A 57431-nucleotide genomic window follows, 5' to 3' on the forward strand; every position below is an offset into this window, starting at 1 on the left:
AGGCTGTCGTTTTCGACCGACACGTGGCTCCGTGCGTGCTAAGTCTTTGTCATGAGGCAGATTCTACAAAACACAATCCCGTATGATGTTGGTAATCCACGTGCTCTGCCCGGGATACAGCCCACAACACTTGAAGATTGGCTGCATCAGGACGAGGCGTTTTCCGGTCAAATGCAGCGCCGTGAAGAGCTGCTTTGTGATCACCGAGACGACGTTCTGGCCCTTGATCCGCAAGCCGAACCTGCCGCCCAAGAGCTGCTGGATATGGTCTTGGCGCGCGTTTACCCGTCAGCAGCTGAGGCAGTTGTCCGACCCGATGGCGCGACGGTCCTCATTGATCGCAGCCAACCGTTGGATACGTTGTGCAAATTGGTGCAGGAAGACTTCTGCATTCTTCAAAAACTCGGTGAAGAGCATGTTTTGACCGGGGCGATCCTGTGCTTTCCGGCCAGTTGGCGCTTGTTGGAAAAATTCATGCGGCCTCTGGTCGACATTCATGTGCCGGTTCAGAGTTACGACGCCAATATTGCAAAGCGTGTGCAAAGATTGTTCGACGGAATTCAGCCCGGTCGTCCGTTGTGGCGTTTCAATGCTCTTTGGTATGAGGATTCCGAGCTGTTCCAGCCCCGCAGTGCCCATGCCCGACGAGAAATCCCGGATCGGCGCGAGAACTCGTTTTTGCGGAGCGAGCGGCAAACTTTATTGCGTCTGCCCGAAACAAACGCGGTCGTGTTTTCCATCCACACTTATGTGCTGGCCGCGCACGCAGTTGCAGAAATGGAAAACCCCGCCTGACGGCGGGGCCTCCAAGGAGGGTCTTGGTAATTCAGTTACATGCCCAACGCATCTGCAACATCGGCAAACGCATTGCTGGCGTTCAGTGCTACAATGGCAAAAGTGAACACAAGCACCTGGGTATTCAGGCGGAAATCTTCGCCTCGGATCAGGTTGACGGCGGCCATTGACACAGCGATTGGCGCTGAAACGCTGGCCAGAACACCTGTCATGCACCAGCTGCTCAGCCGCAAGACATCGCTTGGGCGTTCACCATCTTCTGTTATTTTGGCTCCAGGCGCGGTCTGGTCAAACGGGGGCGTGTCTTCGCTGCGGAACGCGATGCTGAGCAATTGCTCATCTGTAAGCTGGATCGGACGTGCCGTCGGGGCGTGAAGTGCACTAACAGTGTCGTCCAGCTCGGGCAGGTTGACGCCGGTGAACTGACCGGTCAGTGACTGAAAAATCTGTTTTCGGTCGCGCGTTGCGGGATTAGGCGCCAGGGTGTCGAAGGCGCTCATGAATTGTTCGACCGTTAGCACCGTGCTCGGCGAAAGCCATTCGACTCGCCGGGTCGAGCAGATATCGACCATGCGATACAAAATGACCACCAGCATCAGTTCCGAAATCTCAGTATCATCCAATAACGGGGACACGGGGGTGACTGATAGCACGAGCCGGTTTTGAGGATGTGACACGCGGGGTTTTGTTATGGTTTTTAACCCCGCGGCACGGTCCATACGCTCGTAACGGTCTTCCTGCTCGGGTGTGCCTGTATCCAGCGTAAGGCGAACCAAGTATTGGCTCGATACGATGCTGGCTTCGGAATAACTGAGCAACGCTTTGCGTTCGACCAGATGGCCATAATCTTCAAGCGTTGTGGCAACGATGGTTCCAAAACGCTCAAGAGCGCCGTTTGCGTCACCATCAAATTGCAGGCCGCCATGGTAGCTGTGCTTCCGAGCCACTGCTTTGTCCTTATTCAAGCTTTGTTCGAAAGACACTCTAGCAACCGTTCTGGGGCAGAATTTGGCGAAAAATGCAAAAAACCGAAATTTTCCCGCGATTGATTACGCTTTGGAAACCAAGAAACTAAAGGCTTTTGTTTGTCACTGTGGCGGAAATGTGGCGAAAACGGGTGCTGCGCATGTTTTCCGTGCGGCGACGTTATTGATCGATTCGGGAGGCCATGATCGCGATGGATTGCTGATACACTGAGGCTGCGTTCCACTGCTGCAATACACGGAAATTTGGCTCTCCTGGCTGATAGCCGCGCCCCGGTTTCCAGCCCTTCTTGCGAAGAAAATTTGCGGTTGAAGCCAGTGCGTCCGTCATGTTGTAGAAATCCACACGCCTGTCGCCGGTGGCATCGACCCCATAGGTCAGAGCATTGCCTGGCAGGAATTGCGTGTGGCCCAACTCGCCATGTTTTGCCCCTTTTGTCGCCATTGTGATACTCCCCTTGTCCACCAATTTCAGCGCCCCAATTGCGTGCGGAATAAAGAACTCGGATCGGCGACAATCATAGGCCAAAGTGGTTATTGCGGACACAACCTGGCTGTCGCCCATGAAGTTTCCAAATCCGGTTTCCATGCCATGAATGGCGATCAGCACGCCTGCTGGTACACCGTATTGGCGCTCGAACGCAGCATAATAGTTGGGGTTGGCGGCTTTGCGTTTGCGCCCTTGAGCGACGATAGTGTCGGCCCCTCGGACCCGCATGAATTTGTCCAATGAGTATTTAAAGCTTTTCTGATTGCGGTCCGCCGCGATGGTGCGCGTTGCGTATTGCGTTTGCGACAGCGCACGTAATCCCTTTTTTTTCACCCCGGCCTTTCGTGCCTGTTTCGCAAAATCGGTTTTCCACGCCTCAAAGCCAGCGCTGGTATTCCCGCATGGGGCGGCCAAAACGGGGGCGGTAAGAGACAAGGCAAGGATAGCAGCGAGGCGAAACATAGGTTCAATCCAACGAAGAAGAAATCTGACTTCAGCGTAGCGCGGGTGTCGAGATCGGAAAAGAAGCTAGTAGAGATCTAGCTCTCCTTTTTCCTTTAGCGTCTCAAACCATTCATCAGGGGTGGCCTTGATCCGGGCATGTTTTACCATCATGGCGTTCATGTTTGGCAGGTTGGACGCATCTGGCCACGCGTCGGGTTGCCACAGGTTTGATCGGATGACGCATTTGGGGCAATGCGCAAACACCGTATGAACGTGGATCAGCAGCGCCAGTTTAGGAGCATGGCCAGAGATGGCCATTTGCTCCAGTAGCTGCGGGTCCGCGCAGATTCGGGCTTCGCCTCGTAGTCTGAGTGTCTCCATCTTGCCAGGCACAAAGAATATCACACTGACACGCGGGTCCTTTAGAACGTTGTGAAAGGTATCCACCCGTTTGTTGCCTGGCCTGTCCGGGATCGCGATCAGTGTGTCAGACAATACCTGAACAAAACCAGCCGGGTCCCCCCTTGGTGAGATGTCCAGGTATCCGTCAGGGTTGGCCGAGGCGATCAAGCAGAACGGAGACGTTGCGATGAAGTCGCGGCACATCCGGTCCAGCGCGTTCAGTTCTTTGGCGAGGATCTGAGGCAGAGGGGAGCCTGTGATACGCTCAAGGTCCTCTGCCGTGGTCACAATGTTGGAAAACTTTGAAAAAGCGTTCATGCGATCTCTCCTGAATTGGGATCGATGGGCAGGAGTGTGAAAGATCAGCACTAACGAAACAAGGGCGCCCGATTGGACGCCCCTGCAGATTTAAACCCAAGCCCAGCTTAGCAGCTGTAATACATGCCGTATTCAACCGGGTGCGGGGTGTGCTCGTAGGTTTCGACCTCTTCCATCTTCAGTGCGATATAGCCGTCGATCTGGTCTTTGGTGAAAACGTCGCCCTGCAGCAGGAAGTCGTGATCAGATGCCAGAGCTTCCAGAGCTTCGCGCAGGCTCCCGCAAACGGTCGGAATATCGGCCAGTTCTTCGGCAGGCAGATCGTACAGGTTCTTGTCCATGGCTTCGCCCGGATCGATCTTGTTCTTGATGCCGTCCAGACCAGCCATCAGCAGTGCGGCAAACGCCAGATAGGGGTTCGCAGCCGGATCCGGGAAGCGGGCCTCAACGCGCTTGGCTTTGGGGCTTTCGGTCCATGGAATACGGACACAACCCGAACGGTTACGGGCCGAGTAGGCGCGCAGAACGGGCGCTTCGAAGCCGGGGATCAGACGCTTGTAGCTGTTGGTCGCCGGGTTGGTGAAGGCGTTCAGGGTCTTGGCGTGCTTCAGGATGCCGCCGATGAAGTAGAGTGCTTCGTCTGACAGGTCGGCGTATTTGTCACCTGCGAACAACGGCTTGCCGTCTTTCCAGATCGACATGTTCACGTGCATACCAGTGCCGTTGTCACCCGCGATCGGCTTCGGCATGAAGGTCGCCGATTTGCCGTAAGCATGCGCAACGTTGTGGATAACGTATTTGTACTTCTGCAGCTCGTCCGCTTGTTTGGTCAGGCTGTCGAAGATCAGGCCCAGTTCGTGCTGGCACGAGGCAACCTCGTGGTGGTGCTTGTCGACCTTCATGCCTAGACGCTTCATGGTCGACAGCATTTCCGAACGCAGATCCTGCGCTTCGTCAACCGGGTTCACCGGGAAGTAGCCACCCTTGACGCCCGGACGGTGGCCCATGTTGCCCATCTCGTACTCGGTGTCGGTGTTCCACGACGCGTCGGTCGCATCAACTTCGTAGGATACTTTGTTGATACTGTTCGAGAAACGAACATCGTCGAACAGGAAGAACTCGGCTTCCGGACCCATATAGGCAACGTCGCCGATGCCGGATGCTTTCAGGTAAGCTTCGGCTTTCTGAGCAGTACCGCGCGGGTCACGCTCGTATGCTTCGCCAGTGTCGGGTTCAACAACCGAGCAGTGCAGGCAGATGGTCTTTTCCGCGTAGAACGGATCGACATAGGCGCTGCCTGTGTCGGGCATCAGTTTCATGTCCGAAGCTTCGATCGATTTCCATCCCGCGATGGACGAACCGTCGAACATAAAGCCTTCTTCCAAGAAGTCTTCGTCGACCTGATCGGCCATGATCGTCACGTGCTGAAGCTTACCGCGCGGGTCGGTGAAGCGGATGTCGACGTATTCTGCGTCTTCTTCCTTGATCAGCTGAAGAACTGCGTCCTTGCTCATTCTCTTGTTTCCTCTGACTTGAAGATTTGAGTTTTACAGCGCGTCCGAACCGGTCTCGCCGGTACGGATACGGATGGCTTGTTCAATTGGTGAGACAAAAATTTTGCCATCACCGATTTTGTCGGTTTTTGCGGCCGAAACGATGGCTTCGATGGCGGCATCGACCTGATCATCGTCCAACACGACCTCGACCTTCACCTTGGGCAGAAAGTCGACGACATATTCTGCACCACGGTAGAGTTCCGTGTGTCCTTTCTGGCGGCCGAAGCCTTTGACTTCGATCACGCTGAGGCCCTGGACGCCGACGTCCTGTAATGCCTCTTTCACTTCGTCCAGTTTGAACGGCTTGATGATCGCTTCGATCTTTTTCATCCCGGCTCACCTCGCATGGTTGTCAGACCCGCAGTGATCACGTCTAAGATCAGGCGGCAATGTGATTGCGGAATTGTTGTGCGGCGGGCAGGGCGAATTTCGAGGCTGGGTGAGATTTTGGGCATGTTGCACAAAAAGTAATCGAAATTGAATCGTGGAGATGATTGAGATGACAGAGTTGCTGACAGCGGCCCAAATGCGGGCGATTGAGCAGGCCGCCATCGAGTCCGGTAAAGTGACAGGTCTGGAACTGATGGAACTGGCCGGGCTGGGCGTTGTCGACGCGATCTTCGAGGAATGGCCGGAGTTGCGGGATCGAGGGGCCAGCCCCTCGAGCTCCCCGAGGTATTTGGGGCCAGATGAAGGGGATCCCCGGCGCGCGGTGGTTTTGTGCGGGCCTGGGAACAATGGCGGCGACGGGTTTGTTGTTGCGCGTCTTCTGCGAGAGTTGGGATGGGAGGTTGAGGTTTTTCTGTATGGGGAACCAGAAAAGCTGCCTCCGGATGCGCGGGTGAATTATGAGCGGTGGGCGAAGCTTGGCGAAACGCATGCCAGAATGACCGATCCAGCGCCGTTTCATGACGATTATTTGCGCTTTCCCGACAGATTTGACCTGATTGTTGATGGGCTGTTCGGAACCGGGCTGACGCGTCCCTTTAGCGACGTGTTTGCTCACTTGGCTCTCGAAGAAACAAGATCTCTAGTTCGAGAGAAGGGCGCGCGCATCGTCTCGATCGACACCCCAAGTGGTCTGTGTGCAGACAGCGGTCATGTGATCGGGAATGCGATTGAAGCCGATCTGACGGTCACCTTCCATGCAAGAAAGATTGGGCATGTGGTGGCCGATGGACCGTTGAAGTGCGGCAACGTCAGAAACAAGTCCATCGGTCTTGCTCATTCTGAGCCCGACCAAGTCGTACGCTTGATGTCTTCACAGGATGTTTTGGTCGCGAAAGAAGTCTCTGGTCACAAATACACCCACGGTCACGCCCTAATCCTGTCGGGCGGTTCCGGAAAAACCGGCGCGGCGCGGTTAGCGGCGCGGGGGGCGCTACGAATTGGGGCCGGGTTGGTAACATTGGGGGTACCGCCCTCGGCACAGATGGAAGTGGCCAGTCAGATCACGGCTTTGATGATGCAACGGGTTGAGGGGGCGGAGAGTTTGGCTGAGGTCCTGAGCGACACGCGCCTGAATGCGCTTTGTCTGGGGCCAGCGCTTGGATTGCAGCGAGCTCGTACGTTGGTTTCTGTGGCTTTGGCGGCGAGACGGGCGACAGTGTTGGATGCCGATGCCTTGTCAGCTTTTGCAGACGATCCGACCGTCTTATTTGAGCAGATTCACGAGAAATGCGTTCTGACCCCGCATGGTGGAGAGTTTGCGAGGCTTTTCCCGGACATTGCAGAGAAGCTGAATGCGGTGCCAACCAAAGGTCCGGCTTATTCCAAGGTTGACGCTACGCGGGCCGCGGCGAAACGGGCGGGGTGTGTGGTTCTCTTCAAAGGGCAGGATACGGTGATTGCGTCACCAGATGGGCAATGCTCGATCAATGCGGCGTGTTACGAAAGGGCGGCCCCCTGGCTGGCAACCGCTGGGTCCGGCGACGTGTTGGCGGGTTTCATCACGGGTTTGCTGGCTCGTGGGTTTGCACCGATGCAAGCGGCCGAGACGGCGGCGTGGCTGCATGTGGAATGCGCGCGCCAATTCGGGCCCGGTTTGATCGCCGAAGATATTCCAGAGCAACTGCCCGAAGTGTTTAGAAAGATGAATATTTGAGTGTGTTGGCGGGGAATGGCTCAATCCACACAAAACCGGCAAAATTCCGCCGATCGCGTCTGTATGATGACAGAGCGAGTGTTTGCCAGACACACATTCGGACGGCACAGTTTTTCTGAGCACCTCCGAAACGGATTGGCGGTGATGTGTTTAAGTTAATGAAATACATTGTAAAACTTTCACGACCGCTGTGCCCAGTGTTGCGAATTTGCAATTCCTTTACAAAACAGCGCGCTGTTATCTGGAACGTCGATGCTCGGTAATCAATTAGACGGGGTGAAAGACCCGAACCATTCATGGTGAGTGAAATGACTTTTAAATTCAAAACCCTATCCGTTGCCGCCACGTTGACAGCGACGACGGTCATCCCGGCTGCGGCAGAACTGAAATATGAAAACAACACTGGTGGTTATGTTCTGCTGTACGGGCAACTGCACCCTGCGCTGATCTCGGTCGATGACGGACAAGATACCGAGACCCGCGTTCTGGACAACGATTTGTCGAACAGCCGCGTGGGCCTGCGCCTGATGCAGCCATATGGCAGCAATGAGTTCCAGTTTTGGTTCGAAACGGGTCTCGGTTTGCCGGGGTCCGCGTCGGCCGATCAATTTGGAACCAACGCTGATGGCTGGAATCGCGAAGACATTCGCCACGTGGATTTCTCGCTCAAGGGCGGCTATGGCAAGTTCTCAGCCGGTCAGGGCAGTATGGTCGCTGATGGTGCCGCAGAGGTCGATCTTTCGTATGTCGGAACTGCGTTGTATTCGTTTACCAATGATGAAAACGCAGGCTTCTTTTACCGCGATACGACCGGTTTGCTGAGCGGAATTACTGTCGGAGACAGCGCAAGCAACTTTGACGGCGGGCGCCGTGGGCGTGTGCGGTATGATACGCCATCGTTGAATGGGTTTTCGGCTGGTTTTGCGTATGGTCAGAATATTCTGTCCAGCAGCGATGATGATGACTATTACGACGTTGGCCTGTTCTATGAAAACACCTTTGCCGGTGGTGTGAAATTCGCAGCAGCCATTGCTTATGCGGTGAGAGATCGGGATGACAATTCCGGGGATAGCAAAGACACGATAGGCTCTGCGTCGGTTCTGCTGCCGAGCGGTCTGGGATTTACGATCGCGGGTGGTACGCGTGACGATGATCAGGCTGGTGCAACGGATCCGAATTACTGGTACGGCAAAATCTCGTACGAAGGAAACTGGATTTCATGGGGAAAGACGGGTGTCGGTATTGATTACTATGACGGTTCGGATTTCGACAGCAACGGGTCGGACACCAAGGCCTGGGGTATCGCGGTGGTTCAGAAAGTCGACGCGATCGATACAGACGTTTACCTGAAATACCGCAACCACGACTTTGATGACGGATCATCCTTTGACAACAACGAAGCCTGGGTTCTGGGTGCGCGTTGGAAGTTCTGATCGACGCGACAGCGCCAAACGTAAACGCCCCGGTTTCCGGGGCGTTCTTTTTTGCGGTTTAGGCGATCAAATGCTGTTGGATTCCGCCTTTGCCCCTTGCACGTAAGCTGCTGGCCAAATAGAAGGCGTCAAATTTGCCCGGCGCGCCCTTTTTGCGCGCCCCGAATCCTATGGGGACTACCATAATGCAGGTTACCGAGACGCTGAACGAAGGTCTGAAACGTGGCTACAACATCGTTGTGACCGCAGCCGAGCTGGACGACAAGGTCAATGAAAAGCTGACCGAAGCGCAGCCGGAAATCGAAATGAAAGGTTTCCGCAAGGGCAAGGTGCCGATGGCGCTGCTTAAGAAGCAGTTTGGCCAGCGCCTGCTGGGTGAAGCGATGCAGGAAAGCATCGACGGTGCGATGAACCAGCACTTTGAAGACAGCGGTGACCGCCCTGCGCTGCAGCCCGAGGTCAAGATGACCAACGAGGATTGGAAAGAAGGCGACGACGTTGAAGTGGCGATGTCTTATGAGGCACTGCCTGCAATTCCCGAGGTTGACCTGAAGTCGGTCGAGCTGGAGAAGCTGGTTGTCAAAGCTGACGATGCTGCTGTGGAAGAAGCACTGAACAACCTGGCCGAAACTGCGCAGGATTTCAAAGCGCGTCGCAAAGGTTCGAAAGCCAAAGATGGCGATCAGATCGTATTCGACTTTGTCGGCAAGGTTGACGGCGAAGAGTTCGAGGGTGGATCGGCCGAAGGTTATCCTTTGGTTCTGGGCTCGAACAGCTTCATCCCTGGCTTTGAAGAGCAGTTGGTTGGTGTGAAGGCTGAAGAAGAAAAGGACGTCAACGTCACTTTCCCCGAAGAATACGGTGCCGAGCACCTGGCTGGAAAAGATGCCGTTTTCACTTGCACCATCAAAGAAGTGAAGGAGCCGGTGGCCGCAGAAGTAAACGACGAACTGGCCATGAAATTCGGCGCCGAAGATCTGGACGCCCTGAAAGCGCAGATTTCCGAACGTCTGGAAGCAGAATACGCCGGTGCATCGCGTGCGGTCATGAAGCGCACTCTGCTGGATGTGCTGGACGAGAAAGTCTCGTTCGACCTGCCGCCGTCGCTGGTGGAAGCCGAAGCCAAGCAGATCGCGCACCAGCTGTTCCACGAGGAAAACCCGGACGTGGAAGGCCATGACCACGGCGAAGTGGAGCCCACGGAAGAGCACACCAAGCTTGCAGAGCGCCGTGTACGTCTCGGTCTGCTGCTGGCCGAGTTGGGCCAGAAGGCCGAGGTTGAAGTGACCGACGCGGAAATGACACAGGCGATCATGAACCAGGCGCGTCAGTACCCGGGTCAAGAGCGTCAGTTCTTTGAGTTCGTTCAGCAGAACGCTCAGATGCAGCAGCAAATGCGTGCGCCGATCTTTGAAGACAAGGTTGTCGACTATGTGTTCGAGCTGGCTCAGGTCAGCGAAAAGGACGTGAGCAAAGACGATCTGCAAAAAGCCGTAGAGGCTCTGGAAGAGGAGTAATCCTCTTCCGCCCATTCCCAATGGGCACAAAGCAACGGAGCCGCCTGTTGATCAGACGGCTCCGCATGGGTGGCTTTTGTATCTATGAGGTGAGGGGGTCAGGCCTCATGAGCAAAAGCGCGGGGGGTTTCTAACAGAGCGGTTCTCTGCTCTGGGGTGAACGTGTCCATCAGCGTCTCTATCAGCTTAAGGACATCCTGCCGCTCAGCTTCGGTTTTTGCGGCGTTCATCTGTTCCACAAAATACTTCTCAAGATCGGTGAGCGGTTGGTGGTTGGTGTTGGCTGGCGCTTCAGTTTTGCCCTGAGCAAACAGTTCCAGCGCCTGTTCATCGGACATAAAGACATCGTGATCGATGCCAGCATAGTCGCGGATGCCCGAAATACGCTCGTCTGAGCAATCCATCAGAGCTGCCATTGCCACCACTTTACCCATAGGTTTGGCTGAGCCAAGGTAGTCATATGGAGCGTTTCCTGATCGCTGGAGAACGCGGTTCATGACCGGGTCGATGACGGCGATCGAATCCAGCACGCCAGCGGTTTTTGCATATTCGAACGATCCGATCATGACCTCGCTGGTGACATAGGACACAGAGTTTTTGCCGCGGCCGCGGCCCAGTTTCTTGGTGTCGACGCAGAAACGGGTTGCTTCCCAAACCTGCGAACTGCGGAGTGGTGGCTCTCCGTCCAAGATCGAGTTGAATACGTCCGACAACATGTGTGGACCAGTTGTCTGCAACAGGCGCATACAACCGACGACTTCCCCCTCGTCGTTGATGCTGACCACATGCGCAGGATTTAGGTCGTCGAACATGTCGCGCTCGCGACCGTCCACGATATTAACTTCCCAGCCCAAACGATCCCCGAACACACGAGCCCGAAGCTTGAACATATCGTCCAGGACGTCTTTGAATTTATGTTGGTTGATACCATCAATTACGATGATCATTTCCATCCCCCTGCAGTCTGGTTACCGTGACACAACATTTAACCATATTGTGATCGGGGACTATTGGGGATTTCCCGTATTTTTGCGATTTTTTACTTAACCCGGTGCTATTAAGCCCAGACCTATTGCCCGTCCGATGGCTTGGGGAGTGGTCAGCGCGCCCAGTTTTTCCCGACCCGACCGCATGTGAACCTCAACCGTTCGGTGCGAGATAGACAAAATATCGCCGACATCTTGTTGGGATTTGCCTTCGGCAACCCATTGCAAAATCTCTTTTTCGCGCGTGGACAGGGCAGGGAGGTAAAGCGCTTTGGCCAGAACGCCAGACTGCATAACCATGTCATGAGCATGCACAGCCGCCATTTGCAGATCGCCCATAACATGCTTTTTCAGCTTTTCCCACTCACCGTCTGAACAATCGCGTGTCACGCTGAGAATCCCGCACTCGCCATAAGGACCACGAACAGGGACAGTCAACCCGCGTGGGGTAATGCCAAAGTCATGCGCGTCGCGAAAAACAGCGTTGAAGTTTTCGTCCTGATTAAAGCGGCTCCAATCGACCGGGGCGATGCTTAGAACGGATTGATAGATTGTGGGATCGAAATGGTGATACCCGTGGCTGCCATAATGAATCTTCCACTCGTCAGGATAGTTTGCATATCCTTGCACATCCCCTTTGACAGGGTTCATCGTGGCATAGGACGCGTAGTCGAATCCAAGCTCCTCGCAGACAGAATTTATAACGTCTGCGGTCGACTTTTCCTCGTGGTCAAGCGCGGCCAAGTCTATCAGTTTCACCTGTCCAACCTTTGTTTAGCCCTTCCCATCCCTCAAGAAGTGCCAAGTTTGTCCGTATTCAACGCTACGTTGCGTCAACCGATGCGCAAAGCGCAAGGGAAGTGTTCATATCTCGCAGTTTGGTGCGTGTTTTGCGCAACATTAAACCTCGAATGCAGCTGAATATGGTGATATTGCGGGGGATTTGACGTGAATTCGCGTCGAATGTCCATAGTTAATCGCTAGATTGTGCAGACTGCTACTGCGATTTCAATCCAGTTTCTACCAGCAATCCGCGGGCTTTGGCCTCGGGCCAATACCCTTTGGCATACAGAAAGATCGCGCGTTGCTGGTCTCCATCAGACAGCAACCATGCCCCGCGCAGGTATTTGCCTGCGAATTCTAGGTTGGTATCCGCGTCCAGCAATCCTTCGGCATTGCCTTTGTATCCCATGGACCGTGCTGTGGCTGGGAGGATCTGCAATAGCCCATAATATGGGCGGTTCACTGCCCATGGGCGGTGTGTGCTTTCGCGGATGGCCAGTTTATGCACAAGCTCACGGGGCAGCTCGTAATGGTCTGCCCATTTGTTGATCGACGCTCTGAGTTCAGGGGTTTCGTTTGGATATAGCGGTGGGTTGTATAGGGACGTGTCCGCTTTGGAGACTTCTCCGCCACCACAGGCAAGAAGTGGCGTTGCGAACAAAAGAGCAAGAATGCTGCGGCGGGGGTAAACAGGCATCATGAATCTCCGGTCAATAGGGCGCTATGATATGGAACGTTTGTCCGGTCGCAACACTAGCGATCAATTTGGGCCGAAATTTGCTGGTGTGACTGCGGCGCACAAAAAAGGCCGCACAAATTGCGCGGCCTTTGGATTGGTAGGTTCGAAACCTGATCAGGCTTTCGCTTCGTCTTCCTCAGCAGGAGAGACTTCGGCAGCCAGGTCATCATCATCTGACGCAGCCGAGCCGATGTCGTCGAACAGTTCGGCGATTTCGAATTCAGCAGCGGCTTCTTCTTCAGCAGCCAGTTCCTGGATCGATTTACCCGATGCCTGAAGTTCAGCTTCTTCTTCCGAACGAGCAACGTTCATCTTGATCGCGACTTCGACCTCGGGGTGGAGACGAACACCAACGGTGTGCAGACCCAGTTCCTTGATCGGAGCAAGCAAGACGACCTGCTTCTTGTCGACGGTGAAACCGGCCTCAGTCGCAGCGTCTGCCGCGTCACGCGGGGTGACAGAGCCGTACAGAGCGCCAGCATCGGATGCCGAGCGAATCACGATGAACTGCTGACCGTCCAGCTTTTCAGCCAGTGCTTCAGCTTCTTTCTTGGTTTCCAGGTTGCGGGCTTCCAGCTGCGCTTTCTGGGCTTCGAACGAGGCGATGTTCGCATCGGACGCGCTCAGCGCTTTGCCTTGGGGCAGCAGGAAGTTGCGGGCATAGCCGGGCTTGACGTCAACGACGTCGCCCATCTGACCCAGTTTCGCAACGCGTTCCAGCAGGATAACTTGCATGTCAGTGTCTCCTTACTTCACGGCGTAGGGCAGCAGGGCGAGGAAGCGGGCGCGTTTGATAGCACGGGCCAGTTCACGCTGCTTTTTCGCCGAAACGGCGGTGATGCGCGAAGGAACAATCTTGCCACGCTCAGAGATGTAGCGCTGCAGCAGACGGGTGTCCTTGTAGTCGATTTTCGGCGCGTTCTCACCCGAGAACGGGCAGACCTTACGACGGCGGAAAAATGGTTTTGCGGCCATGGTTTAGTGTCCTTTCCTCAGGCGGTGATCAACGACGCTCGCGGCGGTCGCCACGTTCGTCACGCTTCTGCATCTGAATCGACGGGCCGTCTTCGTGGCCGTCGACCTTGATGGTCAGAACACGCATGACATCGTCATGCAGGCGCATCAGGCGTTCCATTTCCTGAACCGCACCCGAGGGGGCATCGGTCTTCAGGAAGGCATAGTGGCCTTTGCGGTTTTTGTTGATCTTGTAGGCCATCGTCTTGACGCCCCAGTACTCGCTGTCGACGAGGCTGCCGCCATTGTCGGCCAGTACGGTGCCAAAGTGTTCGACGAGGCTTTCCGCCTGCGCGTTGGACAGGTCCTGACGCGCGATCATTACATGCTCATACAGTGGCATGTGCACTCCTGTTTATATCAAGGCGCATTTCATAGGCGGGGCCATCTGGTCCTTCGCGACCCTGCCACGAGAGGCTGCGCGATTCATATGACTGCGAAGGATGGCCCCGTATACACGTTTGAGCGGGCGGGGCAAGCCCTGCCAGATATGCCTTTGAGACGCCGCCCAATTTCCTTTGGGGTGCCCAATTGCTGACGCTTTTCGGCTCAAAGTTGTTTTGCATACCGGACGATACCCGGAGCCAATTTTTATTCGACAGTAACCTGACAAAAGGTGAAATGTTATGACCGCGATGAACACAAACACATACCGGGAAGATGCGGCGGGATCGCGTTTTGAGCACTCGGTCCCGGTAATGATTGCCTTCGCGCCGAATTGGAAGGCGCGTCTGATCCTGGCGCGGATGGTTGGCGCTTTTCTGATCGTATCGGCGTTTTCCATGTGGCTGATGCCGGGGTCCGTCATTGAGGCTGAAGTCTGGCCCATCAAGATGGCCGCTTCGATGCTGTTTTTGATCGTTGGTGTCAGCCTGCTGACAATCGAGGTTCTTGATCCTCGTCCTGATGCCTATTTCGACCCAATTCGCCGCGAAGTACGAGTGCTGCAGAAGAACGAGGACGGGCGTCCGCAGACTGTTTTGCGCCGCAGCTATGACTCTTTGGGTGGTGCGCGTTTTGAAGAGAATGAAGTTCATCTGTTTGACGTGGACGGAAGCTTGTTGATGAAGCTGCCGCTTGAATCGGCGGATGTCAGCCGAGCCCTGAAAGGACAGCTGAGCAAAAGCGTAACAATTTTCGGCTGATATTTATTCTGTTCAAAAAGGAACAGAAATTGTTAGCCAACAGAGGTTGTGTGCCGCCCTAGGGCGGCACATCTTGTTTTTGAGCAACCCCATCGGCTTGCATTCACAAAAACGCGGAGATTGTTATGAAATCCACCCTTCTTGCTGCTGCTTTGGCCGTTTCGGCGACTGCTTCGTTCGCCAGCGCTGAGAAATACGTGCTGGACCCCAGCCACAGCCAGGTTCTTTTCAGCTATGACCACCTTGGGTTTTCGACCACCTATGGCATGTTCTCGGGCTTTGAGGGCGAGATCATGTTTGATCAGGAAAACCCTGCGGCGTCCAGCGTCAGCGTTTCGATGCCAGTCATGGAGATGTTCACCGGCTGGAAGCCGCGCGAAGATCACTTTATGACCGAGGATTTCTTCGGCGCTGCCGAGGGCGATCTGATCACTTTCACTTCGACCGGTATCGAGGTGACGGGCGACGACACCGCCAACATCACCGGCGATTTGACCATGAATGGCGTCACCAAATCCGTTGTTCTGGACGCCAAGTTGAACAAAGCGGACAGCCACCCGATGGCCAACAAGCCTTGGGCCGGCTTCAACGCAACGACAACTTTGGTTCGCAGCGATTTCGATCTGGGTCAGTTTGCACCGTTTGTCGGTGACGAAGTTCAGGTTCAAATCTCGATAGAGGCCCAAAAGGCCGACTAAAGCCCACATTGCTAAAGACAAAGCCGCCGGTGAGCATTTCACCGGCGGTTTTTTGTTGAACCGTCCTTATTCCGCGTGGATAGCCCTAGGATCATTCCGCGCGGGTAGCTGTAAGGTCGACGGAAACAGAGACGGCAAAACCCAGGGATTCCTCGGTGGGCTGTGACGTGCCGACATCAAATTCCAAGCGGTTCAAATCAACCGAGCCAGACATTACGGCTGTTTCACCCTCAACATCCAGCGAGAAGGGCAGCACGATATCAATCGTTTTGTCGCGAATTGTCAGGGGGCCGCGAGCTTCAAACCCGGTTTCGGTCCTGAAGAGGTCAGCAGTGAATTGAGCAGTGGGGAATTGCGCCGTATTGAAGAAATCGGCACCCATGGCCTGCTCGGTAACTGTACCAAGATTGAGCGAGCCAATGGCAATGGTGACGACCACTGATCCCGCAGGTCCGACTTGCGCCGGGTCGTCGAATGTGATGGCCGCCGTCCAGTCTGTAAAGGAACCGGTGACGGGGCTGCCCAGTTGCGAGATCGTAATCGACAGAGTGCCTGTCTGAACTTGCCAGTCCGATTGAACCTCGGCCAGTTCGATGTCGGTGTCTCCAGCTTCCCGAGCGAATTCACCCGTGACCCAACCGCCCGTCAAAACCATAGCCCAGACCGCCAAAGCGGCAACTGCGGGAACGAGAGAATGGTGTTGTCGCGGGGGTTCAGGCGCATCCGAACGTCCTGGCAGCATTCTGCGCAACGTGCTGTCTTTATCGACGACATGGTGTTTCAACGCGCCAGCGATGTGCAGAACCAGAGAACCGACCAAAACCCACATGAACAGCCAATGAAGCACGCCTGTAACCTCGGCCAGTACGTCGGACTTGGGAACAAAGGGCAAGTTTTGCCCAAAAGGCCATAGGATCGGAGCAAAGCCTTCTGTTGCGGCGTGGTGAACCCACCCGCTGAGAGGAACAAGAACCAAGGATCCATAAAGAAGCCAGTGAACGGTCTCTGCGGCGAAGGCCTCGGGCTTGTTTTCGGCATTCAAAAGGCCGGGCTTTGTTTGGGTGAGGGCCCACAGGATACGCGCCAATGCGACGAAGAACACTGCGATCCCGACTGTTTTGTGCAGCGAAAAGACGCGCGCTGCGCGGGCGATCTCGGCTTCGGTTGGTGCGGTGTCTGCGTGAAGAACCGCATATGCAAGGTTGTCTGCGACCCAGCCGAGCGGCAAGGCCGTCAGGATCAGCAGGGCTGTGAGCCAGTGAAACGTCTTTGCAACGCTTCCGTAGCTGGAAAAGGAATTGGTCGCGGCCATGGGTCGTGGACTCCGAGATTCTTGATCTTGTCCAACGTAAAGCTGACAGAATGAGACACAAGTAAGCGCGGGCGCACAGCAACAGTGCCAGAATGCAGAACGCAGGCAGCGCTTGTGCCAGACGAGCAGTCAGTTTACACCCCGCCGCAACCTAACAGCATGCATGAGGTTGCAATGACACTCGCGTTCGTTTTTCCGGGGCAGGGCGCCCAGACAATCGGTATGGGCAAAGCGCTGGCCGAGGCTTACCCGGCGGCGCAAGCCATCTTTGATGAGGTGGACGACGCTCTGGGTGAGAAACTGAGCAGCCTGATCTGGGATGGCGATATCGCTGAGTTGACGCTGACACAGAATGCGCAACCCGCGTTAATGGCAACGTCAATGGCCGCAATGCGTGCCTTGGAGGCCGAGGGTGTTTCAATCAGCAAGACCGCTTTTGTGGCGGGGCACTCGCTTGGTGAATATTCCGCTTTGGCCGCTGCTGGAGCGTTATCGGTTGCCGACACCGCGCGCCTGTTGCGCACGCGCGGGCAAGCCATGCAAAGCGCCGTGCCCGTGGGTGAGGGGGCCATGGCCGCTGTTCTCGGGCTGGACCTTGAAGCGGTACGCGCCGTTGCCGAAGAGGCCGCGCAGGGCGAGGTATGTCAGGCGGCCAATGACAACGACCCAACCCAGGTTGTTGTGTCCGGTTCAAAAGCCGCCGTTGAGCGTGCTGCTGAGATCGCCAAAGAAAAAGGGGCTAAACGTGCAGTTATGTTGCCTGTAAGTGCTCCATTTCACTGTGCGCTGATGCAACCTGCTGCAGATGTAATGGCGGAAGCCCTTGCTGCAGTCGAAATTAAGGCACCTGCAGTGCCGTTGGTCGCCAATGTACGCGCTGAGGCGGTCAGCGACCCTGATTTGATCCGTCAGTTGCTTGTCGAACAAGTGACGGGCTCGGTGCGCTGGCGCGAAAGCGTGCAGTACATGGCTGCGCAGGGTGTGACCGAGACATGGGAGATTGGCGCCGGCAAAGCACTCTCTGGAATGATCCGTAAAACCGACCGTGCCATCGCCGGCAAAGCTGTGGGTGCGCCGGAAGATGTTCATAAGGCCCTTCAGGCCGAATCGTAAGCTGAATGCGCGTCTTTGCCGACGCACCAAGAGGGAAACTGTATGTTTGATTTGACAGGTAAAAACGCACTGATCACTGGTGCGTCAGGGGGCATCGGTGGTGACATTGCACGTGCACTGCACGGCGCGGGTGCAACGGTTGGGTTGTCCGGTACACGGGTCGAACCGCTGCAAGCCCTTGCTGATGAGCTTGGCGAGCGTGCACATGTACTGCCTTGTAATCTGAGTGATCCCGAAGCTGTGGAGGCGCTGCCGAAGCAAGCGGCCGAGGTGATGGGATCGGTCGACATTCTGGTCAACAACGCCGGTATAACGCGCGACAATCTGTTTATGCGTATGTCAGACGAGGAATGGCAAAGCGTCATTGACGTGAACATGACCTCGACCATGAAACTGTGTAAAGGCGTGATCCGGGGCATGATGAAGGCCCGATGGGGGCGCATCGTGAATGTCTCGTCCATCGTGGCGGCTATCGGTAATCCGGGGCAAACTAACTACGCCGCTTCAAAGGCCGGAATGATTGGTTTTTCCAAGGCCTTGGCCCATGAAGTTGCAACGCGCGGTATCACCGTAAATGCCGTGGCGCCGGGTTTCATCACAACGGCAATGACAGAAAAGCTGAGCGAGGATCAGAAAAAGGGTTTGTTGACCAAGGTTCCGGCGGGCCGCATGGGCGACCCCAGAGAAATTGCTGCGGCGGTTCTGTACCTCGCAAGCCCCGAAGCAGGCTATGTCACCGGAAGCACCTTGCATGTGAACGGCGGTATGGTCATGTTGTGATCGCATCAGGGGCGAGCGCGAAAGCGTTTGCCTCTTGCGTCGACTATGCTATAGGCGGCGCATCTATGCGGGGCCGGTCTTTCAGGTCGGCCTTCTACTTTCCCGGTTTCCCGGGACCCAAACCGCCCGAAACGGGCAAATCAAAGCCAACCCGTGCGGGCAAGGGCAGAATCGGGCAGACCGCCCTGTAAAGGAATGAGGAATAGATATGAGCGACGTCGCAGATCGCGTTAAGAAGATCGTTGTTGAGCACCTGGGTGTTGAAGAAGATAAGGTCGTTGAAAACGCGTCCTTCATCGACGATCTGGGCGCAGACAGCCTGGACACTGTTGAGCTGGTTATGGCCTTCGAAGAAGAGTTCGGCATCGAGATCCCCGATGACGCAGCCGAAACCATTCAAACATTCGGCGACGCGGTTAAGTTCATCAGCGAAGCGTCCTAAGCGTTTCTATCTGATCAAAAGCGGCGCTTCCGAGCAACGGAGGCGCCGTTTTTTTGTGCCCGATCAAATTTCGGTCTTGCGTGGTCATTTTCCACTGCGCACTGTTTCCATTGAGGCAAAACTCAAAGTGGACAGGGCATGATAAGATCCACTCCAATGATAAATACCGCGCGTTTGACGCTTTGCGCCATGCGCCCCGAGGATTTTGAGCGGTTCGCCGAAATCTGGCGTGACCCTTGCGTCGTTCAGAATATTGGCGGGACGCCACGGTCACGTGGCGAAGCGTGGGATTCGTTTCTGCGAAATGCTGGGCATTGGCAAATGGCCGGATTCGGCCAGTGGGGCGTAATGCAGCAGTCAACGCGTACGCTGATAGGGCAGGCAGGGTTCTTCTACGGCAACCGACGTATGGGGGAGGATTTTGACGGTTTCCCCGAAGCCGGTTGGATCCTAGCCCCCGAAGCTCAGGGCCAAGGGTTGGGATATGAAGCGGCCAAGGCCGCCCATGATTGGTTTGATCGGGTGATTCCCGGACCTTTGGTTGCAATGGTGAACGCGTCGAATACGTCTTCGCAGAAGCTCGCGAAAAAGCTGGGCTATGTTCTGATCCGTGAAGGGGTATATAATGAAACCCCGGTGCATTTGTTGCGGCGCAACGGACCACCCGCCCGCGCGTAATTCCGCCAGTTCGCCTATATGCCGCAAAATGGCCAAACTGTGCCGATCCCGGTAAATCGGGTTTGGAATGTGTGATCTATGCTGCCGGGGATTTTCAGAGCGATTGAGCGGAGGAGCAAGCTCATGAGGATTTACCCCACGATGGAACTGCAGAACGGCCGGTGTGTCACGCTGGATAAAGGCCGTCTGGATAACGCGATGATCTGGCATGTGAATCCGGTTGAAACCGCGCGGAGCTGGGCCGAGGCAGGTGCCGAATGGATGCATCTGACTGATTTCGACGCGATTGAAGGCAAGGACACCAACGCCCAGCTGATTGAGGAAATCATTCGCGGAGCAGAGATTCCCGTGCAACTGGCCGGCGGTATGCGCACACGTGAACAGGTCGAATACTGGATCGACAAAGGGGTGGGGCGTGTCGTTATCGGCACGTTGGCCGCGCTGGAGCCGAATCTGGTCAAAGAACTGGCCAAGCTCTATCCGGATCAGATCGTGCTGTCTGTCGACGTCTGGCAGGGATTTGTCATGACGGATGGCTGGCGTAACCAGAGCGCCTTTACACCCGAGGCATTTATTGACGCGTTTGAGGGCGTTCCGTTTGCAGCGATTGTCGTCACGGATATCGATAGCGACATGGAAGATGTAGACGCGCAGCTTGGTTTGATTTCCGGGATCGCCGGGCATTCCCGGACCCCGGTAATTGCAAGCGGAGTCGTGCGCACGGCGGACGATATATCCCGTCTGGCCTATATCCCGAACATTTCGGGCGCAATTGTCGGGCGGGCGCTGTTCCGAAAGTCGCTGGAATTGTCAGATGCTCTGGAGATGGCTAAGGCCGCACACGAGCCAGTGGCGCAGTTCCAATAAGCCGAATAAACAAACCATCCCGCCCTTTCTGCTGCGCGCGTGAAAGGGCGGGTACTGTGTTTTCCTTAAAATACGCGTTTCTCTGGGTGATCGGCGGCAGGATGCCGGCGCGGAAATCGCCCTTGCTCTTGCCCCCGGACCCCGGGCCGGGGTATGAGCGGTTCTCATAACAGGAAGCAGGCAAGAGGCACTTCATGCGCAGAGTCGTTGTAACCGGTCTTGGATTGGTCACTCCTTTGGCCAGCGGGGTCGAGGAAACATGGTCGCGGTTGCTGGACGGGGAATCCGGCGCAGGCCCCATCACGCATTTCGACGCTGAGGCAAGCGGGGTCACAACGACCTATGCCTGCGAGGTGCCGCGCGGGGATGGTACCAACGGAACGTTCAATCCTGATGATTGGATGCCGCCGAAAGAACAGCGCAAGATCGAAGACTTCATCCTGTATTCGATCGCGGCTGCGGAAATGGCCTGCAAGGACGCAAACTGGTTGCCGGAAGATGAAGAAGACCGTCTGCGAACAGGTGTTCTGATTGGTTCGGGTATTGGTGGGTTGGGCTCGATTGCCAACACCGCTAATCTGATCCGTGACAAAGGTCCGCGCCGGGTGTCGCCGTTCTTTATTCCGGGTGCTCTGATCAATCTGGCCTCGGGTCAGGTGTCGATCCGCCACGGGTTCAAAGGGCCGAACCATTCTGTTGTGACTGCCTGTTCGACTGGTGCCCATGCGATTGGTGATGCCAGCCGTATTATCCGCGCGGGTGATGCGGACGTCATGGTTGCAGGTGGCGGCGAAGGCTGCATCTGCGAGATTGGGATTGCAGGTTTCAATGCCTGTAAGGCGCTGTCGACGAAATATGCAGACGACCCGAAGAAAGCCAGCCGTCCCTATGACGTCGACCGCGACGGGTTCGTCATGGGCGAGGGTGCGGGCATCGTGGTGTTGGAAGACTACGAACACGCAAAAGCACGTGGAGCCAAGATTTATGCCGAAGTTCTGGGTTATGGCATGTCGGGTGATGCGTATCACATCACCGCGCCGTCAGAGGATGGCGATGGGGCCGAACGTTCGATGAAGGCCGCGCTGCGCAGTGCCGGGCTGGAGCCGAAAGATCTGGACTATATCAACGCGCATGGCACCTCGACCATGGCGGATACGATTGAGTTGGGTGCTGTGGAACGCCTGCTGGGTGATCATGCGGCAAATGCCACAATGACATCGACAAAGTCAGCCACTGGGCACTTGCTGGGGGCTGCGGGCGCGATTGAGGCAATTTTCTCGATTCTTGCAATCCGTGATCAGGTTGCGCCGCCGACGATCAACTTGGACAACCCGGCTGTCGAAACACCGATTGATCTGGCACCGAATGCCAAGCGCGAGCGTGAGATCAACGTGGCTCTGTCAAACTCGTTCGGGTTTGGCGGTACCAATGCCAGCGTGATCTTTGGAAAGGTCAGCTAAATGTGGCGGGCCATTGCTTCGAATGCTCTGACCATGTTGGTGGTCGGCTTGTTCCTGATGGGCGGTCTGATCCTTTGGGGGCAATCTCAGTACAAGGCGGAAGGCCCGCTTGAAACCGCAATCTGCCTGCAGGTTAGAAGCGGATCGAACATGACGCGTGTCAGTCAGGAACTGGAAGATCAGGGCGCGATTAGCAATGCGACGCTGTTCCGGATGGCAGCGGATTACACCGACCGCGCGCAGCAGCTGAAAGCCGGTAGCTTTCTGGTGCGCGAAGGCGCGTCGATGGAGCAGATCATCGCTGAGATTACCAGCAGCGGTGCCAGCACCTGCGGATCCGAGATCGAATACCGCATCGGCGTGACCCGTGCCCAGACACGGGTGCGCGAGCTGAACCCCGCGACGTTGGAGTTTGATGAAATCGCGTCTTTCGATGCGTTGGAGGAAGAGGCGCCAGAAACCTATACCGAAAAACGTAACGAGGCCGATACCAGGTACCGTGTGTCGTTGGCCGAAGGCGTGACCTCGTGGCAGGTGGTTGAGGCGTTGAAGTCCTTCGAGGCGCTGGCCGGAGAAGTGACTGAGATTCCGGCCGAGGGGATGTTGGCTCCAGACAGCTATGACATTGTGGCCGGTCAGGACCGCAACGACGTCCTGCAAGCCATGCAAGATAAACAGCAGCTTCGGATCAATGCGGCCTGGGAAAACCGTCAGGATGGCTTGCCGCTGGAAAGCCCCGAAGAGATGCTGATCCTTGCTTCGATCATCGAAAAGGAAACCGGAGTTCCCGAAGAGCGTGGTCAAGTAGCCAGCGTGTTCGTGAATCGCCTGAATCAAGGGATGCGGTTGCAGACGGACCCGACGGTCATCTACGGCGTGACCAAAGGGCAGGGCACTTTGGGTCGGGGTTTGCGGCGCAGCGAGTTGAATCGCCCAACGCCGTGGAACACGTACCAAATCGATGGGTTGCCGCCGACCCCGATTGCGAACCCAGGTTTGGCAAGTCTTGAGGCTGCTGTTGCGCCGGATGACACCAGCTTTGTGTTCTTTGTGGCCGATGGTACCGGCGGTCATGCGTTTGCAGAGACGTTGCAGGAGCACAATCGTAACGTAGCCAAGTGGCGCGAGATTGAAGCCGAGCGGAACTCGGGGAATTAATCCGAACCTTAAACGCTTTCAAAAGAAACGCCGACGTCAGAGGGTTGTCTGACGTCGGCGATTCATTTTGAATTAGGTGTGGGCGCTACGCAGCAGGACGCCTGCGGCGGGGACGTCGACCTTTTGACCCTGAAGGTTTGCCAGCACCATTTGCCGGTTTGGGCTTGAACCCCCGGCGGCGGTTGTTCTGGCGACGCGCCGGTTTTTGAGTTTCTATCCCTTCGGGCATGGAGCCGCTTGCCACTGGAATTTCGATCTTCATCAGCTTCTGAATCTGAAGCAACAAATCGACTTCTTCCGGAGAGCAGAAGGCAATAGCCTCACCTTCGCGCCCGGCACGGGCTGTGCGGCCGATACGGTGGACATAATTATCTGGCACTTCGGGCAGGTCGAAATTGATGACATAGGCAACACCGGGGATATCGATACCACGGGCTGCGACGTCGGTGGCCACCAGGACATTGACCTCGCCTGCGCGAAACGCCTTGATCGCGCGGTCGCGTTGCCCCTGGCTTTTGTTGCCATGGATCGAAGCGGCGTTGTAGCCGTCGGCCACCAGTCCCTTCATCAACCGCTCGGCCCCGTGTTTAGTGCGCGAAAACACCAGCGTTAGGGCATTGCTGTCTCGTGAGAGAATCTCGCGCAGTTTGGCTGGCTTTTCGGGTTTTGAGACGAAATGCACGGACTGAGTAATTTTATCGGCGGCCTTGCCCGGAGGCGAAACCTGCACCCGTTGCGGGTTATTCAGATAGGCTCGGCTGAGTTCTTCCATTTGCTTGGGCATGGTCGCGGAAAACAGCATGGTTTGACGCGGCGTTCCCAAAGCGGGTGCAATGCGACGCAATGCGTGAATAAAGCCAAGATCAAGCATCTGGTCTGCCTCGTCAAGCACGAGATGCCGGACTGCGCCGAGGTCAACCGCGCCTCGGTCCATTAGGTCAATCAAGCGACCGGGGGTTGCGACCAGAATATCAGTGCCACGGGACAGGAACATGATCTGCTTGTTGATCGATTGTCCGCCCACAACGGTCGCCACACGCAGCTTGGAGCCTTTGGTTAGGAAGCGCAGGCTGTCGGCGATTTGGTTCACCAGTTCGCGGGTCGGTGCAAGGATCAGCGCTTTGGCTGTCTTTGGATCAGGTTTTCCCGGCTGAGCCAGCAGGTGGTCGATCAGAGGTAGGCCAAAGGCCAGTGTCTTGCCTGTACCAGTTTGGGCCAGCCCGAGGATATCGTGCCCATTCAGCGCCAGCGGAATGGCTTGATTCTGGATCGGGGTGGGTTGTGTGAAATTGGCGCTTTTCAGTGCTTTGTTGAGTGCGGGGGCAAGGCCCAGCATGTCGAAGTCGAACAAAAAATTATCCTTTTTGTCCGGAGCTATCGCCCACGGACAGATCGTGACGGGTCGCATGTGGCGACCAGCAGGGTTGTGCGAGACCTCGGGACGGGCAGGCGCACCCTGCGCTATCCGGTCGTCGCGTCAAGAACCCTGCGTGATGGGGAACTGTAATGTGGATCGGGCGCTGTAGGGCGGAAGAGGTCCGCGCAAGCTCACGCAGCAGCGCTTTGATTGGCGGCAAATGGGGGTTGAGGGAAGGATTGTCAAGCTAGCATTTGTAAATGGAGCCATGCGTTGGCAGCGAGGGTGTCAAATTTAACGCGTTTCTTAGCCCGGTTTTGAGTGACGTCCTGAAGCAAGAGGGTGGTTTTGATGGTTTTTCAACGAGAGCAGTATTCGCGAAGCAGCTATGCAGGGGGGCTGAAAGTCTTACTTCTGCGTACGCTCCCTGTTGCGTTCGTGTTGCGTAACTAATTGACATTGCGAACTTAAATCCATATAAGTTGTGTCATGCTAGAAGAAGTGGGCAACGGCCACGGGGAAACCCAGCGGCCGTTTTTCGTTTCTCTCGTGCGGAGAAAACTCACGCATGAGGTCACAGGCAAACATGACTTTGATTACCCCGGAAGAGCGGATTTCCCAGACGGCTGATTTGTTGCAGTCGCTTGAGAGGTCCATTCGCGATCTGCGGCAAGCGGCGGAAGACCTGCGCAAACAGATCGGTGCCGGGGAGGATGCAGATCTTGCTGGTTCAGCCAGGCAACTCGGGCAGTTAGAGGGGCTGATCCGAAGTTGTCAGAAAGTGGAGACAAGCTTTGTCGAACAACATCACAGACAAGCCGGAATTGCCCAAGGGGGGTACGCGCTCGACCTTGAGCGCGCTCGATTTGAAATCGGGTGCAGGTTGGCTCGCCTCCGCCGATGCTGCGGTGCGGGAGAGATTTCTGAGTGAGATCGGGGAGGGGGGGCTGTGTGCCCTCCCTTTCCTGTTCGAGTTCTGGGCGCTGCCGCATCAGTTGCCGCCCGAGGGCGATTGGCGGTCATGGGTGATCATGGGCGGGCGCGGCGCGGGCAAGACGCGCGCCGGGTCTGAATGGGTACGGGCGATGGTTGAGGGGGCCAAGCCGTTGGATCGTGGCGAGGCCAGTCGCGTGGCGTTGGTTGGCGAGACCTTCGATCAGGTGCGCGATGTGATGATCTTTGGCGACAGTGGAATTTTGCAATGCTCGCCGCCGGACCGGCGGCCTGTGTGGAAGGCATCGGAGCGCAAGTTGATCTGGCCCAACGGGGCCGAGGCGCAGGCGTTTTCGGCGCATGACCCGGAGGGGTTGAGGGGACCACAGTTTGATGCGGCCTGGGTGGATGAACTAGGCTGTGCAGCAATTGACAAAGGTACCAACCAGCCCAACAAGTTCCTGGACCCTAAGTCTTCGGAATCGCTGTTGCCTGCGTATTCGAACGGATTGCGGGATGATTTCATTCAGGCGCAATACCTGACGGCGACTCTTGGGTATTGGAACGATCCCGCAGTCAATCCTGTGTCACATATCTATGGCTCTCGGATGCTGGACTTGGCGAACGCTTACGTCTGGGCCTGGGACACTCGTCCATTTCCTACGTTCCCCAATCTGCAAAGACAGTGGGATGATGGTAAGAACTATGCCCGTGGGCATTGGCTGAACGGGCGGTCCGGATCGCGCACGCTTGCATCTGTCGTGACCGAAATATGCCATGGGGCAGGTGTGACGGATATTGACGTCTCGCGGCTTTATGGCGTGGTTCGGGGATATGTCATCGAAGATGTGACCAATGCGCGATCTGCGTTGCAGCCTTTGATGCTGCGGTATGGTTTCGACGCGATCGAACGGGACGGTCAATTACGGTTCCAGATGCGCGACGGCTACGGTGCGGTCACGCTGGACTCCGATCATCTGGCTGTAAGCAGCGATCTGGAGGGTACGCTGGAACACAGGCGCGAGGCCGAAGCCGAAATGACCGGGCGGGTTCGTCTGCGATTTGTGCAGTCAGATTCCGACCATGAACTGGTTGCCGAAGAAGCCGTGCTGCCCGAAGATAAAACCCATGCTGTGTCCGTGAACGAAATGCCCTTGTCGATGACACGCACGGAAGGCCGTCAGACAGCCGAAAGATGGCTCAGCGAAGCTCGGGTTGCGCGTGATACTCTCAGGTTTGCATTGCCACCTTCGCAATTGCATCTGGGGGCGGGGGACCTGGTTCGGTTATCGGATGCTGTAAACAGCCCTATCTATCGCATCGACCGTCTGGAAACATCTGACTTGCAATTGGCCGAGGCGGTCCGGGTTGAACAAGGCGTCTATAAAGCGTCGGAATTGAAAGATGACAGGCCGACAGTCAAACCCTATGCCGCGCCAACGCCTGTATTGCCGATCTTTCTGGATCTGCCGTTGATCACCGGGGCGGAAACGCCGCATGCTCCGTATCTTGCCGTGTCGGGCGATCCTTGGCCTGGTGCCGCTGTTGTTTACTCTTCGTCCAGTGACGAATCGTACACTTTAAGCGACATCATCCAAAGGCAGGCAGTTGTTGGCACCACGGAAACACCACTGCACCGCGCCAAAACGGGGGTTTGGGACGAAGGCCCCGCGCTGCGGGTCAAGCTTGTCTCGGGTCAATTGGAATCGCGTACGCGCGGATCGGTTCTGAATGGCGTTAACCTGGCGGCCATCGGTGATGGGTCGCCCGGTAATTGGGAGGTATTCCAGTTCTCTGACGCGACCCTGGAAGCGCCCGGTGTTTATGCCCTGAGCGGCCGTCTCAGGGGGCAACTGGGTACGGATGCGCTGATGCCGGATGTCTGGCCGGATGGGTCCGTGTTTGTGTTGTTGAACACGCAGATCCAGCAGATCAACTTGCGACGCAATGAACGTCGAATGGCCAAGCACTATAGGATCGGCCCGGCAAACCGACGCTATGATGACCCGTCTTTCCAACATCTGATCGCCTCGTTTGATGGTAACGGACTGCGCCCTTACGCTCCGGCGCACTTGAGTGTGCAATCCAGCTTATCCGGTGATGCATTTAGCTGGATACGGCGCGCGCGTCTTGACGCTGACGATTGGTCGGGATTTGAGATTCCATTGGGCGAGGAAAGCGAATCTTACCTTGTGCGCATCCGTGCCAATGGCACCTTGATGCGCGAAGAACTCATCGCCGAGCCGTACTGGACTTATTCTGCGTCCATGAAGGCGGCGGATGGGGTCACTGGCGCGTACGAGCTTAATGTGGCGCAGGTGTCGGCGATCTATGGCCCCGGTTTGTCGTCGCGTTTGACAGTGGGGCTGGTGATCTGATGCGCCCAGTCCTGCACGGAGATGTCAGCGCAGCGGCGCGCGCGTTGCTGACCGTGCCGCAAGCGGAACGGACCCGTCTATGTGTTCGGATGATCCATGAGGCGGAACTGGCCGACGAGCATCTTAAAAACACCGGGCGGCTTCATCCCATTCACGGCAACGGCTCTCTCATGGCCGTTGCTCGCAACAGAGCCCTGGCAGATGAGCCAGGGTTCGACAACTTGCAATATTGCCAGTGTTTTGAAACGGTTTTGCACCATCTGTCCAGATTTCTGATCACCCGGCAGCGCAGCTAACGCATTTGCTGGCAGCCAAGTCCAAAGACAACCGCCCATCCGGGATACGATCGCCGCAATCTTCGCAATACCCGTACTCTTCCTCCTCAATCCGTACCAAAGCGGCTTGAAGCCGGCTCTTTTCAATGTCGCGGTTGGCCTGCTGTGCTTTTGCCATCGCCTGGTTTTGCAAGGCGTCCATTCGGCTCAGCCGCCCAATAGCCTGCTGATCCAATTCGACCACCGCCTGCGCCTTTAGGGCTGACGCAGAAAGCTGCTCAAGCTCGGCCAGCCGCTCGCGAATTTTTGTTTCGAAATATGTGCTTTCGGACTCATTCATTTTTGTTGCGCAGCAGATCATGGGTTTGCGTTTGGTCTTTTTGCCACTAAATGGCATTCTAGGCGCAGCAAAGGATCAAAAGCCATGTTTGAAAAGCGCAGCCATGTGACGCCGGTCGATCCGGTGTGGAACCGCATCACATCCGAGGCCCATGCGGCCGTTGAACAAGAGCCACTTATGGGCGGCCTTGTGCACGCTTGTATCCTGCATCACCGCAGTCTTGAGCGCGCGCTTTCCTATAGGATTTCGGCCAAGCTGTGTTCTAACGAAATGTCGATGATGGTCCTGCGCGAGATTGTCGATGAGGCTTACGGTGATGATCCCAATGTGATCGAAGCGGCGCGGGCCGATTTAATGGCTGTTTACGAACGTGATCCAGCATGCCACCGCCTTTTGCAGCCAATCCTGTATTTCAAAGGCTACCAGGCCATGCAGGCTTATCGCGTCGCGCATTGGCTGTGGAACAAAGGTCGCTATGATCTGGCCTACTTCTTCCAGATGCGCTCGTCCGAGATTTTCGGAATCGACATTCACCCAGCCGCAAAAATCGGAAAGGGTATCATGATCGACCACGCGCATTCGATTGTGATTGGTGAGACTGCTGTTGTGGGTGACAATGTTTCAATGCTGCACTCTGTAACGCTGGGTGGGACCGGCAAGGAAGAGGAACAGCGTCACCCCAAGATCGGTAACGGTGTTCTTATTGGAGCCGGGGCAAAAGTGCTGGGCAACATCGAAGTGGGCCATTGCAGCCGTATCGCTGCCGGTTCGGTGGTATTGCAACCCGTGCCAGCGTGCAAAACTGTTGCAGGTATCCCGGCGAAGATCGTGGGCGAGGCGGGATGTGACCAACCCGCAATTTCGATGGATCATATGCTGGGCAAAGACCAGTAGGTAAAAATCACTTCAAGCGGTTGGTGCGTTTTTCCAACGGCTTGCGCTTGCGTTCCTCTCGTTTTTGCTGGCGCAATTCTTTGCGCCGCTTTTGTTCAGCTTTCTGCTCGGCAATCGCCGCAGGATCGTTGGAATTGAATTTCGAGTGCTCACCCGGATAACTGTTCGGTTTCGCAATCGCCTCGTCTGATGCCGTTCCGGTCAGAAAGGCCAAAATTATCAGGCTTTGAACAAGGTTCTTGCGGGTCACAGCGCACTCTCCTTCTGTCTTAATCTTAAAGAACAAGGTGGGAGAGCAGACTGCTTTAGGCAATTGATGCGCCGATCACGTGGGCTCAATTCGGCGCCAAGAGATAGGATGCCCCCGCCCGGCAAGAGCTTGGACGGGGGCATGATTCAGTTCCTCAGGCCAGCATGACCATCGGGTTTTCCAGATTATCGACGATGGCCTTGAGAAGTTCCGCCCCCAACGCCCCGTCGATGACGCGATGATCCACGGACATTGTGACAGACATCACGGTTGCCACGGTCAATTCGCCATCATCTCCGACAACAGGCTTTTTCACACCGGTTCCTACAGCCAGAATTCCGGCATGCGGCGGGTTCACAATGGCGTCGAAGTTATCGATGCCGAACATGCCTAGGTTCGAGATGGCAAAGGTGCCGCCCTGGTATTCATGCGGGGCCAATTTGCGCTCACGGGCGCGGCCTGCAAGGTCTTTCATCTCGGTAGACAGGGCGGACAGCGACTTCATGTCAGCATCTTGCAGAACCGGGGTGAACAAGCCGCCTTCGATCGCAACAGCAACAGCCACGTCCGAAGGTTTCAATTGCAGCACCCGGTCGCCCGCCCAAACTGCGTTGCAGGCTGGAACCTGTTGCAGCGCGTTTGCGACGGCCTTGATGATGAAATCATTGACGCTCAGCTTCACGCCACGGCCTTCCAACTGCTTGTTCAGTTGGCTGCGGAACTTGAGCAGCGCGTCCAGTTTGATGTCGCGACGCAGGTAGAAATGCGGGATGGTCTGCTTGGCTTCGCCCAAACGCGCGGCAATGGTCTTGCGCATACCGTCTAGCTGAATTTCTTCGTACTCGCGACCTTCGTACATGCGTGCGACCATATCTGCCAAGGGGCCGGCAGGTGCCGCAACAGGAGCCGAAGCAGCCGCAGTTGGGGCCGGTGCCGCAGCAGCCGTAGCAGTGGTCGCCGTGGTGCTTTCAACATCTGCCTTGACGATACGGCCATGCGGCCCCGAGCCGCTGATCTGCGAAAGATCCAGACCTTTTTGTGCCGCGATCCGACGGGCCAGAGGTGACGCAAAGACGCGACCGCCATCTGCCGTGACCGGAGCCGCTGGGGCAGGTGCAGGCGCCTCAGTTGTCGCTGCCGAAGCAGCCTCTGTGCCCGCAGCGACCGCTGGTGCAGCCACAGGCGCTGCGGCATGCGTTGCTGCGATGTCATCCGCGCTTTCGCCGTCTTCCAGCAGAACCGCGATGGCGGTGTTTACCTTGACCCCTTCAGACCCCTCGGGGATCAGGATCTTGCCGATGGTGCCTTCGTCAACGGCTTCGAACTCCATCGTGGCCTTGTCGGTTTCGATCTCGGCCAGCAGGTCGCCGGACGAGACTGCGTCGCCCTCTTTGACGAGCCATTTTGCAAGCGTGCCTTCCTCCATAGTTGGGGATAGGGCGGGCATCAGAATTTCGGTGGGCATGTCTTCATGTCCTCTTACTTCGAAAATGAGTATATCAGCGTTGCGATGTCGATCAGGAGAATGGCCGCGCAGAAGGTGACGAACACCCCCACGACCACAGAGCGCGCCTTCGAGACGCGTGGATGGTTCTTTTCGAGCCACTCGGTGAACAGACCAAGCGCTGCGGCGTCGCTGTGTTCAATGGTTGCCAGATAGTCCATACCCAGTTGCAGGCGCTGCTGCTCGAGTACGATGTAAATGACCGAGGCATAAGACACGACACAGGCAACAGACAGCATGGCTCGGATCGGCCAAGCGCTGGTCAGGTTGCCCTCGACCGATAGCAGATCGAAAGAGATCTGGTCGAAGGCCTCAAGATTGAACGCAATACTGACAAAGGAAACCACCAGGAACGCCGCACAGACATAAAGCAGGTTGCGGTTGTTATCCTTGCGCGCGGAGACGAGGCTTTCGAACAGCCAGTCCACGCCCGCAGGATTATGTACGTTCCCGGGGGTCATCGCCTATCGGTAGGTCACTTGTTTGACGGCGGCGATCACCTCATCGGTGGTGATCAGCGCCAGCTTTTCCAAGTTCGCGGCATAGGGCATTGGCACATCCTTGCCGGTGCAGTTGATGACCGGGGCGTCGAGATAGTCGAACGCTTCCTGCATCACCACTGAGCTGATGTAGCTGCCGACGGAACCCTGCGGCCAGCCTTCTTCAACGGTTACCAGACGGTTGGTTTTCATAACCGAGTTGATGATCGCGCCGGTATCCATCGGGCGGATGGTGCGCAGGTCGATCACTTCGGCGCTGATGCCTTCTTCGGCCAGCTTGTCGGCGGCTTCAAGCGCGTATTGCATGCCGATACCGAAGCTGACGATGGTCACGTCGGACCCTTCGCGCCAAATGCGCGCTTTGCCCAGCGGGATGGCCAGGTCATCCACTTGCGGTACTTCAAAAGAGCGCCCGTAGAGGATTTCGTTTTCCAGGAAAACTACGGGGTTGGGATCACGGATTGCCGACTTCAGCAGACCTTTGGCATCCGCGGCCGAATAGGGCATCACAACTTTCAGTCCAGGTACCTGCATGTACCAGGCAGCGTAATCCTGAGAATGCTGAGCAGCCACGCGCGCGGCAGCACCGTTGGGGCCACGGAATACGATTGGGCAACCCATCTGACCGCCTGACATGTAAAGCGTCTTGGCGGCAGAGTTGATGATCTGGTCAATCGCCTGCATGGCGAAGTTGAAGGTCATGAACTCGACAATCGGCTTCAGACCACCAAAGGCCGAACCAACAGCGATACCTGCAAACCCATGTTCGGTGATCGGGGTGTCGATCACGCGTTTGCTGCCGAACTCGTCCAGCAGACCTTGGCTGATCTTATACGCTCCCTGGTATTCGGCGACTTCTTCACCCATCAGGTAGACGTCTTCGTCGCTGCGCATTTCCTCGGCCATCGCGTCGCGCAGTGCTTCGCGGACGGTTTCAGACTTCATCTCTGCATCAGCAGGCCAGTCAGGCGACAGATCGACCACCGGTGCGGCAGGTGCAGCAGCGGGGGCAGGGGCCGCTGCGGGGCTAGCCTCGGCTGCCGCTTCTGCTGCAGGAGCCGCTGCGGGCAGGGCAGAGGCGTCTTCGCCGTCTTCCACCAAAACCGCGATAGGGGTGTTCACCTTGACCCCTTCGGTCCCTTCAGCGATCAGGATTTTTCCAACGATCCCTTCATCGACCGCTTCGAATTCCATCGTCGCCTTGTCGGTTTCGATCTCGGCCATAATATCGCCTGAAGATACAGTGTCGCCTTCCTTAACCAGCCACTTGGCCAGCGTGCCCTCTTCCATTGTGGGCGAAAGGGCGGGCATGAGAATTTCGGTTGCCATGTCTTATTCGTCCTCTCAGGCGTAAATGTCGGTCCAGAGCTCTTCGACGGAAGGCTCGGGGCTTTCTTTCGAGAATTCGGCGGCTTGATTGACGATCTCTTTGATCTCTTTATCGATCGCCTTCAGATCATCCTCGGTTGCGTGTTTGCCGCTCAGCAGAAGCTCGCGCACATGTTCGATCGGATCGCTCTGCTCGCGGACCTTCTGAACCTCTTCGCGGGTGCGGTACTTGGCCGGATCAGACATCGAGTGGCCACGATACCGGTAGGTTTTGACCTCAAGGATGTAAGGGCCTTTGCCCGCACGGCAGTGGGCAACAGCTTTTTCACCTGCGGCCTTAACCGCCAACACATCCATACCGTTGACGATCTCGCCGGGGATGCCAAACGCTTCGCCGCGCACGTAGATGTCCGGCGACGATGTCGAGCGCGCCTGCGCTGTACCCATGGCGTATTGGTTGTTTTCGATCACAAAGACCACAGGAAGATCCCAGAGAGCGGCCATGTTGAACGTCTCATAGACTTGCCCCTGGTTGGCCGCGCCATCACCGAAATAGGTGAATGTCACGCCACCGTTCTCTTTGTATTTGTCAGCAAAGGCCAGACCTGCACCCAGCGGAACCTGTGCGCCAACGATGCCGTGGCCGCCATAGAAATGCTTCTCTTTCGAGAACATGTGCATCGAGCCGCCCTTGCCTTTGGAAAGGCCGCCTTCGCGCCCGGTCAGTTCGGCCATAACGCCGCCCGGATCCATACCGCAGGCCAACATGTGGCCGTGATCGCGATACGAGGTGATGCGTTTGTCCCCTTCCTGAGCTGCCGCTTCGAGGCCGACAACAACGGCTTCCTGTCCGATATAAAGGTGGCAGAAGCCGCCAATCAGACCCATACCATAAAGCTGGCCTGCTTTTTCCTCGAATCGGCGGATCAAAAGCATCTCGCGGTAGTAGGTCTTGAGTTCTTCCGCAGAAACGTTTGGTTTCTTTGTGGTTTTTCGCGCAGCCATTGTGGCGATCTCCCCCTTTCGGACAGATAGTTTAGCGTTAAACTATCTCATAAAGCATTTGATGCTATCTGGCGAGGGTAAATGTGACGCAGCGTCGGATTGCGCTGAGCCACGCTTGTCGAAGCAGGGTAAAATTTTGGATGTGCCAGATTTTTCGACGAAAAATCCAAATCAGGTCAGCGAATGACAATCTCGTCTGCGCGGATCATACCCAGAACCGAACGTGCCTGTTGGTCCAGAAGATCTAGATCAAGGTAGGTATCGGACAGCCTTAGGGTCAGGTTTTCCATCTCGGTGATCTCGGCGTTCAGTTTCGCCAAGTCGCGCGACAGAGCGTCCCGTTCCGCTGCAATCTCGACCCGCCGAAACAGACCATAGTCTCCTTGCACGGCAGCGAAGGTGAAGTAGACACCCAGCATGAAAGCCACCGAGAAGAAAGCAACTGCGCCCAAACCGGGCCGATGGGAACGGGACACTCTGTTTACCGCCGTATGAAAACTTGCCTCAATAACGGGTCCTTTTTGGACCTCTTTCAGCACTATGTCACAGGTGATTCGGCTTGTGAATCCCCTGACGCGGAAAAATCAGGGGATGAGTCAGAATGTCTCGGCACGCGCAGTAAAACCTTACTGCTCCAACGCTGCAACGCCAGGAAGGGTCTTACCTTCCATCCACTCCAAAAACGCGCCACCCGCGGTGGAAATGTATGAGAAATCATGCGCTGCACCCGATGCGTTCAGGGCTGCAACAGTGTCGCCGCCGCCTGCGACCGAAACCAATTGTCCCGAACGCGTCAAGGCGGCTGCCTTCAGAGCCGCTGCATTGGTGGCTGCATCGAAAGGTTCCAGCTCGAACGCGCCCAGCGGGCCGTTCCAGATCAGGGTTTGGCTTTTTGAAAAGATGTCTGTGATGACAGCAACACTTTCGGGGCCTGCGTCCAGGATCATGCCGTCTTCGGGGCATTGATCTGTGGGCAGCGTTTGATGTGGTGCATGGGCTTCAAACTTCTGTGCGACCACGATGTCCTTTGGCAGAACGATAGTGCAACCGGAGTTTTCGGCTTTGGCCAGAATCTCAGCTGCGGTCCCCTGCATGTCGCGCTCCGCCAATGATTTTCCGACGTTGATCCCTTGGGCAACCAGAAACGTGTTGGCCATTCCGCCACCGATAACCAGATAGTCCACCTTGTTGATAAGGTTGCCAAGCAGCTCCAGCTTGGTCGAAACTTTGGCGCCCCCGACAACTGCCGTTACAGGCCGTTTCGGAGCACCCAAAGCGCCTTCCAGTGCCTCAAGTTCGGCCTGCATTAGACGGCCTGCACATGCAGGCAGAAGCCGCGCCAGTGCTTCGGTTGAACTGTGGGCCCGGTGTGCGGCCGAGAACGCGTCATTGCAATAGACATCACCAAGCTTGGCCATGCCTGCGGCCAGATCGGCGTCGTTCTTGGTCTCGGCAGCGTGAAAACGGGTGTTTTCCAGCAGCAATACCTGACCTGGTTGAAGCGCTTCGGTCGCCAACTCCGCCTCGGTTCCGACGCAATCAGCGGCAAACAAGACCGGCGCGCCGAACGCGCTTTCCAGTGTTGGCACCAACTGCTTGAGCGAAAGATTCTCGCGTCGCTCGCCGCCCGGACGTCCAAAATGCGCCAGCAAGATCGGCTTTCCGCCCGCAGCAAGAATGTGGCGCACTGTGGGCACGATCCGTTCAATACGCGTTGCGTCGGTGACAGTGCCGTCCACGACCGGTACGTTAATGTCCACACGCACCAAGACGCGTTTGCCACCCAAGTCCATATCGTCCAGTGTTTTCCAGCTCATCTTGCGATCCTCGTCATTGGCAACCGATTTAGGCGGTTCTTTTCCTGCATTTTACCCTCAGGTCAATGCGTCACTTGGCATTCACGCGCGTGCGGCATAGGTATTTGCGCAAGACAAACGACAGGAGGGCCACATGGCCGAGATCAAAGATCCCGAAAACACAATCATCATCGAGCTGAAGGGCGGCAATGTCGTCATCGAGCTGCTGCCGGATGTAGCACCGTTGCACAGCGCGCGGATGAAGGAACTGGCCCGTGGCGGAGAATATGACAACGTGGCCTTTCACCGTGTAATCGACGGCTTCATGGCGCAAACCGGTGACGTTCAGCACGGCGATATGGAAGACGGCTTCAACCTGCGCATGGCGGGCACCGGCGGGTCCTCGTTGCCGAACGTTCCGGCAGAATTTTCCAAACTGCCGCATGATCGGGGCACGCTGGGCGCGGCCCGGTCGCAAAATCCGGATTCGGCCAACTCGCAGTTCTTCATCAACTTCAAGGACAACCACTTCCTGAACGGTCAGTATACCGTCTATGGTCGCGTGATCGATGGCATGGAGCATGTGGATGCGATCGTTCGGGGCGAGCCGCCTGCGAACCCGGATCGCATGATCAGCGTCAAGGTGGCCGCCGATGCATAAGCTGGCTGCAGCCTTTGCACTTCTGGCCAGTCCCGCGTTGGCCAGCGGTTTGCAGATCGACGTCGAAGGGGAGGGAGCCAACGGCACCATCTCGATCGACCTGTTCGAGGATGTCGCACCCAAGCATGTGGAACAGATCACCGCCTTGGCCGCCGACGGTCAGTATGATGGCGTCGTGTTTCACCGCGTGATTGACGGCTTTATGGCGCAAACTGGCGATGTGGAATATGGCAACTCCGGCGCGGCCGGTTTCGACATGCGCAATGCAGGACGTGGCGGATCTGACCGTCCTGACCTGCCGGCTGAGTTTTCCGATGTCACCTTTGACCGGGGCGTGGTCGGCATGGCCCGTTCGAATGACCCGGATTCAGCCAATTCGCAGTTTTTCATCATGTTCGAACCCGGCCCGTTCCTAGACGGGCAGTACACTGTAGTCGGTCAGGTGACTGACGGCATGGATGTGGTGGACGCAATCAAGCGCGGTGCCGGTCAAAACGGTGCGATCATTGGCGCACCGGACGTGATGAAGAAAGTCACAGTCATCGAATGAACGAAAAAGCCCGACGCGCGTTACCGCATCGGGCTTTTCCATATTGTGGGTTGCACGAACCGGAATCAATCGTCGGGTGACATCATCTTCCAGATCACCGCGCCGATCGCTCCACCGATCAATGGGGCCACCCAGAACAGCCAGAGCTGCGCCAAGGCCGGGCCATCCGCGAACAGCGCCACTCCGGTAGACCGCGCCGGATTCACCGATGTGTTGCTGACCGGGATCGACACCAGATGAATCAGCGTCAGCGCCAGACCAATTGCAATCGGCGCGAACCCGGCGGGTGCCTTTTCTGACGTTGCACCCAGGATGATGATGATGAAGAAGGCGGTCATCACAATTTCGATCACCAATACGGACATCATCGAATAGCCCTCGGGCGAGGCGTCTCCGTATCCGTTTGATGCAAACCCTCCGACGCCTTCGAAGCCGGGTGCGCCGCTTACGATCAGATACAGCACTATGGCAGCTGCAATCGCGCCGATGACCTGAGCGCCCCAATAGGGCAACAGATCTTTGGCCGGAAACCGCCCGCCGATCATCAACCCCAAACTGACGGCCGGGTTGAAATGCCCACCCGAGATGTGACCAACCGTGTAAGCCATAGTCAGAACTGTCAGGCCAAAGGCGAAAGACACGCCAAGCCATCCGATGCCGACATCCGCGACACCGGCTGCTAATACGGCACTGCCGCATCCCCCAAGGACCAGCCAGAATGTGCCGAAGAACTCGGCAAGTAATTTCGATGACATGAAAAATCCTCCGCAATGTTATGAGGTTAAGTGTAATTCAAAAATTAGCTTTTGTTAAATTATGACGAACGGGGAATTTGTCGAATGACCTGTCACCTTGGGTAAAAGCGATCAGCGCCACTGTACGGGGTCCAGATGAAACAGTTTTGACAGCTGTTCATAGACCTCCGGATCAGAGTTTCGCAGCGCCCTGGGCCGTTCAAAAAACACTTCAACCGAAACGGCGAAAAACTCTTCGTGCCCTTCCGCACCGTAGGGATCAATCACAGTTGCGCGCCCCATTTCAACGGCCTGTACATGGGCGTCGTAAGCCGTCAGAAACGCGGCCTCCCACTCGGAAAAACTCTGGTTGGCGCTGAGAACGGGCACACCATTGGCCGAGCCTGTCAGATCGTCGATCTGATGTGCGAATTCGTGAAAAACAACATTTTGCCCGTCATGATCGTTCATAGCACCGCGCTGGCTGTGCGCCCATGACAGGATCACCGGGCCGCGATTCCAGCTTTCTCCGGTGCGTACAATTTCCTTTTCGGTGACAACATAACCGCTGTGGCGGCTCTGTCTGGATTTGAAGGCGCTGGGATAGATCAGGATGGTGGTGAGGTTGTCGTACCAAAGCTCGGTGTTCACAACCAACAGACAGGCTTGCGCGGCGATAGACATTTGCATGTCTTTGGTAACGTCCAGACCGTCGCAGCCGATGAACTCAACCTGATCGAGAAACAGGTTGATCTTACCTTCCAGCTTAGCGCGCAAGCCTTGCGGCAATTTCCGCAGGATCGGGACCTGAGCGTCGATAAGGTGCCGTTCCTGATCCGTCAACGGCGCGGCCAACAGGGCCCGGCGCGCCTGTTGTTTTGACCAAAAGTAATAGGCCGCACCACAAGCAATCAGCGCAACAAGTGTCAGGAATATCAACATGACCCGACCCTAACGCGATCCCCGCACGATCAAAACCTGTTTCCCGAACTGAACAATGCCCCAAAAGAAAAGACGCCGCGGGTTTCCCAGCGGCGTCTCGGGTTTGACCAGAAAGGTCGCGTTATTGTTTGACGTCAGCCGCTGGGTTCGATCCCGATTTGCTACTGCGGCCAGGGTTCAGCGGGTCGTCCTGACGCTGCACTGAACCTTCAAAATGCGCGCCGCTTTCGATGGCGATGGTCTTGTGGATGATGTCGCCTTCAACACGCGCAGTCGAAGTCAGGCGCACCTTCAGGCCACGCACACGGCCCACGATACGACCGTTGATCACCACGTCATCTGCGGTGACTTCACCCTTGATTGTTGCCGATTCACCAATGGTCAGCAGGTGAGCACGAATATCGCCCTCCACGGTGCCTTCCACCTGAATGTCACCGGAGGTCTTGATGTTGCCGGTGATGTGCAGATCCGAGGACAGAACCGACGCCGGCGGCTTTGGCTTGGGCGCAGTGGCAGGTTTCGTCTCGGTCGGTGCAGGGGCCGCTGGGGTCGCCGGAGCGGCAGGTTTGGCCGCCTCAGGTGCCTTGGATGCGGGCTCGTTGATTTTGCTTTTAGAAAACATTTCTCGCAGCCTTGATGTAAGTCATTGGGTTCACGGGCTTTCCGTTCACGCGCACCTCATAGTGCAAATGCGTGCCGGTGGACCGTCCGGTGCTACCCATATCAGCAATATGATCCCCGCGCGAGACCCTTTGGCCAACCTTCACGTTGATCTTGGTGTTATGAGCGTAAAGTGTCTCAATTCCGAACGCGTGCTTGATTTTAACAAGCCGTCCGAAACCCGACTGCCAGCCTGCATGAGTGACCACACCATCCGCAGTTGCAAAGATGTCAGTGCCGTGCGCACCAGCAAAGTCCGCGCCATTATGCATACGGCGACCACCGGTTTTGGGGTCGCGACGTGTGCCAAATCCGCTGGTATAGCGCACAGCACTGTTGACCGGGCTGGCGAAGGGGGCCTTTTCCGCAGCAATCCGGTACAGGTTTAGTTGGTCCATCTGCTCAAGTAGAATGTTTGCACGGGCTTCTTCAGCGGACAGCTCGTCCTCCTCACCACGCGTGCTAAGGGATAAAGGGGTCAGCGGACCGCCCATACCGCTATATCCGCGCCGGACCTCTTCGATAATGCGATCGGTCGGCATGCCGGCCTTACGGAACATCTTGTCCAAAGGTTCGATCGAGATCACCATGGCTTCTTCCAACTGGCGGAAAATCTCGTCGCTGCGTTCCTGCATCAGACGGATTTCCAGTTCCAGCTCATCCCGTTGGTCCAAAGCCTGACGCGCGTCCGAGGCGATTTGATCGCGTTCTTCCGCGGTGCGGGAAAGGGCATTTGTCATGAAGGCCATCTGCACCGGGGTGCTCGAGGCCGTCACGTACATGTCGGCATCATTGGTTTCCTGCTTCAGAACAGCCAGCTCCGTGCGGGCTTCTTCCCGTTGCTTCATCGTGCTGCGCAGCGTCGTCTGGATGACCTCGATACCGGTCTCAAGCTCGCGGCGGCGGTTTTCCGACGCCAGCAACTCGGACTGCATTGCGGAAATCTGTTCCAATGCGGCGTTAAAGCGATCTTGTGCGGCCAGTGCTTCTTGCGCGCGTGCGTCCCGTTCGGCTGACAGGATATTCAGGCGCTCTTGATATGTCGCCTGATCGCGCTTGGCTTGTTCTCTGAAGTTGCCCGACCCGATGCTGTCCATCAGCAGTATGGCCGTTGCAACCGCTGTCCACCCAACCATCACCGCGACACCGGTGACTGCGATCACCTGCGTTTCCGAACTCAGCCGAATGAACCGCGTGTCCTTGTCAGATTTCAGAAAGACCCGGCGTTCCGGGAAATACCGCTCAAGCAGTGAGTGTAGCTTTATTGCCAGACGTGTTCGCACGCGCCTTACCTCTCGTCCCCAAATTCGGGACCGGTCGTGGTGCAGTAGCCGTCCCTTGGGCCGAGTGCATAAACGGCTCGCTACGATCGGGCAAGTTTGTTGACCTCTTTGCGGCAAACAGCGCAAAAATCCCCCGAAGATCGGCGGGAATTCGCCGAAATTCACATATAAGTGTCAGTTCGTGACTTCACCCGGCGCGGGCAGGTCTTCTGTCAGAGGCCAATAGAAATCGGGGGGCAGGCCAGCTTCGGCCCGCTTCTCCTCGTTAAAGGGCGGTTTCAGGACGCCGTGGAAATACCGCCGGACCAGGGCGTGGAACACGTCCTTCGGGTCGGCGTTTTCCCGACCGCACAGGAAATGAAACCACTTAGAGCCATAGGCGACATGGCCGACTTCTTCCGCATAGATCACCTCCAACGCGGCAATGGCTTGGTCCGCTTTGGCCTTTCGGAAGATTTCGATCATGCCGGGGGTGACATCCAGACCGCGTGCCTCAAGCACCATGGGAACAACAGCCAGCCGTCCCATCAAGTCTTCGGCAGTATCTTCGGCGGCGCGCCACATTCCGGCGTGGGCGGGCAGGGCGCCATAGTGGCTGCCCATCTGCTCTAGGCAGTCGCACACCAGCTCGAAATGCCGCGATTCCTCTTCGGCGCATTTCACCCAGTCATCGTAAAAGCCGATCGGCATCGGCACATGACCAAACCGCGCGATGATGTCCCAGTGCAGATCGACGGCATTCAACTCAATATGCGCCACAGCGTGCAACAGGGCGATACGCCCGGCCTCGGTCCCGGGTTTCCGCTTTGGCACTTCACGAGGCGAAAGAAGCTCGGGCTTGTCCGGGCGGGCGGGGTTCAAGGGGGGCGTTGCCGCGCCAATTTCGATTGGGTCAGCTTCGCCCTTGCTAGCAGCGAACCATGCGGCGGCGTGCGCTTTGGACAGGGCGGTCTTGGCCCGCCCGTCCGCAGTTGTCAGAACCTCTGTCGCCATCTGTGTCAGTGTCTTGGGCACGGGATCACTCCGACTCTGTCGTGTCGAGGCGGGTCATAAACCGGATGGCATGGCAGGTCGAGAGTGCGCTTACAGCGCCTTCACCGCCTCAAGCACCTCGTCCACATGACCGGGCACTTTGACTTTGCGCCAGACCTTAGCAATGCGACCTTCGGCATCTATGACAAAGGTCGAACGTTCGATGCCCATCGACTTGCGCCCATACATGTTCTTTTCCACCCACACGCCATAGTCCTCGCAAACGGTCGAGTTTTCGTCCGATAAAAGCGGTGTGGTCAGACCATGCTTGGCAACAAATTTGTCATGCTTGGCGACACTGTCGCGCGAGATACCGAAAACTTGAGCACCTGCATCCGCAAAGGCCTGAAGCTGTTCTGAAAAACCAATGGATTCCTTTGTACAGCCCGGCGTATCATCACGGGGATAGAAGAACAAAACCACGGTGCCACCGCGCAACGCCGAAAGCGTCACCTCGCCGCCGCCGTCGCGTGGCAGGGTGAAGTCGGGGGCCATGTCTGAAATATCGGGCATTGGAAACTCCGCTAAAGGTTTTTAAAGGCTGCCTGATATCATAGGGCAACACGTGCGGGTTGGAAGGCGTGGACAGCAAATTGAAGCAGCATGACGACGAACAAGACGAACCGGTCCAACCGGTGCGTCGACGGTCGCGTCGGAGGGCCGCTGGTCTTTGGGCCATGCGCGGTACTTTCATGCTGGCGCTTCTTGCGCTGTTCGCCGGTTTCATGGTGGTGGGGCAAAGGATGCACGCGCCTGCCTGGTTGCGGGACAGGGTCGAAACGCGGCTTGAACAGGCGCTGGGTGGTCTGCAAATCCGCTTTGGCGATGTCAGCTTCATCATTCACGAAGGCTGGCGGCCCCGTCTGCGTCTGACCGACGTTGCCATCAGCGACGCGGCGGGCCAGCAGATTGCGCAGGTCTCGGACATGCGTGCCAGCCTTGCCATGCGCCCTTTGTTGCGCGGGCATGTTCGCCCAAAACGCATCATCCTGAGCGGAGCTCAAATCGCCCTGACCCGAGGCATGGATGGGGCGTTGACCCTGACCGTGGGGTCTGGCAGCGCTCCGGTACAAGAGGCACCGAACCTGGCAGAGCTGATCGAGGCGTCCGATCAGGTATTCCTGTCTCCGGCTCTGTCTGCTCTCACCTCGGTCGAGCTTGATGCAATCACGCTGGATTACAGCGATTTGCGGCAGGGTCGGTCCTGGGTGCTGGATGGTGGTCATATTCAGGCCAACCGCAGTGACAACGAAGTACGACTCGCTACCGGGTTTTCGGTTCTTTCGGGGCGGGATTACGTCAGTGCCATCGAGGCCAACTATACCAGCATCCTTGGCACCCCTGCCGCTCAGTTCGGCATCTCGGTCTCGGACCTGCCTGCCGAGGATATCGCCGGTCAAAGCCCTGTTTTGGCGTGGCTGCAGGTCTTGCGGGCCCCCATATCGGGTGCCTTGCGCGGCAGTATCGACGATAGCGGTGCCATCGGAACGGGCTTTGCAACGCTCAACCTTGGGGCAGGGGTCGTGCAGCCCAACCGTGAAACGCGCCCGGTGCCTTTTGAATCTGCCCGCACCTATTTCACCTATGATCCTAAAACGCATGCGCTGGATTTCAACGAAGTGTCAGTGGTATCGGCTTGGGGCGAAGTGCAAGCAGACGGTACGGCGTTCCTGCAGGGGGTGGAAGATGGTGTCCTGGACAGCCTGACCGCGCAATTGCGTTTGTCGGGCCTCAATGTGAACCCCGCCAACCTGTTTCCAGAGCCGATCCAATTGTCCCGCGCCAGCGTGGATTTCAAAATGGTGTTGGACCCTTTCGAGTTGCGTTTGGGACAGGTCACTGTTGAAGACCCAGGTCACATCATACGCGCCTTTGGAGTTCTGAGCGGCCGGCCCGACGGCTGGGCAGTGGAATTGGATGCACATCTGGATCAGATGACCTCGGACAAGGTTCTCAGTTACTGGCCCGAACTTTTGGCACCGAAACCGCGCGAGTGGGTTACCAAGAACCTTTACGAAGGCGTTCTGTCGGACATGGATTTTGCCCTGCGGCTTGAGCCCGGATCCAAGCCCGATATCTATTTGGATTTCGGATTCGAAAAGGCCAAGATTCAGTTCGTCAAAACCCTTCCACCGATCGAGGACGCCCAAGGGCAGGCCAGCCTGATCAATCAACGATTTACTGTCACCGCGCAAAAGGGGGTGGTGATCGCTGACGAAGGTGGTGCAGTGGATGCCGCGGGCACGTCCTTCATCATACCCGATACGGACATAAAGAAATCCGCGCCTGGAATTGCGCGTATACGGGCCAAGGGCAGTGTGACCGCTGCACTGTCGCTGCTGGACCGCCCCCCACTTTCATTGCTGAGCAAAGCAGGATTGCCTGTCGAGCTTGCCAACGGCACCGCTTCGCTGACTGGCACGCTGTCATTGCCGCTGAAAAAGGAGCTGAAGTTTCAGGAAACCGAATTCCATTTCGACGGCAATCTGGCAAACCTTTCCAGCGATCGTCTGGTGCCGGGGTTCACGGTCAGCGCCGCTTTGCTGGATCTGTCCGGCAATCAGTCGGGCGTTCAAATACAAGGGCAAGGGCAATTCGGAGATGTTCCTCTTGAGGCGCTGTGGCGGCAGCCGATTGATGGAAAAACGGCGCAGCGCAGTACGCTAACAGGCCAGATCGAACTGTCCCCGCGCTTGATGGATGAGATCGGGGCCGGGCTACCCCCTGGGATGCTGACCGAGTCGGGTGTTGCGGACATTACCTTGGGTCTTGGAGCAGATACCCCGCCGAAACTGTCCGTTGCGTCGGACCTACAGGGTGTGGCGCTGGCGATCCCGGAACTTGGGTGGCGTAAGGCGGCAACCGCACCGGGCTCACTGACGGCCGAAGCGACATTAGGCAAAGAGTTGAAGGTGGACAGTTTGAACATCGAGGGCGCTGGTCTGCGAACAAGCGCATCGATTACCTTTCGCGAAAACGGAGATTTTGACCGCATACGTTTCAGCTCATTCGATCTGGGGAATTGGCTTGCGGTCCCGGCTGAGATGATCGGGCGCGGGGATGCCGTACCGGATATCCGAGTTCTTGGCGGTGTGCTGGACATGGGGAAAGCGACGTTCGGCGAAAGCGGCGGCGGCGGGGCAGGTCCGAAGCTGGACGTTGCCTTGGATCGCTTACAAGTGACCGAAGCGGTTGCGCTTACGGGATTTCAGGGAACGTTTCAGACGACTGGTGGCGTAAACGGAGGGTTTACGGCACGGGTGAATGGGGGGGCGGCGGTCTCCGGGCAGGTGACCCCGCGCGGAAACCGCAGTGCCGTGACCCTGACATCGCAGGACGCCGGGGCGGCGTTGCGTTCTGCTGGCGTGCTGACCCAAGCGCGCGAGGGCACATTGAACTTAAGCCTCGAACCGGTGGCAGCACCGGGAAACTATGACGTGGTCCTGAAAATCATCAACACGCGTATCACCGATGCCCCGGCCATGGCGGCCCTCTTGAACGCAATCAGTCTTGTTGGATTGTTGGACGAGATGGCCGGGCAAGGCATTTTCTTCTCGGCGATCGACAGTCGCATGCGGATTACGCCGACGGATATCAAAGTGCTCAGCGGCAGCGCAGTTGGACCATCCATGGGACTTTCGTTTGACGGCACCATCGACACGGTCAACGAGATGCTGAACCTGCGCGGTGCGATTTCGCCAATCTATCTGCTCAACGCCGTGGGCAGCGTTTTCACGCGCAAGGGCGAGGGTGTGTTCGGATTCAACTACACCCTCACCGGGCCGCTGGCTTCTCCGAAAGTTTCGGTGAATCCGCTTTCTGGACTGGCCCCTTTGTTTTTGCGCGATTTGATGCGTCAACCTGCACCAAAGGTATCGGATGGCCCAAACGCGACACCGCAAAAACCAGATGAGCCCAAGCAGACATTCGGGTCACAGCCCAGCGATCGCTGACGACATATGGCCGAATCTTTTGCGGGGATGTAAGGCGCGCGCATGAAACTCAGCGATTTTGACTTCCACCTGCCTGACGACCTGATTGCCACGCGGCCTGCTAGCCCGCGATCCTCTGCGCGTCTGCTGGTGGCGCAGGGGGATCAGACAACGGACAGCCACGTCCTTCATCTGCCCGATTTTTTGCAACCCGGTGACAGGCTAGTGCTGAATGACACGCGCGTCATCCCGGCACGGCTTAATGGTCGCCGCCATCGGGACAGTGCCCAAGGTCCAGTGTCAGCCGGGATCGAGGCGACATTGCTGGATCCTCAGGCCGATGCAACTTGGTCAGCTCTGATCAAGCCCTTGAAAAAAGTGAAGGTTGGGGAAGAGATTGTCTTCTCGGATGACCTGAGCGCCACGCTGGACCGGGTTGAGGATGGGCAGGCCTATCTGCGGTTTAACCTGAGTGGCGAAGATTTTGATAAAGCACTGGAGCAAGCCGGGGCGATGCCGTTGCCGCCGTATATTGCGGCCAAACGTCCGGCGGATGAACAGGACAAAACCGACTATCAAACCATCTGGGCGCGTAATTCGGGTGCCGTAGCCGCGCCGACCGCTTCGCTGCATTTCGATGATGCCCTTCTGTTGGCTTTGGCCGAGCGCGGCGTGAATTTCACTCATGTAACCCTGCACGTGGGGGCAGGCACGTTCCTGCCGGTCAAAGTTGAAGAAGTGACAACCCACAAGATGCACGCGGAATGGGGGCAGGTCAGCCCCGAGGCGGCAGCCGAGATTCAGGCCACCAAAGACGCAGGTGGACGGGTGATTCCAGTGGGCACCACAGCCCTGCGTCTGATCGAAAGTGCGGCCCGGTCCGGCCGCATCCAACCCTGGGAAGGGGATACGGATATTTTCATCTATCCGGGCTTCCAGTTCCATGTCACGGACGCGTTGATGACCAATTTCCACCTGCCGAAATCAACGCTGTTGATGCTGGTGTCCGCGTTGATGGGGCAAGATCGAATGTTTGATTTGTATCATCATGCAATAACACAGAAATATCGTTTCTTTTCCTACGGCGACGCGTCGCTTTTGATCCCATGAGGGGCGCGCATGAAGTATCAAAACAGTTCAATGTCGTAGACAAGCGCGACAGAAGCGGTCTTTGATCGCAGTACACAGCGCAACTTAGTTTGGCATCACTCGGAGACCCCAATGATTCAGGTTCTTTCCAGCGCGTGGGCGTTGCTGCTCGGCATGGGGTTGCTGATGGTCGGAAATGGCCTTCAGGGCACTCTTTTGGGTGTTCGCGGCGAGATCGAAGGGTTTTCGACTCTGCATATGTCTATTGTGATGTCCGCCTATTTCGTCGGCTTTCTGGGCGGCTCACGACTTGCCCCTGAAATGATCCGGCGCGTCGGCCATGTGCGGGTCTTTGCAGCGCTTGCGTCTTTCATCTCGGCCGTCATGATCATGTACCCCATGCTCACGAACCCAATCGCCTGGGCACTTGGGCGGGTGGTGATCGGCTTTTGTTTCTCGGGTGTGTATGTCACCGCAGAAAGCTGGTTGAACAACGCGGCCAGCAACGAAAACCGAGGCCAGGCCTTGTCTTTGTACATGATCGTTCAGATGACCGGAATCGTCACGGCGCAGGCCCTGTTGCTGGTGGGCGATCCGGCAGGGTACGAGACATTTGTGATCGCCTCGATCCTTGTTTCGGTTTCCTTCGCGCCGATCCTGTTGTCGATTTCACCAACACCAGCCTTTGATACAACAAAGCCTATGACACTGCGCAAACTGATGGAGACATCACCATTGGGCTGCGTCGGCATGTTCCTGCTGGGTGGAATATTTTCGGCTCAGTTCGGGATGAGCTCGGTCTACGGCGCGCAAGCCGGATTGTCGCTGGTCGAGATTTCAACCTTTGTGGCCGCGTTTTATGTTGGCTCGGTTCTGTTGCAATACCCGATTGGTTGGTTCTCGGACCGTATGGATCGCCGGATTCTGATTCTGACGGTTTCCGTCGTCGGCGGCTGCGGCGCACTGGTGGGAATGTTTTTCGGGGCGACCTTCTCAATCCTGCTGACCGGTGCATTTGTTATTGGAGGCATGACCAGCCCGCTTTATTCCCTGCTGATCGCCTACACCAACGACTATTTGGAATATGACGACATGTCTGCTGCTTCGGGCGGGCTGATCTTCATCAACGGCCTGGGCGCAATTGCCGGTCCGCTGATAACCGGTTGGCTGATGGGCAACGGCATCATGGGCCCTGCAGGTTTCTTCCTGTTTATTGCGACGCTGATGTTTGCGATGGCGTTCTACGCGCTCTACCGAATGACCCAGCGTGCTTATGTACCTGTTGACGAAACCGGAACAATTGCACCGATTATGCCGACATCGTCGCCAGTAGCTTTGGAAGTTGCGCAGGAAGTTGTGATCGAAGCAGCACAAGATGAGCAAGATACGCAAGAAGTCGCTTAAGAAACGAAAATATGTCGCAAATGTTGCAATATGTTACTGTCACAATTCTGTAAAACATTCTTAAATGACCTTACGTCCCTGGGGAGGGCAAATTACGGAGTTTAGGGCAATGGTAGGTCCTGAAGAAGTATTGAGTTTTTGGTTAGATGAAGTTGGTCCCAAGGGGTGGTATCTGCAGGATGACGCATTGGATGCGGAAATCCGAGACCGTTTCTTGTCAACTTGGGAAGCAGCGGTTGAGGGCAGATTTTCGCTTTGGCTGACATATCCCAGCGGATCGCTGGCGTATATTATCCTGACAGATCAGTTTCCACGTAACATGTTCCGGGGGCAGGCCCGTGCATTTGCGACTGACCGAGCGGCTTTGGCAGCTGCCAAATGCGCGGTCGACAAGGGGTGGGACAAAAAGATCGACGAACCCGCGCGGCAGTTCTTTTATCTGCCGATGATGCACTCGGAAAATCTGTGTGATCAGGAACGTTGTGTGCGTTTGATCTGCGAAAACCTGAGCGGTGACACAAGCAATCTATTGCACGCACGGGCGCATCGCGAAGTGATCCGCAAGTTCGGTCGGTTCCCCTATCGGAACGAAGCACTGTCGCGTCATTCCACACCACATGAAGTTGCCTATGTCGACATGGGTGGTTATGGGACCACCGTACGCGAGCTTCAGGCAACCGTTTGACCGTTTGAAAATGCTGGCATGCCGCGCCTTGTTCGCGCGGCATAACCTTATGAGCCTGGTTCACACCCTTTGAAATCCAAAATGCGCTTGGACACGACGTCCGCGCCGCTATTGATGGTCTGGGCTATCAAAACCTGAGGCTCGTCTGCCAGACTGATCAACCTATCCTGTGCTGTCTGCAACTTTTGTTCCAAGGAATTTAGTCGGGCTAAGGTCGATTGGATATCCTTGGTTGTTTGACTGTCTAAACCAATTGCCTTTTTCGGCAACGCGGCTAAGTCGTCTCGTAATGCCGCAAGCTCTGTTCGAATGTTCGTTGTCTCCTCTCGGAGCGGAGCAACGACTTGCACTGTTTCAGAAAACTCCGCCGTGATGCTCTCCACCTTTGACGCCAACTGCCAGCCCAGAAACAGGCACAAGGCCACAAGGATCAACGTGGCGTTGAGCAAAGCAAGCAGCAGGTCTTTGAGTGTTTTCGCCATAGTCAGCCTCTTGAATGTCCTTTGTTAAGAAATGCCCGAACGGTGTCGACAGTTCAGTTCTAGCCATGGAGCGGGCTTGGGTATAGGCTGAAATCCACGTCTTCAGGTGTGGCTTACCTCGCGTCGCTTTTGTCGCGGGGCGCGCCTGTTGATGTGTTTTGAAAAGTAGTTTAATGGTAAACTAATTTTTCAACACCTGCGCCGAGAGGGACACATGGCTGCACAATCTTATGATCTGATCGTAATCGGGGCTGGCCCCGGCGGCTATGTCGCTGCAATCCGTGCCGCCCAGTTGGGTCTGAAAACCGTCGTTGTCGAACGCGAACATCTTGGAGGCATTTGCCTGAACTGGGGTTGTATCCCCACCAAGGCATTGCTTCGCTCATCCGAAGTGTTCCATCTGATGGAACGCGCCAAGGATTTCGGCTTGAAAGCTGACAAGATTGGTTACGACCTGGATGCGGTAGTCAAAAGGTCACGGGGTGTGGCCGGACAACTTTCAGGCGGGATTGGTCATCTTCTGAAGAAGAACAAGGTCGCTGTTGTGATGGGCGAGGCCACGATCGCTGCCAAGGGCAAGGTCAGCGTCAAGACCGACAAGGGCACCGAAGAACTCACCGCCAAGAACATCATTTTGGCCACCGGCGCGCGGGCGCGGGAATTGCCGGGGCTTGAGGCGGATGGTGATCTGGTCTGGACCTACAAACATGCGCTGCAACCGCCACGTATGCCGAAGAAACTGCTGGTCATTGGGTCCGGCGCGATTGGCATCGAATTCGCCAGCTTCTACAACACGCTTGGCGCGGACACGACCGTGGTCGAAGTGATGGATCGCGTTCTGCCGGTTGAGGATGCCGAGATCAGCGCATTGGCGAAAAAGGCCTTCACCAAGCAAGGCATGACCATCATGGAAAAGGCGATGGTCAAGCAATTGGACCGGGGTAAAGGTAAAGTGACCGCTCATATCGAGGTTGAGGGCAAGGTCGAAAAGTATGATTTCGACACCGTGATTTCGGCGGTAGGCATCGTCGGTAATGTCGAAAACCTTGGCCTCGAAGCGCTGGGGGTCAAGATCGACCGCACGCATGTGGTGACGGATGAATTCTGCCGCACCGGTGTCGAAGGGCTGTACGCAATCGGTGATATCGCAGGTGCACCATGGCTGGCGCATAAGGCCAGTCACGAGGGCGTCATGGTCGCGGATCTTATCGCGGGTAAACACGCACACCCGGTCAAACCCGAGAGCATTGCAGGATGTACCTACTGCCAGCCTCAGGTCGCGTCCGTTGGCTACACCGAAGCCAAAGCCAAAGAACTGGGTTACGACATCAAGGTCGGGCGCTTCCCGTTCATCGGCAACGGCAAGGCTATTGCCCTGGGGGAACCAGAGGGGCTGATCAAAACCGTCTTTGACGCCAAGACAGGAGAGCTTCTGGGCGCACATATGATCGGCGCGGAAGTGACGGAACTGATCCAGGGCTATGTGGTTGGACGCCAGCTGGAGACCACCGAAGAAGATCTGATGAACACGGTCTTCCCGCACCCAACCTTGTCAGAGATGATGCACGAAAGCGTTCTGGACGCTTACGATCGCGTGATCCACATGTAAGGGAAGGGGGCTCTGCCCCCGCCGCGGCAAGCCGCGACTCCCCCGAGGTATTTATAGCCAGATGAAGCAGGGGATCCGCACTTCATCTGGCCGAAAATACCTCGGAGCGCGAGGCAGAGCCTCGCAAAAACACTTTACTTGTTCAAAGCATCCAGAATGCGGGCCCAGGATCGGATGCCCTTGTGAAAGCTTTTGACATCATATTTCTCGTTCGGTGAGTGAATTGCGTCATCATCGTTTGCATAACCGACCAGCATGGAATCGAGCCCGAGAACGGTGTTGAAGTACCCGACCACCGGAATAGAGCCACCCATGCCAGTAAAGACCGCCTCGCGATCCCATTCGTCAGACAAGGCGCCGCGCGCGGCTTCGAACTCTGGGCGGTCCAAATTCATGACAGAGGCTGGTGAGCCTTCAAGGTCATTGTCCCAGATCACTTTGGCGTCCGGAGACAGACGCTCCTCGACATGTTTGCGAATTTTGTCGCGCAGAGCGTCGGGATTCATGTCACCGACGAGACGGCAGGTGATTTTGCAATGTGCCTCGGATGGGATCACGGTTTTCGAACCAGCCCCGTTGTAACCGCCCCAAAGCCCGTTCACCTCAAGCGTTGGACGCGCCCATTGCTGCTCGAGTGTCGAATACCCCTTTTCACCATGTGGTTGGGTGTAGCCGACCGAATTTAGGTAGTCTGCTTCGTCGAAACCGCAGTTTTGCCACTGGCGGAGTTGATCCTCGGGTACTTCGTGTACGCCTTCGTAAAATCCGTCAACGGTTACGCGGCCGGTTTCGTCATCGTAGAAAGAGGCCACTATTTTCGACAGTTCCCGCAAGGGGTTTAGGCCTGGGCCACCGTAGTGGCCGGAATGCAGATCGATACGGGGTCCGATGATGGTGAATTCATCCTTCAGCATACCGCGCAGTTGGGCAGCTATGGAGGGAACCCCGCGTGAGACCATCGAGGTGTCGCAGACCAGTGCCAGGTCGGCTTTGAGCTCGGCCGCGTTTTCCTTAAGGAACGGGACTAGTGATGGAGACCCCGATTCTTCCTCGCCTTCAAAGAAGAAGGTGATGCGACAGGGCAGGGATCCATGCACAGCCTTCCAGGCGCGGCAGGCTTCGACAAAAGTCATCAGTTGCCCTTTGTCATCCGATGCGCCACGCCCACGGATAACGGGGCCGTGCTCGGTATCTTCGATTGCAGGATCAAATGGGTCGCGTGTCCACAGGTTCAGCGGATCAACCGGCTGCACATCATAGTGGCCGTAGAACAGGATATGCGGAGCGTCTGCGTCTTCTCCCACATGGCCAACAACCATGGGGTGGCCCGGCGTTTCTCGCTTTTCCGCGTCTATTCCGATACTGCGAAGGTCGTTGACCAACCAATCTGCGGCGCGGTTGACCTCGTCCTTGAACGCGGGATCGGTTGAAATGGATTGGATGCGCAATAATTCCATCAGGCGGTCGATCGAGGTTTGCAGATCTTCGTCAATCCGGTTCAGCACGGTGTCTAGCGACATAGGGGGCTCCTGCTTTTCTAGGTTGGGCGAACCCTAACAGCGTGATCAGCGCCGTCCAGAGCGGTTTTGACGAAAACCAAAGTATCGTACGACGCATTGTGATGCGACTGTACCTGCGTCGTTTCCACGCGTTCGATAGCCGGAACTTTACTTGTCGTAGGGGGCACAACCTTTTATTTGATGCAAATCAAAGTTGGGTTCACCTGTTCGGCTGTAACCAGCTAAACTAAGGAACGCAAAGCCGCTGAAACACGTTACACTGTGTAGGGTGGCAAACTATTTGCCCAAGGGAAACCAATTTGGGCGCTCAAGGAGGGTCCGTTGGACTATACTGCTCAGCTCGATTCAGCGATTGCCAGGCTGCATGATGAAGGACGCTACCGGACCTTCATTGACATCGAACGTCGCAACGGACATTTCCCTCATGCGGTGCGCACGCGTCCGGATGGGTCGCAGCAGAACATCACCGTGTGGTGTGGCAACGATTACTTGGGCATGGGGCAGCACCCTGTTGTTCTGAATGCCATGCATGAGGCTGTGGACGCAGCAGGTGCAGGGTCTGGCGGGACGCGCAACATCTCAGGCACCACGGTTTACCACAAAAGGCTTGAGGCCGAGTTGGCTGATCTGCACGGCAAAGAAGCCGCGCTGTTGTTCACCAGCGCCTATATCGCCAATGATGCAACGCTCAGCACTCTGCCCAAGCTGTTCCCCGGCCTGATCATTTATTCCGACGCGCTGAACCATGCCTCGATGATCGAAGGTGTGCGCCGCAACGGCGGTTCTAAGCGGATTTTCCGGCACAATGACGTGGCGCATCTGCGTGAGTTGCTTGAAGCTGACGATCCGCAAGCGCCTAAACTGATCGCCTTCGAGTCAGTCTATTCTATGGACGGCGATTTTGGCCCGATCGAAGAGATCTGTGATTTGGCCGATGAGTTTGGCGCGCTGACCTATATCGACGAAGTGCACGCGGTTGGCATGTACGGCCCGCGTGGCGGCGGCGTGACTGAACGTGACCGTTTGGCCCATCGGATCGACATCATCAACGGAACCCTCGCCAAAGCATATGGCGTTATGGGTGGCTACATCGCCGCCAGTGCCAAGATGTGCGACGCTGTGCGCTCTTATGCGCCGGGTTTCATTTTCACCACTTCGTTGCCGCCAGCTGTTGCCGCAGGGGCTGCCGCTTCGGTTGCGCATCTGAAAACCGCGCAGGAGCTGCGTGACCAGCATCAGACTCAGGCCAAGATCCTCAAGCTGCGACTTAAAGGGATGGGTCTTCCCTTGATTGATCATGGCAGTCACATTGTGCCCGTGATCGTCGGCAACCCTGTGCATACCAAAAAGCTCAGTGATATGTTGCTGGATGATTATGGCATTTACGTGCAGCCGATCAATTTCCCGACTGTCCCGCGGGGAACCGAAAGGCTTCGGTTTACCCCGTCTCCGGTGCATGGACCCGACGAAATGAACCATTTGGTGCAGGCGATGGACGAACTTTGGTCACATTGTGCGCTAAATCGCGCCGAACTTGCCGGTTAACCTCACGCCAAAGTGTGCAACGTGATTGCCGCGTGTTAAGCTTAGGCTAACAAAATTGGCAGACGAATCATTGTGGGGATGATTCGCCGCTAACGCGAAATACGCGACAGGCAGAATGGGGCAGCAGGGATGATTGGGCGCAGATCACAGCGCGAGTCCGAAGAAGACGTGGACGTCAGACCAAAAGGGTTTGATGACTACGAGATTCGTCTTGGTGACAAGATGCGCGGTGAGCGCGCGACAATGGGCAAATCTCTTTTGGATGTTCAGCGCGAACTGAGGATCAAAGCCAACTACATTGCTGCAATCGAAAACGCCGACCCTGATGCGTTTGATACACCCGGCTTCATAGCCGGGTATGTGCGCTCATATGCGCGCTACTTGGGAATGAACCCGGATGAGACCTTTGCAACCTTCTGCCAGGAAAGCGGTTTTGAAGTGGCCCATGGCATGTCGGCCGAGGCATCTGTGGTCCGCAAATCCACTGGCGGTCTTCCGTCGCGCGGTCCTATGGGGCGCGACCCGTTCATCTCGCCCAATACGCCCTATATTCCGGGCAAAGAGCCGCTGGTCAGTCAGATCGAACCGCGCGCCATCGGCTCTTCGCTGGTGTTGCTGGCGGTCATTGGTGGCATCGGCTATGGCGGCTGGGCTGTTTTGAACAAAATCCAGCAGGTGCAGGTCAGCCCTGTTGAGCAAGCCCCTGTGGTCCTGTCCGACCTTGATCCACTGGATGCGGTGCGTGGTGCCGCGTCAGACGATACGGTTGAAGTGGCCAGTACCGAGGCGTTGGATCGTCTTTATCGTCCACAGGCGCTGGACGTGCCGGTTCTGGTTGCTCGTGATGCCCCGATCTCGACCCTTGACCCACGTGAGGTCGGAACTTTCCGTCCGCCCGAGTTGCCGCAGCTTGAACTGGCCAAGGTTCACACGGTCGAACGACCCGCGCTGCCGCAGGTCGTGGAACAGATTGATACGACGCTTAAAATTGTGGCTGTTGACCCGGCATGGATGCGTGTGACGGCTGCAGACGGCAGTATCATTTTCGAAGGCACCCTTGGCACGGTTGAACAAGGCAGCGTTTTTGAAGTGCCTCTGACCGAGGAGCCGCCGCAGTTGCGGGCCGGGGCCTCGGGGTCGGTCTACTTCTCTATGAACGGCGAGCATTACGGTCCGGCGGGTGCGCCGGGTACGGTTGCCAAAGGTGTCGTGTTGTCGAAAGACGCAGTGTCCGAGACGTATGCCGTAGCCGATCTTGAGGCCGAGCAGAACAGCGCTCTAAAGCAACTGGTGGCGGAACTGCAGACCGAAGCGACTGAAACGCCCGCGGAGTGATCTAACCATTGCGACGCCCCGGTTGTCGGACTATCTAAAGGTCCAACTCTGGCAGACGCGGATCCGTCCTTATGTCCCTCAATCACGTACGCCCTTGGCGCGACATCTATCGTCGTAAATCCCGTCAAATCATGGTCGGCAACGTCCCTGTTGGGGGTGATGCACCCATTGCGGTACAGACCATGACCAATACGCTGACCACCGATGTGGCGGCCACCGTGGCGCAGGTTCAGGCCGCAGCCGAGGCTGGCGCGGATATAGTGCGCGTTTCGGTTCCGGATGAGGCGTCGTCGAAGGCACTGAAAGAGATCGTCCGCGAAAGCCCTGTGCCGATCGTGGCAGACATTCACTTTCACTACCGCCGTGGCATCGAAGCCGCCGAGGCGGGCGCGGCTTGCCTGCGCATCAATCCGGGCAATATCGGCGATGAAACCCGCGTGAAAGAGGTCATTCAGGCCGCACGCGATCACAACTGTTCGATCCGTATCGGGGTCAACGCGGGGTCATTGGAAAAACATCTGCTTGAGAAATACGGCGAGCCATGCCCCGAGGCGATGGTTGAAAGCGGGCTGGAACATATTCGCATCCTGCAGGACAACGACTTTCACGAGTTTAAGATCAGCGTGAAGGCCAGCGACGTTTTCCTGTCTGCTGCTGCTTATCAGGGCATTGCCGAAGCCACCGACGCGCCCATTCATCTGGGCATCACCGAAGCTGGAGGGCTGGTCAGCGGCACCATCAAGTCCGCCATCGGTTTGGGTAACCTGTTGTGGATGGGGATAGGCGACACGATCCGTGTCAGCCTGTCCGCTGATCCGGTGGAAGAGGTCAAGGTCGGTTTCGAAATCCTCAAGTCACTGGGCCTGCGACATCGCGGCGTGAACATTATCTCGTGCCCATCCTGCGCCCGTCAGGGGTTCGACGTCATCAAGACCGTTGACGCCTTGGAGCATCGGCTGGAACACATCAAGACACCGATGAGCCTGTCAATTATCGGCTGTGTCGTGAACGGCCCGGGTGAGGCGTTGATGACCGATGTGGGCTTTACCGGCGGCGGCGCAGGCTCTGGCATGGTTTACCTGGCCGGCAAGGCCAGCCACAAGATGTCAAACGATCAGATGATTGATCACATTGTCGAACAGGTCGAGAAAAAGGCAGCTGAACTGGACGCGCAGGCCGAAGCGGCCGAGTAGGCGCTTATTCGGTCAACGCTTGCCGCGCGTCTTAAATGTCATGTCCACGAAAGGGCAAAGGGATGATCGCCTATATCACCGTTGGTGTGGACGACATTGCAGCTGCAGAGCAGTTTTATTCTGCTTTCCTGCCAGCCCTAGGATATGAATTGGAATGGTATCACGGCGACTTAAGCTACGCTCTTCCATCTCAGCCAGGTCAGTCTCAAGCTTTGCCGGAATTCTATGTGAAATCCCCGTTCGACGGGCATCCGGCCTCGGCAGGGAATGGCACGATGGTTGCGTTCGAGGCGCAAAGTCAAAAGCAGGTTCGTGACCTTCACGCGGCGGCACTTGCCGCAGGTGGTTCCGACGAAGGCCAGCCGGGCTTTCGCGACTCCTATGGGGCTAATTTCTATGTTGGTTACATGCGCGATCCGCAAGGAAACAAGATCGCGCTGTTTTCCAGTAATCCAAGCGAACCCGGTCGGGACGGTTAGATCAGAGGTTCCACACGCTATTTGCTGGGGCGAATGCTGTGCAGAGCCTTCGTGATCTGAAAGAAAGAAGAGCTCTGCAATAGTAGGAGGCGGGCTAAGCCGCCTCACCATGTGTTCAGCCGCGCTCGGCGCGCACACCATCCGCGATTTGTTGCATCTGATCGGCAGGCAGGAAGCCACGCAGCATTTCGGTGCCCAGAACAAAGGACGGCGTGCCCGAAATCTGCATCCGCTGCGCCAGTGCGCGGGTGCGGGTGATTTCGTCCGTCACGCGGTCGCTGTCCATTGCGGCGATGATCGCATCGCTGTCCAGCCCCAGACCATCCGAGATGCGGCGCAAAGACACTTCTGATGGCTCGCCGGTGAACTCCAGCAGGGCGTCATGGACCTGTTTGTAGGCTTCATTGCCCGCCACGTGCTTGGTGGCGACGGCAAAGCGCGAGGACAGGACAGACGCGTCACCCAGAATGGGGAACTCCTTGATCACCAAGCGGATATTGCCGTCTTCGGCCAACAGG

57 protein-coding genes (1 of these 57 cut by a window edge) are annotated in these 57431 nt (G+C 56.6%); 27 read left to right on the top strand and 30 right to left on the bottom strand.

The genetic code is table 11. From position 1 onward, the window contains the following. Window positions 1-51 precede the first annotated feature (51 nt). A complete protein-coding gene (locus tag GS630_RS04870; protein WP_171618768.1) occupies window positions 52-795 on the top strand; it encodes a DUF3445 domain-containing protein in 744 nt (247 codons plus the stop codon). 35 nt (window positions 796-830) lie between these two features. On the opposite strand, the gene GS630_RS04875 is transcribed toward GS630_RS04870, so the two are convergent. The 5 genes from GS630_RS04875 to GS630_RS04895 all read right to left on the bottom strand — a co-directional run bounded on the left by GS630_RS04875 (window position 831) and on the right by GS630_RS04895 (window position 5318). Continuing rightward, on the bottom strand, window positions 831-1742 hold the full coding sequence (locus GS630_RS04875; protein WP_348540091.1) for a hypothetical protein: 912 nt from the start codon (window positions 1740-1742) through the stop codon (window positions 831-833). Window positions 1743-1941: 199 nt separating this feature from the next. Then, window positions 1942-2730 (bottom strand): lytic transglycosylase domain-containing protein, encoded by a 789-nt coding sequence (locus GS630_RS04880; RefSeq protein ID WP_171179572.1) that lies wholly within the window; start codon window positions 2728-2730, stop codon window positions 1942-1944. Window positions 2731-2796: 66 nt separating this feature from the next. Beyond that, complete coding sequence (locus tag GS630_RS04885) at window positions 2797-3432, bottom strand: MSMEG_1061 family FMN-dependent PPOX-type flavoprotein (protein WP_171618770.1); 636 nt, start codon at window positions 3430-3432, stop codon at window positions 2797-2799. A gap of 107 nt (window positions 3433-3539) precedes the next feature. Then, complete coding sequence (glnA, locus tag GS630_RS04890) at window positions 3540-4946, bottom strand: type I glutamate--ammonia ligase (protein WP_171179577.1); 1407 nt, start codon at window positions 4944-4946, stop codon at window positions 3540-3542. 33 nt (window positions 4947-4979) lie between these two features. Continuing rightward, a complete protein-coding gene (locus GS630_RS04895; RefSeq protein ID WP_171179579.1) occupies window positions 4980-5318 on the bottom strand; it encodes a P-II family nitrogen regulator in 339 nt (112 codons plus the stop codon). Between the two features lie 169 nt (window positions 5319-5487). Here GS630_RS04895 and GS630_RS04900 point away from each other — a divergent pair, with 169 nt between their 5' ends. The 3 genes from GS630_RS04900 (at window position 5488) to tig (ending at window position 10042) form a co-directional block, all read left to right on the top strand. Next, window positions 5488-7092, top strand: coding sequence for an NAD(P)H-hydrate dehydratase (locus GS630_RS04900; RefSeq protein ID WP_171618772.1), 1605 nt, complete (start codon window positions 5488-5490; stop codon window positions 7090-7092). A gap of 308 nt (window positions 7093-7400) precedes the next feature. Next, on the top strand, window positions 7401-8525 hold the full coding sequence (locus tag GS630_RS04905; protein ID WP_171179582.1) for a porin: 1125 nt from the start codon (window positions 7401-7403) through the stop codon (window positions 8523-8525). A 185-nt stretch (window positions 8526-8710) separates the two neighbouring features. Continuing rightward, entirely contained in the window at window positions 8711-10042 is a 1332-nt protein-coding gene (tig, locus tag GS630_RS04910) for a trigger factor (RefSeq protein WP_171618774.1), read from the top strand. Between the two features lie 98 nt (window positions 10043-10140). Here tig and GS630_RS04915 read toward each other — a convergent pair whose 3' ends face one another. The 6 genes from GS630_RS04915 to rpsF all read right to left on the bottom strand — a co-directional run bounded on the left by GS630_RS04915 (window position 10141) and on the right by rpsF (window position 13907). After that, complete coding sequence (locus tag GS630_RS04915; RefSeq protein WP_171179586.1) at window positions 10141-10989, bottom strand: acyl-homoserine-lactone synthase; 849 nt, start codon at window positions 10987-10989, stop codon at window positions 10141-10143. A 96-nt stretch (window positions 10990-11085) separates the two neighbouring features. Continuing rightward, complete coding sequence (locus GS630_RS04920) at window positions 11086-11787, bottom strand: LuxR family transcriptional regulator (protein ID WP_171179589.1); 702 nt, start codon at window positions 11785-11787, stop codon at window positions 11086-11088. 238 nt (window positions 11788-12025) lie between these two features. Next, complete coding sequence (locus GS630_RS04925) at window positions 12026-12508, bottom strand: transglycosylase SLT domain-containing protein (RefSeq protein ID WP_371732260.1); 483 nt, start codon at window positions 12506-12508, stop codon at window positions 12026-12028. A 156-nt stretch (window positions 12509-12664) separates the two neighbouring features. Further along, a complete protein-coding gene (gene rplI / locus GS630_RS04930; RefSeq protein ID WP_171179592.1) occupies window positions 12665-13285 on the bottom strand; it encodes a 50S ribosomal protein L9 in 621 nt (206 codons plus the stop codon). Between the two features lie 12 nt (window positions 13286-13297). Beyond that, a complete protein-coding gene (gene rpsR, locus GS630_RS04935) occupies window positions 13298-13525 on the bottom strand; it encodes a 30S ribosomal protein S18 (protein ID WP_005608650.1) in 228 nt (75 codons plus the stop codon). Window positions 13526-13553: 28 nt separating this feature from the next. Further along, window positions 13554-13907: a 30S ribosomal protein S6 gene (rpsF, locus tag GS630_RS04940; RefSeq protein WP_171179594.1), complete on the bottom strand. Its 354-nt coding sequence runs from the start codon at window positions 13905-13907 to the stop codon at window positions 13554-13556. Between the two features lie 283 nt (window positions 13908-14190). On the opposite strand from rpsF, the gene GS630_RS04945 reads away from it, so the two are divergent. Both GS630_RS04945 and GS630_RS04950 read left to right on the top strand, forming a co-directional pair. Then, complete coding sequence (locus tag GS630_RS04945) at window positions 14191-14709, top strand: hypothetical protein (protein ID WP_171179598.1); 519 nt, start codon at window positions 14191-14193, stop codon at window positions 14707-14709. Between the two features lie 125 nt (window positions 14710-14834). Beyond that, on the top strand, window positions 14835-15407 hold the full coding sequence (locus tag GS630_RS04950) for a YceI family protein (RefSeq protein ID WP_171234510.1): 573 nt from the start codon (window positions 14835-14837) through the stop codon (window positions 15405-15407). Window positions 15408-15498: 91 nt separating this feature from the next. Here the strand turns inward: GS630_RS04950 and GS630_RS04955 are convergent, their stop codons facing one another. Next, on the bottom strand, window positions 15499-16719 hold the full coding sequence (locus GS630_RS04955) for a cytochrome b/b6 domain-containing protein (protein ID WP_171618776.1): 1221 nt from the start codon (window positions 16717-16719) through the stop codon (window positions 15499-15501). Between the two features lie 174 nt (window positions 16720-16893). Between GS630_RS04955 and fabD the strand changes: the two genes are divergently transcribed. The 7 genes from fabD to mltG all read left to right on the top strand — a co-directional run bounded on the left by fabD (window position 16894) and on the right by mltG (window position 23217). Further along, a complete protein-coding gene (gene fabD, locus GS630_RS04960) occupies window positions 16894-17832 on the top strand; it encodes an ACP S-malonyltransferase (RefSeq protein ID WP_171618778.1) in 939 nt (312 codons plus the stop codon). Between the two features lie 42 nt (window positions 17833-17874). Continuing rightward, window positions 17875-18612 carry a 3-oxoacyl-[acyl-carrier-protein] reductase gene (gene fabG, locus GS630_RS04965; RefSeq protein ID WP_171234507.1) on the top strand — a complete coding sequence of 246 codons (738 nt, stop codon included), beginning with the start codon at window positions 17875-17877 and terminating at the stop codon, window positions 18610-18612. A 208-nt stretch (window positions 18613-18820) separates the two neighbouring features. Continuing rightward, window positions 18821-19054: an acyl carrier protein gene (locus tag GS630_RS04970; protein WP_050602116.1), complete on the top strand. Its 234-nt coding sequence runs from the start codon at window positions 18821-18823 to the stop codon at window positions 19052-19054. 138 nt (window positions 19055-19192) lie between these two features. Continuing rightward, a complete protein-coding gene (locus tag GS630_RS04975; protein WP_171179607.1) occupies window positions 19193-19732 on the top strand; it encodes a GNAT family N-acetyltransferase in 540 nt (179 codons plus the stop codon). Between the two features lie 123 nt (window positions 19733-19855). Continuing rightward, window positions 19856-20599 carry a HisA/HisF-related TIM barrel protein gene (locus tag GS630_RS04980; protein ID WP_171179609.1) on the top strand — a complete coding sequence of 248 codons (744 nt, stop codon included), beginning with the start codon at window positions 19856-19858 and terminating at the stop codon, window positions 20597-20599. Window positions 20600-20793: 194 nt separating this feature from the next. Then, a complete protein-coding gene (gene fabF, locus GS630_RS04985; protein ID WP_171618780.1) occupies window positions 20794-22059 on the top strand; it encodes a beta-ketoacyl-ACP synthase II in 1266 nt (421 codons plus the stop codon). Continuing rightward, complete coding sequence (gene mltG / locus GS630_RS04990; RefSeq protein WP_171618782.1) at window positions 22060-23217, top strand: endolytic transglycosylase MltG; 1158 nt, start codon at window positions 22060-22062, stop codon at window positions 23215-23217. Window positions 23218-23302: 85 nt separating this feature from the next. Here mltG and GS630_RS04995 read toward each other — a convergent pair whose 3' ends face one another. Continuing rightward, window positions 23303-24568 (bottom strand): DEAD/DEAH box helicase, encoded by a 1266-nt coding sequence (locus GS630_RS04995; protein WP_171618784.1) that lies wholly within the window; start codon window positions 24566-24568, stop codon window positions 23303-23305. Between the two features lie 800 nt (window positions 24569-25368). Here GS630_RS04995 and GS630_RS05000 point away from each other — a divergent pair. Together GS630_RS05000 and GS630_RS05005 are read left to right on the top strand one after the other, a co-directional pair. Next, window positions 25369-27885: a glycoside hydrolase TIM-barrel-like domain-containing protein gene (locus tag GS630_RS05000; protein WP_253740648.1), complete on the top strand. Its 2517-nt coding sequence runs from the start codon at window positions 25369-25371 to the stop codon at window positions 27883-27885. Next, window positions 27885-28181, top strand: coding sequence for a hypothetical protein (locus tag GS630_RS05005; RefSeq protein WP_171179643.1), 297 nt, complete (start codon window positions 27885-27887; stop codon window positions 28179-28181). Before GS630_RS05000 ends, GS630_RS05005 begins: the two co-directional genes overlap by 1 nt. Here GS630_RS05005 and GS630_RS05010 read toward each other — a convergent pair. Then, complete coding sequence (locus tag GS630_RS05010) at window positions 28162-28500, bottom strand: TraR/DksA C4-type zinc finger protein (RefSeq protein ID WP_171234501.1); 339 nt, start codon at window positions 28498-28500, stop codon at window positions 28162-28164. The genes GS630_RS05005 and GS630_RS05010 overlap by 20 nt on opposite strands. Before the next feature lie 84 nt (window positions 28501-28584). Here GS630_RS05010 and cysE point away from each other — a divergent pair, with 84 nt between their 5' ends. Then, window positions 28585-29394, top strand: coding sequence for a serine O-acetyltransferase (gene cysE / locus GS630_RS05015; protein ID WP_171179647.1), 810 nt, complete (start codon window positions 28585-28587; stop codon window positions 29392-29394). A 7-nt stretch (window positions 29395-29401) separates the two neighbouring features. Here cysE and GS630_RS05020 read toward each other — a convergent pair whose 3' ends face one another. The 7 genes from GS630_RS05020 to pgk form a co-directional block, all read right to left on the bottom strand. Further along, on the bottom strand, window positions 29402-29644 hold the full coding sequence (locus GS630_RS05020) for a hypothetical protein (RefSeq protein ID WP_171179649.1): 243 nt from the start codon (window positions 29642-29644) through the stop codon (window positions 29402-29404). A 154-nt stretch (window positions 29645-29798) separates the two neighbouring features. Continuing rightward, window positions 29799-31109 carry a pyruvate dehydrogenase complex dihydrolipoamide acetyltransferase gene (locus GS630_RS05025; RefSeq protein WP_171179651.1) on the bottom strand — a complete coding sequence of 437 codons (1311 nt, stop codon included), beginning with the start codon at window positions 31107-31109 and terminating at the stop codon, window positions 29799-29801. A gap of 14 nt (window positions 31110-31123) precedes the next feature. Further along, entirely contained in the window at window positions 31124-31609 is a 486-nt protein-coding gene (locus tag GS630_RS05030; protein ID WP_171179653.1) for a hypothetical protein, read from the bottom strand. 3 nt (window positions 31610-31612) lie between these two features. Beyond that, the gene (locus GS630_RS05035) at window positions 31613-32977 is read right to left on the bottom strand and encodes a pyruvate dehydrogenase complex E1 component subunit beta (protein WP_171234496.1); all 1365 of its coding nucleotides are present in this window, start codon (window positions 32975-32977) and stop codon (window positions 31613-31615) included. 15 nt (window positions 32978-32992) lie between these two features. Further along, window positions 32993-33982, bottom strand: a complete 990-nt coding sequence (pdhA, locus tag GS630_RS05040; protein WP_171618788.1) for a pyruvate dehydrogenase (acetyl-transferring) E1 component subunit alpha — start codon at window positions 33980-33982, stop codon at window positions 32993-32995. Between the two features lie 176 nt (window positions 33983-34158). After that, the gene (locus GS630_RS05045; protein ID WP_171179659.1) at window positions 34159-34458 is read right to left on the bottom strand and encodes a septum formation initiator family protein; all 300 of its coding nucleotides are present in this window, start codon (window positions 34456-34458) and stop codon (window positions 34159-34161) included. Window positions 34459-34608: 150 nt separating this feature from the next. Beyond that, window positions 34609-35799, bottom strand: a complete 1191-nt coding sequence (gene pgk / locus GS630_RS05050; protein ID WP_171618790.1) for a phosphoglycerate kinase — start codon at window positions 35797-35799, stop codon at window positions 34609-34611. Between the two features lie 133 nt (window positions 35800-35932). On the opposite strand from pgk, the gene GS630_RS05055 reads away from it, so the two are divergent. Together GS630_RS05055 and GS630_RS05060 are read left to right on the top strand one after the other, a co-directional pair. Further along, complete coding sequence (locus GS630_RS05055) at window positions 35933-36439, top strand: peptidylprolyl isomerase (RefSeq protein WP_171179664.1); 507 nt, start codon at window positions 35933-35935, stop codon at window positions 36437-36439. Further along, window positions 36432-36989 carry a peptidylprolyl isomerase gene (locus GS630_RS05060; RefSeq protein WP_171179666.1) on the top strand — a complete coding sequence of 186 codons (558 nt, stop codon included), beginning with the start codon at window positions 36432-36434 and terminating at the stop codon, window positions 36987-36989. Before GS630_RS05055 ends, GS630_RS05060 begins: the two co-directional genes overlap by 8 nt. A 65-nt stretch (window positions 36990-37054) precedes the next feature. On the opposite strand, the gene aqpZ is transcribed toward GS630_RS05060, so the two are convergent. From aqpZ to GS630_RS05090, 6 genes are all read right to left on the bottom strand, one after another. Further along, the gene (gene aqpZ / locus GS630_RS05065) at window positions 37055-37744 is read right to left on the bottom strand and encodes an aquaporin Z (protein ID WP_171234491.1); all 690 of its coding nucleotides are present in this window, start codon (window positions 37742-37744) and stop codon (window positions 37055-37057) included. A 111-nt stretch (window positions 37745-37855) separates the two neighbouring features. Continuing rightward, window positions 37856-38665 carry a zinc-dependent peptidase gene (locus GS630_RS05070; protein ID WP_171618792.1) on the bottom strand — a complete coding sequence of 270 codons (810 nt, stop codon included), beginning with the start codon at window positions 38663-38665 and terminating at the stop codon, window positions 37856-37858. Window positions 38666-38786: 121 nt separating this feature from the next. Continuing rightward, entirely contained in the window at window positions 38787-39287 is a 501-nt protein-coding gene (locus tag GS630_RS05075) for a polymer-forming cytoskeletal protein (RefSeq protein ID WP_171179672.1), read from the bottom strand. Continuing rightward, complete coding sequence (locus tag GS630_RS05080) at window positions 39277-40608, bottom strand: DUF5930 domain-containing protein (RefSeq protein ID WP_171618794.1); 1332 nt, start codon at window positions 40606-40608, stop codon at window positions 39277-39279. The genes GS630_RS05075 and GS630_RS05080 overlap by 11 nt, the downstream gene beginning before the upstream one ends. A gap of 174 nt (window positions 40609-40782) precedes the next feature. Next, window positions 40783-41601 carry a ferritin-like domain-containing protein gene (locus GS630_RS05085; protein WP_171619437.1) on the bottom strand — a complete coding sequence of 273 codons (819 nt, stop codon included), beginning with the start codon at window positions 41599-41601 and terminating at the stop codon, window positions 40783-40785. Between the two features lie 90 nt (window positions 41602-41691). Further along, window positions 41692-42153: a peroxiredoxin gene (locus GS630_RS05090; RefSeq protein ID WP_171618796.1), complete on the bottom strand. Its 462-nt coding sequence runs from the start codon at window positions 42151-42153 to the stop codon at window positions 41692-41694. A 68-nt stretch (window positions 42154-42221) separates the two neighbouring features. Between GS630_RS05090 and GS630_RS05095 the strand changes: the two genes are divergently transcribed. The 4 genes from GS630_RS05095 to GS630_RS05110 all read left to right on the top strand — a co-directional run bounded on the left by GS630_RS05095 (window position 42222) and on the right by GS630_RS05110 (window position 48750). Next, the gene (locus tag GS630_RS05095) at window positions 42222-45593 is read left to right on the top strand and encodes a DUF3971 domain-containing protein (RefSeq protein WP_371809066.1); all 3372 of its coding nucleotides are present in this window, start codon (window positions 42222-42224) and stop codon (window positions 45591-45593) included. A gap of 42 nt (window positions 45594-45635) precedes the next feature. Further along, a complete protein-coding gene (queA, locus tag GS630_RS05100) occupies window positions 45636-46682 on the top strand; it encodes a tRNA preQ1(34) S-adenosylmethionine ribosyltransferase-isomerase QueA (RefSeq protein ID WP_171618800.1) in 1047 nt (348 codons plus the stop codon). 111 nt (window positions 46683-46793) lie between these two features. Continuing rightward, complete coding sequence (locus GS630_RS05105) at window positions 46794-48065, top strand: MFS transporter (protein ID WP_171179682.1); 1272 nt, start codon at window positions 46794-46796, stop codon at window positions 48063-48065. A 109-nt stretch (window positions 48066-48174) separates the two neighbouring features. Continuing rightward, the gene (locus GS630_RS05110) at window positions 48175-48750 is read left to right on the top strand and encodes a DUF924 family protein (RefSeq protein WP_171179684.1); all 576 of its coding nucleotides are present in this window, start codon (window positions 48175-48177) and stop codon (window positions 48748-48750) included. Between the two features lie 47 nt (window positions 48751-48797). Here GS630_RS05110 and GS630_RS05115 read toward each other — a convergent pair whose 3' ends face one another. Beyond that, window positions 48798-49232, bottom strand: a complete 435-nt coding sequence (locus GS630_RS05115) for a hypothetical protein (protein ID WP_171179686.1) — start codon at window positions 49230-49232, stop codon at window positions 48798-48800. Between the two features lie 214 nt (window positions 49233-49446). Here GS630_RS05115 and lpdA point away from each other — a divergent pair, with 214 nt between their 5' ends. Next, a complete protein-coding gene (lpdA, locus tag GS630_RS05120; RefSeq protein ID WP_171179688.1) occupies window positions 49447-50841 on the top strand; it encodes a dihydrolipoyl dehydrogenase in 1395 nt (464 codons plus the stop codon). 134 nt (window positions 50842-50975) lie between these two features. Here lpdA and GS630_RS05125 read toward each other — a convergent pair whose 3' ends face one another. Then, window positions 50976-52361 (bottom strand): M20/M25/M40 family metallo-hydrolase, encoded by a 1386-nt coding sequence (locus tag GS630_RS05125; protein ID WP_171179690.1) that lies wholly within the window; start codon window positions 52359-52361, stop codon window positions 50976-50978. A 321-nt stretch (window positions 52362-52682) separates the two neighbouring features. On the opposite strand from GS630_RS05125, the gene hemA reads away from it, so the two are divergent. The 4 genes from hemA (at window position 52683) to GS630_RS05145 (ending at window position 56913) form a co-directional block, all read left to right on the top strand. After that, entirely contained in the window at window positions 52683-53906 is a 1224-nt protein-coding gene (hemA, locus tag GS630_RS05130; protein ID WP_171618802.1) for a 5-aminolevulinate synthase, read from the top strand. A gap of 129 nt (window positions 53907-54035) precedes the next feature. Continuing rightward, window positions 54036-55241, top strand: coding sequence for a helix-turn-helix domain-containing protein (locus GS630_RS05135; RefSeq protein ID WP_171179694.1), 1206 nt, complete (start codon window positions 54036-54038; stop codon window positions 55239-55241). A gap of 71 nt (window positions 55242-55312) precedes the next feature. Beyond that, window positions 55313-56434, top strand: a complete 1122-nt coding sequence (gene ispG, locus GS630_RS05140) for a flavodoxin-dependent (E)-4-hydroxy-3-methylbut-2-enyl-diphosphate synthase (RefSeq protein ID WP_171179696.1) — start codon at window positions 55313-55315, stop codon at window positions 56432-56434. A gap of 62 nt (window positions 56435-56496) precedes the next feature. After that, a complete protein-coding gene (locus tag GS630_RS05145; protein WP_171179698.1) occupies window positions 56497-56913 on the top strand; it encodes a VOC family protein in 417 nt (138 codons plus the stop codon). A gap of 115 nt (window positions 56914-57028) precedes the next feature. Here GS630_RS05145 and GS630_RS05150 read toward each other — a convergent pair whose 3' ends face one another. Then, window positions 57029-57431 carry the 3' portion of a DsbA family protein gene (locus GS630_RS05150; RefSeq protein WP_171179700.1) on the bottom strand. It continues 356 nt past the right edge of the window, so 403 of the gene's 759 nt are visible here — the last part of the coding sequence; the start codon falls outside the window, past its right edge; it ends in the stop codon at window positions 57029-57031.

Origin of the sequence: Ruegeria sp. HKCCD7303, from assembly GCF_013111185.1 — a bacterium.
Lineage (GTDB): Bacteria > Pseudomonadota > Alphaproteobacteria > Rhodobacterales > Rhodobacteraceae > Ruegeria.

Coding starts and splice junctions, on each gene's coding strand:
- GS630_RS04870 (WP_171618768.1), top strand. CDS start 52: ATGAGGCAGATTCTACAAAACACAATCCCGTATGATGTTGGTAATCCA.
- GS630_RS04880 (WP_171179572.1), bottom strand. CDS start 2,730: ATGTTTCGCCTCGCTGCTATCCTTGCCTTGTCTCTTACCGCCCCCGTT.
- GS630_RS04885 (WP_171618770.1), bottom strand. CDS start 3,432: ATGAACGCTTTTTCAAAGTTTTCCAACATTGTGACCACGGCAGAGGAC.
- glnA (WP_171179577.1), bottom strand. CDS start 4,946: ATGAGCAAGGACGCAGTTCTTCAGCTGATCAAGGAAGAAGACGCAGAA.
- GS630_RS04895 (WP_171179579.1), bottom strand. CDS start 5,318: ATGAAAAAGATCGAAGCGATCATCAAGCCGTTCAAACTGGACGAAGTG.
- GS630_RS04900 (WP_171618772.1), top strand. CDS start 5,488: ATGACAGAGTTGCTGACAGCGGCCCAAATGCGGGCGATTGAGCAGGCC.
- GS630_RS04905 (WP_171179582.1), top strand. CDS start 7,401: ATGACTTTTAAATTCAAAACCCTATCCGTTGCCGCCACGTTGACAGCG.
- tig (WP_171618774.1), top strand. CDS start 8,711: ATGCAGGTTACCGAGACGCTGAACGAAGGTCTGAAACGTGGCTACAAC.
- GS630_RS04915 (WP_171179586.1), bottom strand. CDS start 10,989: ATGATCATCGTAATTGATGGTATCAACCAACATAAATTCAAAGACGTC.
- GS630_RS04925 (WP_371732260.1), bottom strand. CDS start 12,508: ATGCCTGTTTACCCCCGCCGCAGCATTCTTGCTCTTTTGTTCGCAACG.
- rplI (WP_171179592.1), bottom strand. CDS start 13,285: ATGCAAGTTATCCTGCTGGAACGCGTTGCGAAACTGGGTCAGATGGGC.
- rpsR (WP_005608650.1), bottom strand. CDS start 13,525: ATGGCCGCAAAACCATTTTTCCGCCGTCGTAAGGTCTGCCCGTTCTCG.
- rpsF (WP_171179594.1), bottom strand. CDS start 13,907: ATGCCACTGTATGAGCATGTAATGATCGCGCGTCAGGACCTGTCCAAC.
- GS630_RS04945 (WP_171179598.1), top strand. CDS start 14,191: ATGACCGCGATGAACACAAACACATACCGGGAAGATGCGGCGGGATCG.
- GS630_RS04950 (WP_171234510.1), top strand. CDS start 14,835: ATGAAATCCACCCTTCTTGCTGCTGCTTTGGCCGTTTCGGCGACTGCT.
- GS630_RS04955 (WP_171618776.1), bottom strand. CDS start 16,719: ATGGCCGCGACCAATTCCTTTTCCAGCTACGGAAGCGTTGCAAAGACG.
- fabD (WP_171618778.1), top strand. CDS start 16,894: ATGACACTCGCGTTCGTTTTTCCGGGGCAGGGCGCCCAGACAATCGGT.
- fabG (WP_171234507.1), top strand. CDS start 17,875: ATGTTTGATTTGACAGGTAAAAACGCACTGATCACTGGTGCGTCAGGG.
- GS630_RS04970 (WP_050602116.1), top strand. CDS start 18,821: ATGAGCGACGTCGCAGATCGCGTTAAGAAGATCGTTGTTGAGCACCTG.
- GS630_RS04975 (WP_171179607.1), top strand. CDS start 19,193: ATGATAAGATCCACTCCAATGATAAATACCGCGCGTTTGACGCTTTGC.
- GS630_RS04980 (WP_171179609.1), top strand. CDS start 19,856: ATGAGGATTTACCCCACGATGGAACTGCAGAACGGCCGGTGTGTCACG.
- fabF (WP_171618780.1), top strand. CDS start 20,794: ATGCGCAGAGTCGTTGTAACCGGTCTTGGATTGGTCACTCCTTTGGCC.
- mltG (WP_171618782.1), top strand. CDS start 22,060: ATGTGGCGGGCCATTGCTTCGAATGCTCTGACCATGTTGGTGGTCGGC.
- GS630_RS05005 (WP_171179643.1), top strand. CDS start 27,885: ATGCGCCCAGTCCTGCACGGAGATGTCAGCGCAGCGGCGCGCGCGTTG.
- GS630_RS05010 (WP_171234501.1), bottom strand. CDS start 28,500: ATGAATGAGTCCGAAAGCACATATTTCGAAACAAAAATTCGCGAGCGG.
- cysE (WP_171179647.1), top strand. CDS start 28,585: ATGTTTGAAAAGCGCAGCCATGTGACGCCGGTCGATCCGGTGTGGAAC.
- GS630_RS05025 (WP_171179651.1), bottom strand. CDS start 31,109: ATGCCCACCGAAATTCTGATGCCCGCCCTATCCCCAACTATGGAGGAA.
- GS630_RS05030 (WP_171179653.1), bottom strand. CDS start 31,609: ATGACCCCCGGGAACGTACATAATCCTGCGGGCGTGGACTGGCTGTTC.
- GS630_RS05035 (WP_171234496.1), bottom strand. CDS start 32,977: ATGGCAACCGAAATTCTCATGCCCGCCCTTTCGCCCACAATGGAAGAG.
- pdhA (WP_171618788.1), bottom strand. CDS start 33,982: ATGGCTGCGCGAAAAACCACAAAGAAACCAAACGTTTCTGCGGAAGAA.
- pgk (WP_171618790.1), bottom strand. CDS start 35,799: ATGAGCTGGAAAACACTGGACGATATGGACTTGGGTGGCAAACGCGTC.
- GS630_RS05055 (WP_171179664.1), top strand. CDS start 35,933: ATGGCCGAGATCAAAGATCCCGAAAACACAATCATCATCGAGCTGAAG.
- GS630_RS05060 (WP_171179666.1), top strand. CDS start 36,432: ATGCATAAGCTGGCTGCAGCCTTTGCACTTCTGGCCAGTCCCGCGTTG.
- aqpZ (WP_171234491.1), bottom strand. CDS start 37,744: ATGTCATCGAAATTACTTGCCGAGTTCTTCGGCACATTCTGGCTGGTC.
- GS630_RS05070 (WP_171618792.1), bottom strand. CDS start 38,665: ATGTTGATATTCCTGACACTTGTTGCGCTGATTGCTTGTGGTGCGGCC.
- GS630_RS05075 (WP_171179672.1), bottom strand. CDS start 39,287: ATGTTTTCTAAAAGCAAAATCAACGAGCCCGCATCCAAGGCACCTGAG.
- GS630_RS05085 (WP_171619437.1), bottom strand. CDS start 41,601: ATGGCGACAGAGGTTCTGACAACTGCGGACGGGCGGGCCAAGACCGCC.
- GS630_RS05090 (WP_171618796.1), bottom strand. CDS start 42,153: ATGCCCGATATTTCAGACATGGCCCCCGACTTCACCCTGCCACGCGAC.
- queA (WP_171618800.1), top strand. CDS start 45,636: ATGAAACTCAGCGATTTTGACTTCCACCTGCCTGACGACCTGATTGCC.
- GS630_RS05105 (WP_171179682.1), top strand. CDS start 46,794: ATGATTCAGGTTCTTTCCAGCGCGTGGGCGTTGCTGCTCGGCATGGGG.
- GS630_RS05110 (WP_171179684.1), top strand. CDS start 48,175: ATGGTAGGTCCTGAAGAAGTATTGAGTTTTTGGTTAGATGAAGTTGGT.
- GS630_RS05115 (WP_171179686.1), bottom strand. CDS start 49,232: ATGGCGAAAACACTCAAAGACCTGCTGCTTGCTTTGCTCAACGCCACG.
- lpdA (WP_171179688.1), top strand. CDS start 49,447: ATGGCTGCACAATCTTATGATCTGATCGTAATCGGGGCTGGCCCCGGC.
- GS630_RS05125 (WP_171179690.1), bottom strand. CDS start 52,361: ATGTCGCTAGACACCGTGCTGAACCGGATTGACGAAGATCTGCAAACC.
- GS630_RS05135 (WP_171179694.1), top strand. CDS start 54,036: ATGATTGGGCGCAGATCACAGCGCGAGTCCGAAGAAGACGTGGACGTC.
- ispG (WP_171179696.1), top strand. CDS start 55,313: ATGTCCCTCAATCACGTACGCCCTTGGCGCGACATCTATCGTCGTAAA.
- GS630_RS05145 (WP_171179698.1), top strand. CDS start 56,497: ATGATCGCCTATATCACCGTTGGTGTGGACGACATTGCAGCTGCAGAG.